This window comes from Polaromonas sp. (assembly GCF_030680935.1).
In the GTDB taxonomy this organism is placed as follows: domain Bacteria; phylum Pseudomonadota; class Gammaproteobacteria; order Burkholderiales; family Burkholderiaceae_C; genus Polaromonas.
Window position 1 is genome coordinate 1 of sequence record NZ_JAUXUP010000027.1, and the last position, 57,671, is coordinate 57,671.

General features: G+C 59.2%; 50 protein-coding genes and 2 pseudogenes (1 of these 52 running past the window's edge). 36 read left to right on the forward strand and 16 right to left on the reverse strand.

Features of this window, described 5'->3' with window-relative positions; all coding sequences use genetic code 11:
- The first annotated feature begins 40 nt into the window (after nt 1-40).
- Together metH and Q8L50_RS07550 are read left to right on the forward strand one after the other, a co-directional pair.
- A complete protein-coding gene (metH, locus tag Q8L50_RS07545; protein WP_305348110.1) occupies nt 41-2,824 on the forward strand; it encodes a methionine synthase in 2,784 nt (927 codons plus the stop codon).
- A 67-nt stretch (nt 2,825-2,891) separates the two neighbouring features.
- A complete protein-coding gene (locus Q8L50_RS07550) occupies nt 2,892-3,623 on the forward strand; it encodes a formylglycine-generating enzyme family protein (protein WP_305348052.1) in 732 nt (243 codons plus the stop codon).
- 31 nt (nt 3,624-3,654) lie between these two features.
- Here Q8L50_RS07550 and Q8L50_RS07555 read toward each other — a convergent pair.
- Nucleotides 3,655-4,251 (reverse strand): annotated as a pseudogene (locus tag Q8L50_RS07555) (ATP-binding protein); the annotation flags it as partial.
- A gap of 888 nt (nt 4,252-5,139) precedes the next feature.
- On the opposite strand from Q8L50_RS07555, the gene Q8L50_RS07560 reads away from it, so the two are divergent.
- From Q8L50_RS07560 to Q8L50_RS07695, 28 genes are all read left to right on the forward strand, one after another.
- Complete coding sequence (locus Q8L50_RS07560) at nt 5,140-6,180, forward strand: cupin domain-containing protein (protein ID WP_305348053.1); 1,041 nt, start codon at nt 5,140-5,142, stop codon at nt 6,178-6,180.
- Entirely contained in the window at nt 6,177-6,962 is a 786-nt protein-coding gene (locus tag Q8L50_RS07565; protein WP_305348054.1) for a hypothetical protein, read from the forward strand. Before Q8L50_RS07560 ends, Q8L50_RS07565 begins: the two co-directional genes overlap by 4 nt.
- An 820-nt stretch (nt 6,963-7,782) precedes the next feature.
- Nucleotides 7,783-8,547: an ABC transporter ATP-binding protein gene (locus tag Q8L50_RS07570; protein WP_305348055.1), complete on the forward strand. Its 765-nt coding sequence runs from the start codon at nt 7,783-7,785 to the stop codon at nt 8,545-8,547.
- Entirely contained in the window at nt 8,544-9,335 is a 792-nt protein-coding gene (locus tag Q8L50_RS07575; protein ID WP_305348056.1) for an ABC transporter permease, read from the forward strand. Before Q8L50_RS07570 ends, Q8L50_RS07575 begins: the two co-directional genes overlap by 4 nt.
- Entirely contained in the window at nt 9,332-10,282 is a 951-nt protein-coding gene (locus Q8L50_RS07580; RefSeq protein WP_305348057.1) for a class I SAM-dependent methyltransferase, read from the forward strand. The genes Q8L50_RS07575 and Q8L50_RS07580 overlap by 4 nt, the downstream gene beginning before the upstream one ends.
- A complete protein-coding gene (locus tag Q8L50_RS07585) occupies nt 10,279-11,181 on the forward strand; it encodes a class I SAM-dependent methyltransferase (protein WP_305348058.1) in 903 nt (300 codons plus the stop codon). The genes Q8L50_RS07580 and Q8L50_RS07585 overlap by 4 nt, the downstream gene beginning before the upstream one ends.
- The gene (locus Q8L50_RS07590; protein ID WP_305348059.1) at nt 11,178-12,176 is read left to right on the forward strand and encodes an ABC transporter substrate-binding protein; all 999 of its coding nucleotides are present in this window, start codon (nt 11,178-11,180) and stop codon (nt 12,174-12,176) included. Before Q8L50_RS07585 ends, Q8L50_RS07590 begins: the two co-directional genes overlap by 4 nt.
- A 4-nt stretch (nt 12,177-12,180) precedes the next feature.
- Nucleotides 12,181-14,514 carry a hypothetical protein gene (locus Q8L50_RS07595; RefSeq protein ID WP_305348060.1) on the forward strand — a complete coding sequence of 778 codons (2,334 nt, stop codon included), beginning with the start codon at nt 12,181-12,183 and terminating at the stop codon, nt 14,512-14,514.
- Between the two features lie 16 nt (nt 14,515-14,530).
- The gene (locus Q8L50_RS07600) at nt 14,531-15,085 is read left to right on the forward strand and encodes a hypothetical protein (protein ID WP_305348061.1); all 555 of its coding nucleotides are present in this window, start codon (nt 14,531-14,533) and stop codon (nt 15,083-15,085) included.
- Entirely contained in the window at nt 15,082-15,600 is a 519-nt protein-coding gene (locus tag Q8L50_RS07605; protein ID WP_305348062.1) for a hypothetical protein, read from the forward strand. The genes Q8L50_RS07600 and Q8L50_RS07605 overlap by 4 nt, the downstream gene beginning before the upstream one ends.
- On the forward strand, nt 15,597-17,252 hold the full coding sequence (locus Q8L50_RS07610) for a sigma-54 dependent transcriptional regulator (RefSeq protein WP_305348063.1): 1,656 nt from the start codon (nt 15,597-15,599) through the stop codon (nt 17,250-17,252). The genes Q8L50_RS07605 and Q8L50_RS07610 overlap by 4 nt, the downstream gene beginning before the upstream one ends.
- A complete protein-coding gene (locus tag Q8L50_RS07615) occupies nt 17,249-20,326 on the forward strand; it encodes a hypothetical protein (protein WP_305348064.1) in 3,078 nt (1,025 codons plus the stop codon). The genes Q8L50_RS07610 and Q8L50_RS07615 overlap by 4 nt, the downstream gene beginning before the upstream one ends.
- A 350-nt stretch (nt 20,327-20,676) precedes the next feature.
- On the forward strand, nt 20,677-21,066 hold the full coding sequence (locus tag Q8L50_RS07620; protein ID WP_305348065.1) for a hypothetical protein: 390 nt from the start codon (nt 20,677-20,679) through the stop codon (nt 21,064-21,066).
- A 33-nt stretch (nt 21,067-21,099) separates the two neighbouring features.
- Nucleotides 21,100-21,492 (forward strand): hypothetical protein, encoded by a 393-nt coding sequence (locus Q8L50_RS07625; protein WP_305348066.1) that lies wholly within the window; start codon nt 21,100-21,102, stop codon nt 21,490-21,492.
- The gene (locus Q8L50_RS07630) at nt 21,489-22,361 is read left to right on the forward strand and encodes a hypothetical protein (protein WP_305348067.1); all 873 of its coding nucleotides are present in this window, start codon (nt 21,489-21,491) and stop codon (nt 22,359-22,361) included. The genes Q8L50_RS07625 and Q8L50_RS07630 overlap by 4 nt, the downstream gene beginning before the upstream one ends.
- A gap of 41 nt (nt 22,362-22,402) precedes the next feature.
- Nucleotides 22,403-23,695 carry a DUF4407 domain-containing protein gene (locus tag Q8L50_RS07635; RefSeq protein ID WP_305348068.1) on the forward strand — a complete coding sequence of 431 codons (1,293 nt, stop codon included), beginning with the start codon at nt 22,403-22,405 and terminating at the stop codon, nt 23,693-23,695.
- The gene (locus tag Q8L50_RS07640) at nt 23,692-24,129 is read left to right on the forward strand and encodes a hypothetical protein (RefSeq protein ID WP_305348069.1); all 438 of its coding nucleotides are present in this window, start codon (nt 23,692-23,694) and stop codon (nt 24,127-24,129) included. Before Q8L50_RS07635 ends, Q8L50_RS07640 begins: the two co-directional genes overlap by 4 nt.
- Before the next feature lie 2 nt (nt 24,130-24,131).
- The gene (locus Q8L50_RS07645) at nt 24,132-25,652 is read left to right on the forward strand and encodes a ThiF family adenylyltransferase (protein ID WP_305348070.1); all 1,521 of its coding nucleotides are present in this window, start codon (nt 24,132-24,134) and stop codon (nt 25,650-25,652) included.
- Nucleotides 25,653-25,664: 12 nt separating this feature from the next.
- Nucleotides 25,665-25,940, forward strand: a complete 276-nt coding sequence (locus tag Q8L50_RS07650; RefSeq protein ID WP_305348071.1) for a hypothetical protein — start codon at nt 25,665-25,667, stop codon at nt 25,938-25,940.
- Nucleotides 25,941-25,982: 42 nt separating this feature from the next.
- Nucleotides 25,983-26,198, forward strand: coding sequence for a hypothetical protein (locus tag Q8L50_RS07655; protein WP_305348072.1), 216 nt, complete (start codon nt 25,983-25,985; stop codon nt 26,196-26,198).
- Between the two features lie 498 nt (nt 26,199-26,696).
- The gene (locus Q8L50_RS07660; RefSeq protein WP_305348073.1) at nt 26,697-30,164 is read left to right on the forward strand and encodes a type IV secretory system conjugative DNA transfer family protein; all 3,468 of its coding nucleotides are present in this window, start codon (nt 26,697-26,699) and stop codon (nt 30,162-30,164) included.
- A gap of 99 nt (nt 30,165-30,263) precedes the next feature.
- Nucleotides 30,264-30,500 (forward strand): hypothetical protein, encoded by a 237-nt coding sequence (locus Q8L50_RS07665; RefSeq protein WP_305348074.1) that lies wholly within the window; start codon nt 30,264-30,266, stop codon nt 30,498-30,500.
- 404 nt (nt 30,501-30,904) lie between these two features.
- Complete coding sequence (locus Q8L50_RS07670) at nt 30,905-31,660, forward strand: hypothetical protein (RefSeq protein WP_305348075.1); 756 nt, start codon at nt 30,905-30,907, stop codon at nt 31,658-31,660.
- Nucleotides 31,661-31,726: 66 nt separating this feature from the next.
- A complete protein-coding gene (locus Q8L50_RS07675) occupies nt 31,727-32,188 on the forward strand; it encodes an NUDIX domain-containing protein (protein ID WP_305348076.1) in 462 nt (153 codons plus the stop codon).
- Nucleotides 32,185-32,784, forward strand: a complete 600-nt coding sequence (locus Q8L50_RS07680) for a histidine phosphatase family protein (RefSeq protein WP_305348077.1) — start codon at nt 32,185-32,187, stop codon at nt 32,782-32,784. The genes Q8L50_RS07675 and Q8L50_RS07680 overlap by 4 nt, the downstream gene beginning before the upstream one ends.
- A 25-nt stretch (nt 32,785-32,809) precedes the next feature.
- On the forward strand, nt 32,810-33,898 hold the full coding sequence (locus Q8L50_RS07685) for a hypothetical protein (protein WP_305348078.1): 1,089 nt from the start codon (nt 32,810-32,812) through the stop codon (nt 33,896-33,898).
- Between the two features lie 36 nt (nt 33,899-33,934).
- The gene (locus tag Q8L50_RS07690) at nt 33,935-34,384 is read left to right on the forward strand and encodes a cyclic-phosphate processing receiver domain-containing protein (protein WP_305348079.1); all 450 of its coding nucleotides are present in this window, start codon (nt 33,935-33,937) and stop codon (nt 34,382-34,384) included.
- Nucleotides 34,385-34,576: 192 nt separating this feature from the next.
- Nucleotides 34,577-36,259 carry a hypothetical protein gene (locus tag Q8L50_RS07695; RefSeq protein WP_305348080.1) on the forward strand — a complete coding sequence of 561 codons (1,683 nt, stop codon included), beginning with the start codon at nt 34,577-34,579 and terminating at the stop codon, nt 36,257-36,259.
- A gap of 439 nt (nt 36,260-36,698) precedes the next feature.
- On the opposite strand, the gene Q8L50_RS07700 is transcribed toward Q8L50_RS07695, so the two are convergent.
- The 13 genes and pseudogenes from Q8L50_RS07700 to Q8L50_RS07760 all read right to left on the reverse strand — a co-directional run bounded on the left by Q8L50_RS07700 (nt 36,699) and on the right by Q8L50_RS07760 (nt 52,769).
- Nucleotides 36,699-37,811, reverse strand: a complete 1,113-nt coding sequence (locus Q8L50_RS07700) for an IS30 family transposase (protein ID WP_305348081.1) — start codon at nt 37,809-37,811, stop codon at nt 36,699-36,701.
- A gap of 130 nt (nt 37,812-37,941) precedes the next feature.
- Nucleotides 37,942-38,518: pseudogene (locus Q8L50_RS07705) on the reverse strand (IS66 family transposase); the annotation flags it as partial.
- 579 nt (nt 38,519-39,097) lie between these two features.
- Nucleotides 39,098-42,346, reverse strand: coding sequence for an exodeoxyribonuclease V subunit beta (locus tag Q8L50_RS07710; RefSeq protein WP_305348082.1), 3,249 nt, complete (start codon nt 42,344-42,346; stop codon nt 39,098-39,100).
- Nucleotides 42,343-44,991, reverse strand: a complete 2,649-nt coding sequence (locus Q8L50_RS07715) for a PD-(D/E)XK nuclease family protein (protein WP_305348083.1) — start codon at nt 44,989-44,991, stop codon at nt 42,343-42,345. The genes Q8L50_RS07710 and Q8L50_RS07715 overlap by 4 nt, the downstream gene beginning before the upstream one ends.
- Nucleotides 44,992-45,414: 423 nt before the next feature.
- Nucleotides 45,415-45,987, reverse strand: a complete 573-nt coding sequence (locus Q8L50_RS07720) for an HD domain-containing protein (protein ID WP_305348084.1) — start codon at nt 45,985-45,987, stop codon at nt 45,415-45,417.
- Nucleotides 45,988-46,354: 367 nt separating this feature from the next.
- Nucleotides 46,355-46,747 carry a hypothetical protein gene (locus Q8L50_RS07725; protein ID WP_305348085.1) on the reverse strand — a complete coding sequence of 131 codons (393 nt, stop codon included), beginning with the start codon at nt 46,745-46,747 and terminating at the stop codon, nt 46,355-46,357.
- Entirely contained in the window at nt 46,744-47,247 is a 504-nt protein-coding gene (locus Q8L50_RS07730; RefSeq protein ID WP_305348086.1) for a DUF3293 domain-containing protein, read from the reverse strand. Before Q8L50_RS07730 ends, Q8L50_RS07725 begins: the two co-directional genes overlap by 4 nt.
- Entirely contained in the window at nt 47,244-48,389 is a 1,146-nt protein-coding gene (metK, locus tag Q8L50_RS07735) for a methionine adenosyltransferase (RefSeq protein WP_305348087.1), read from the reverse strand. Before metK ends, Q8L50_RS07730 begins: the two co-directional genes overlap by 4 nt.
- A 346-nt stretch (nt 48,390-48,735) precedes the next feature.
- On the reverse strand, nt 48,736-49,605 hold the full coding sequence (locus tag Q8L50_RS07740; RefSeq protein ID WP_305348088.1) for a Sir2 family NAD-dependent protein deacetylase: 870 nt from the start codon (nt 49,603-49,605) through the stop codon (nt 48,736-48,738).
- Entirely contained in the window at nt 49,596-51,269 is a 1,674-nt protein-coding gene (locus tag Q8L50_RS07745) for a hypothetical protein (protein WP_305348089.1), read from the reverse strand. Before Q8L50_RS07745 ends, Q8L50_RS07740 begins: the two co-directional genes overlap by 10 nt.
- Nucleotides 51,270-51,405: 136 nt before the next feature.
- The gene (locus tag Q8L50_RS07750; protein WP_305348090.1) at nt 51,406-52,104 is read right to left on the reverse strand and encodes an SOS response-associated peptidase; all 699 of its coding nucleotides are present in this window, start codon (nt 52,102-52,104) and stop codon (nt 51,406-51,408) included.
- A 43-nt stretch (nt 52,105-52,147) separates the two neighbouring features.
- A complete protein-coding gene (locus Q8L50_RS07755) occupies nt 52,148-52,444 on the reverse strand; it encodes a hypothetical protein (RefSeq protein ID WP_305348091.1) in 297 nt (98 codons plus the stop codon).
- Nucleotides 52,445-52,463: 19 nt separating this feature from the next.
- Complete coding sequence (locus Q8L50_RS07760; protein WP_305348092.1) at nt 52,464-52,769, reverse strand: hypothetical protein; 306 nt, start codon at nt 52,767-52,769, stop codon at nt 52,464-52,466.
- A gap of 55 nt (nt 52,770-52,824) precedes the next feature.
- Between Q8L50_RS07760 and Q8L50_RS07765 the strand changes: the two genes are divergently transcribed.
- The 3 genes from Q8L50_RS07765 (at nt 52,825) to Q8L50_RS07775 (ending at nt 55,348) form a co-directional block, all read left to right on the forward strand.
- Nucleotides 52,825-53,265, forward strand: coding sequence for a LexA family transcriptional regulator (locus Q8L50_RS07765; protein ID WP_305348093.1), 441 nt, complete (start codon nt 52,825-52,827; stop codon nt 53,263-53,265).
- Between the two features lie 4 nt (nt 53,266-53,269).
- Nucleotides 53,270-54,565 (forward strand): Y-family DNA polymerase, encoded by a 1,296-nt coding sequence (locus Q8L50_RS07770; RefSeq protein ID WP_305348094.1) that lies wholly within the window; start codon nt 53,270-53,272, stop codon nt 54,563-54,565.
- Between the two features lie 231 nt (nt 54,566-54,796).
- On the forward strand, nt 54,797-55,348 hold the full coding sequence (locus Q8L50_RS07775) for a hypothetical protein (RefSeq protein ID WP_305348095.1): 552 nt from the start codon (nt 54,797-54,799) through the stop codon (nt 55,346-55,348).
- A 98-nt stretch (nt 55,349-55,446) separates the two neighbouring features.
- On the opposite strand, the gene Q8L50_RS07780 is transcribed toward Q8L50_RS07775, so the two are convergent.
- A complete protein-coding gene (locus Q8L50_RS07780) occupies nt 55,447-55,899 on the reverse strand; it encodes a hypothetical protein (RefSeq protein ID WP_305348096.1) in 453 nt (150 codons plus the stop codon).
- Between the two features lie 293 nt (nt 55,900-56,192).
- Between Q8L50_RS07780 and Q8L50_RS07785 the strand changes: the two genes are divergently transcribed.
- On the forward strand, nt 56,193-56,426 hold the full coding sequence (locus Q8L50_RS07785) for a helix-turn-helix domain-containing protein (RefSeq protein WP_305348097.1): 234 nt from the start codon (nt 56,193-56,195) through the stop codon (nt 56,424-56,426).
- Between the two features lie 111 nt (nt 56,427-56,537).
- The gene (locus tag Q8L50_RS07790) at nt 56,538-56,786 is read left to right on the forward strand and encodes a hypothetical protein (protein ID WP_305348098.1); all 249 of its coding nucleotides are present in this window, start codon (nt 56,538-56,540) and stop codon (nt 56,784-56,786) included.
- On the opposite strand, the gene Q8L50_RS07795 is transcribed toward Q8L50_RS07790, so the two are convergent.
- A complete protein-coding gene (locus Q8L50_RS07795) occupies nt 56,783-57,274 on the reverse strand; it encodes a thermonuclease family protein (RefSeq protein WP_305348099.1) in 492 nt (163 codons plus the stop codon). The two genes, Q8L50_RS07790 and Q8L50_RS07795, sit on opposite strands and share 4 nt — an antisense overlap.
- 344 nt (nt 57,275-57,618) lie before the next feature.
- Here Q8L50_RS07795 and Q8L50_RS07800 point away from each other — a divergent pair, with 344 nt between their 5' ends.
- Nucleotides 57,619-57,671 carry the 5' end (the start) of a hypothetical protein gene (locus Q8L50_RS07800; RefSeq protein ID WP_305348100.1) on the forward strand. Its footprint extends 166 nt past the window's final position, so only the first 53 of its 219 coding nucleotides appear in the window; it begins with the start codon at nt 57,619-57,621; its stop codon lies off the right edge, out of view.

Here is a 57,671-nt window from a genome sequence, read left to right on the forward strand (position 1 = left end):
GAAGTATCCGCCGCGCGAGATCCCGCACGTCGCTCCGCTGATGCGGCTTTCGGGCCTGGAACCGTTCACGCTCACCGGCGACATTCCCTTCGTCAACGTCGGCGAGCGCACCAACGTCACCGGCTCGGCCAAGTTCCGCAAGCTGATCACCGCCGGCGATTACGCCAGCGCGCTCAGCATTGCGCGCGAGCAGGTGGAAAACGGCGCGCAGGTGATCGACGTCAACATGGACGAGGCCATGCTGGACAGCAAGGCGTCCATGGTCCGCTTCCTCAACCTGATCGCCAGCGAGCCGGACATCGCGCGGGTGCCGATCATGGTCGACTCCTCCAAGTGGGAGGTGATCGAGGCCGGCCTGCGCTGCATCCAGGGCAAGGGCATCGTCAACTCGATTTCGATGAAGGAGGGGCTGGAGCCCTTCAAATACCAAGCCAAGCTGCTCAAGCGGTATGGCGCAGCGGCCGTGGTCATGGCCTTTGACGAGCAAGGCCAGGCTGACACCTACGAACGAAAAATCGAGATCTGCGAGCGTGCCTACCGCGTGCTGGTCGATGAGCTGGACTTCCCACCGGAAGACATCATCTTTGACCCGAATATTTTTGCGATTGCCACCGGCATCGAGGAGCACAACAACTACGCGGTCGATTTCATCAACGCCACGCGCTGGATCAAGCAGAACCTGCCCGGCGCCAAGGTGTCGGGCGGCGTGTCCAACGTCTCCTTTAGCTTTCGCGGCAACGACCCGGTGCGCGAGGCCATCCACACGGTGTTCCTGTACCACGCGATCCAGGCCGGCATGGACATGGGCATCGTCAACGCCGGCATGGTCGGCGTCTACGACGACCTCGAGCCGACGCTGCGCGAACGTGTCGAGGACGTGGTGCTGAACCGCACGCCGGTGTACAAGGACGGCGAGGAACACCTGAGCCCGAGTGAGCGCCTGATCGAGGTCGCCGAGACCGCCAAAAGTGGCGCCAAGGACGACAGCAAACGCAATGAATGGCGCGCGCTGCCGGTGCGCCAGCGCCTGTCGCACGCGCTGGTGCACGGCATGAACGAACACATCGTGACCGACACCGAAGAGGTCTGGCAGGCGATCAAGGCCGAAGGCGGCCGACCTCTGCATGTCATTGAAGGCCCGCTGATGGACGGCATGAACGTCGTCGGTGACCTGTTCGGCCAGGGCAAGATGTTTTTGCCGCAGGTGGTGAAAAGCGCGCGTGTGATGAAGCAGGCCGTCGCGCATCTGCTGCCTTATATTGAGGCTGAAAAGCTGTTGCTGGAAGCGGCCGGTGGCGACGTCAAGACCAAGGGCAAGATCATCATTGCCACCGTGAAGGGCGACGTGCACGACATCGGCAAAAACATCGTGACCGTGGTTTTGCAATGCAACAACTTCGACGTGGTCAACATGGGCGTGATGGTGCCCTGCCATGAAATCCTGGCACGCGCCAAGGTCGAGGGCGCCGACATTGTCGGCCTGTCTGGCCTGATCACACCCAGCCTGGAAGAGATGCAGTATGTGGCCGGTGAGATGCAGAAGGACGACCACTTCCGCATCAAGAAAATTCCGCTGATGATAGGCGGCGCCACTACCAGCCGGGTGCACACCGCGGTGAAGATTTCGCCGCATTACGAAGGCCCGGTGGTGTACGTGCCCGACGCCTCGCGCAGCGTCAGCGTTGCGCAAAGTCTGTTGAGTGACCAGGCCGCCAAATACATTGACGAGCTCAACAGCGACTACGACAAGGTGCGCACCCAGCACGCCAACAAGAAACAGACACCGATGTGGCCGTTGGCCAAGGCCCGCGCGAATGCGACGCCGGTTGACTGGGCGCATTACACGCCGCCGCAACCAAAATTCATTGGCCGGCGTGTGTTCAAGAACTTCGACCTGGCTGAGCTGGCGGACTACATCGACTGGGGCCCGTTCTTCCAGACCTGGGACCTGGCGGGCCCGTTTCCGGCCATTCTCAAAGACGAGGTGGTGGGTGAGGAAGCGGTGCGCGTTTTCGGTGATGCCAAACGCATGCTGAAGCGCCTCATCGAAGGCCGCTGGCTCACCGCCAGCGGTGTGATCGGTTTGTACCCGGCCAACAGCGTGGGCGACGATATCGAGATCTACACCGACGAGTCGCGCAGCGAAGTGGCCATGACCTGGTACGGCCTGCGCCAACAGGCCGAGAAAACCGCGGTGGATGGCGTGATGCGGCCCAGCCGCTGCCTGGCGGATTTCGTTGCGCCGAAAGTGCTGTCAGCCGAAACCAAGGCCGTGCGCGCCGGACATGCGGGCGCCGAGGGCCACAACACCTTCATGCTGCCGGACTACATCGGGTTGTTTGCCGTGACCGCTGGCCTGGGTTCGGAGAAGAAGGAAAAGTACTTCAACGATGACAACGACGACTACTCGTCCATCATGCTCAAGGCGCTGGCCGACCGGCTGGCCGAAGCCTTTGCCGAGGCCATGCACAAACGCGTGCGTCAGGATTTATGGGGCTACGCGGCCGGCGAAACGCTGAACCCCGAGGACATGATTGCCGAAAAATACCAGGGCATACGTCCGGCACCCGGCTACCCTGCCTGTCCGGACCACAGCGTCAAGAAAGACATGTTCGAGCTGCTCCAGGCGGGGGATATTGGCATGGCGTTGACCAGCAGCCTGGCCATGACCCCCGCCGCAAGTGTCAGTGGTTTTTACCTGAGCCATCCGCAAAGTGTGTACTTCAACGTTGGCAAGATTGGCGACGACCAGCTTCACGACCTCGCCAAACGGCGCGGTGAAAAAGCCGAAGACCTGCAGCGTCTGCTGGCGCCGAATCTTTAACGCCGGGCCGGCAAGGGTCTTGCGTTGGGGGCAGAATTCCGGCACCGATGTTGTTGAAACTGCTGAAATGAAACTCTCTTACGGCCTGTTTTTTGCGATCGTATCGTCTGCTGCATCGAGTCTGGCCGCGCAAACCGGCATGCAGCCGATCGGTTCATTCAGTATGGACCGCACCGAGGTCTCGGTCGAACAGTTTCAAAAGTTTGTGGACGCCACGGGTACTGTCACGGCGGCAGAGCGGGCTGGTGGCGGACGCACCTTTGAGAACGGGTGGGAGCAGCGCGGGGGTTGGACCTGGAAAGCGCCGTTCGGCACGCCAGCCACACCGTTGGAGCCGGCGGTGCATGTCACCTACGACGAGGCCGCCGCCTTCTGCAAGTGGTCAGGCAAGCGCCTGCCGCGCGATGCAGAGTGGGGCGAGGCTGCCTACACCGAACGCAGGGTCAGTCCGCCCGCCGGTTTTGTGACCGGCAAGACCTATCCCTACCCCACCGGCGACCAGCCGCTAGGCGCCAATTGCCTCGGTGACTGCGGGGTTGTCAAAACGGTTGCCAGCGCGGTGACCTCGCGCGGGCGCGGCCACGCACCCACCGGCAGCACGCGGCAAGGTGTGAACGGCTTGTGGGACATGGGTGGCAACGCATGGGAATGGGTGGACAGCGGCGGCGCGCAGGACAAGCGCACACGCGGCGGCTCGTGGTGGTATGGCGCCGCCAGCATGCGCGACGATCACCAGCAGAGCAAACCCCGCGACACGGCAGTGGTGTACATCGGCTTTCGGTGTGCCCGGGACCCATAGACCACGCTACTGCCGTCAGCCCCCGGGGTTTTCAGGCGCCGGCTTTCAGTGCCCGCCGGTACTGCACCGCTTCAGCCACATGCGTCACCTGCACGCTGGCAGCACCCGCCAGATCGGCAATGGTGCGTGCCACCTTCAGGCAGCGGTGGATGCTGCGGCCCGACCAGCCGAGCCGCGCTGCTGCGGTGTTTAAAAACTTGGCGGCTGCCGTGTCCAGTTGACACTGCGTGTCTATGGCCTTGCCTTGGAGTGCCTGGTTGCTGCTGCCCTGGCGCGCCATCGCCCGCTCGCGCGCCGCAACCACCCGCTGGCGGATGTGGGTGGTGCTTTCGCCGGGTGCGGTGTTGACAAGTTCGTCTGCAGCGAGCGCACCCACTTCGACGTGTATGTCAATCCGGTCCAGCAGCGGGCCGCTGAGTTTGCCCTGGTAACGCGAGACCTGGTCCGGCGAGCAGCGGCAGGGCCGAAGGCTGGAGCCCAGGTAGCCGCAGGGACAGGGGTTCATGGCCGCGATCAACTGAAAACGCGCCGGGAATTCCGCGCGCTGAGCGGCGCGCGAGATCGTGATGGTCCCTGACTCCAGCGGCTCGCGCAGGGCTTCAAGCGCGGCGCGTGGAAACTCTGGCATTTTACTTTTTAGCATTAAAAGTGGCAAAAGTTGTCAATAACCAACGAAATTTGCCAAAGCCCGATCAAGTATTGAATTGATAGTAGCTGCTTATTGCAACAGCAATGCCACAGGAGGAAAAAATTTATCTAAAACCGCACGTTCAGCCCACGCAAACTGGTGCAGCTACGTTTGCTATCGAGCAGCCCGCTCAAATTTTGGCGCCGCAGTTGTGCCTTTCGAAGGTCGCAATCAGTGCAGACTTTGTAGCATCCAGCTTGACCGGATTGGTCTTCGCTGAAAGCGCAGCTCGCGCCTTGCCTCCCATGAAGTAAGCGATCCGTTCGCTATTTGCTAGTGAAGGATGGGGTAGGTCGAATCCGCATCTATCGTGCGGTTCCTTTTTTGTGGTACGGGTCTTACCCATGGTAGCGAGCTTATTTTGCGACTTTCACTTAGCGTCGCCTTAAACAGGCTCAAGCGTGAGTATCGTTAGTCGCAGAATCTGGGAGAGCGCAAAGTTGACAAACGAGATCTATTCACTTAGTCTTGAACCAACTACCTTGTGGAGGTTTCTTATGCGAAGCAAGTCTCAGGCAAAGATCGGTCTAGGGGGCAGTGATCTAGTCCGTGCAGTCGCGCCGATACCAACCGTTAAGCCCAAGCACGATATGCGTGGCATCGGCTACGGTGACAACGGTGAGGGTGACGAAGGCAGCCGGGTGCAAACACTATCTGCCAAGCGGCAAATGAGAGTCAAGATCAAACTCTAGCCTTGACGCGTTTGAGTTAGCCGAGCAGAGCCAGCTCTCGCCTGTGTACCAATTTGACCATTTGATAGCGCCTCTGACTGAGGCGCAGGTCCGACCACACCTGGGCATCTCCGCGATACACATAGCTGGTGCTGACATGCAGCGGTTTGAACAACTGCTTCAGTTTGAAGAGCTCAACCATGTGCTCGATTCGATTCGATTGCCGTCTGAGAACGTACGGGTCGTTTTGGACAATGTTTATCAGGACTACTCCGACGCAGATGACGTGGCGAAACATCTTGGCAGGGGTGCGACGCTGATAGTTAACAAAATTCACCAGAGTTCGGCCAAAATCCATCGTGTCGTGGATGCAGTGGCGGCTTACTACCGCAGCACTGCGGTGGCCAATCTGTATTTGTCCCAAAAGGGTGTTGGTGGCTTCGGCGTGCACTACGACGCACATGACGTCTTCATCTTGCAGGTTCAAGGATCCAAACGGTGGAAAATTCATCCGCCAACGACACCGCATCCACTTTTTGACATGAAGCGGCATGACCGTGATGGTCCTGCATTAGCTCCGTACTTTGATCTGTTGTTGCGGCCGGGAGAGGTACTGTATATCCCCCGCGGCCACTGGCACTGCGCAAGCGCCGAAACCGGTACCTCAATGCATCTCACGGTCGGCGTCAACGCTCCGACAGGCATTGACTTTCTCAAATGGTTAGCCGATGAATTGGTCGATGATGAAAGCTGGCGCAGGCCCCTGTTCGCAGACAATCCAGAGGCGCTTATTGCGCTAGTAGAAAGCCTCGGATCCAGGCTGAGGGACCAGGATTTTCCGGAGACGTTCTGGAAGGATCGATCAGCGGGTTTAATTATGGGGGGGCGCTTCAGGCTGCCCTATCAGTTGGCTGCTGATCACTTCATCGAATTTCCAGTCGCGATGATGGTGAGTAAACGTCCTGCCTTGTCATACGTTGCTCACTCAGGCGCTGGTCTAGAGATCTTTTTCCACGGAAAAGTCCTTGAGCTTGATGGAGCTGCTAGCAGTTTTGTGAATGCTGTTGAGGCGAGCGGCAACATCGCTCTCTCACTGGGGGCGGAGCTGCGGTTTGGGTTAAGCCGTACAGCTTTCGAAAAGCTCATCAGACAACTGATTGCGGAAGGCTATATCCAGCTGCAAAGTTGTACGAAATGAGTTTCGAGATATCTGTAGATGCGCTGAAGCAACTGGACTTTCGCTGGCCGCCAGCCAAGGTCGCCCAAGTCATCCAGTTGGTCAAGGCCGTGTGGGAACTATCGCCGAAGAGACACTCACTTTATTTCCGCGGATCGGTGCAGCGTTACTCAACGCATGCGCCGATTGACCTTGACATGTACTATGTGTTGCAAGGGCCGGATATGTCAATGTCTGACAGTGTGCAGATATGCCTTAAGCTCCACGAAGGTTTCCCCGACTTGCCGCGTCCAGATCTTTCGATTTTTACTCGGGACAATCTCTTAGACCCGGACCGGCGGCAGATGACTCGGCTCATCCTTCAATACGATGGTACCTTCGTCTGTGGCGAGAACCTGCTCCCCGCGATTCCACCCGTCGAATTTTCGGAAGCGAATGCGGATCTCATCTGGAAGAAGCAAACGGGCATCGCGTGTGCGAAGATTTCCGCCATATCTTCTCCTGCATTCGTGTCCCTTGATAGCAATCTGCAGGCTTACATTTGCAGCTCAGTGGCCAAATCTGTCCTGAGGTTGGTCATGCACGAGTTCATGAGGGTAGAGAAAGACTTTGTACGCGATACCGAAAAGTGCGCGCAGTTGATTGCGCGCAAGTATCCCGATCTATTAAGCGCTGTGGAGGATCTGGGTCGTATTGCCCCGCATAAGCCTGCGCACCCACGTGAGGTATTGCGGGCGGCACTACCTGTCTATGAGAGGTTAATGTGGCATGCTGATCAAACTCAATGTTCTCCGCGTCGCTGACGCGAGCCGAAGATTCAGCGTCGAAGTATGCCTTTGACCTAGCGCGTCTGGGGAGCAACATCGCACTGGCTCTTCGCGAGCTCCTCGCGGCACATCTCTACGTTGTGGCGGGCTCCCTCTGGCGCGCCGTACGACATGGATGACCTCATTTACACGCCGTCCCCCATTAGGAGCGGCTATATGCACCACCGTCGCCGAGCGCGAACAGACGCTAGCACGCGTTGCCTGGCCTGAGCTCCGCATTTCGGGAGAGGCAATCCTGTGCGACGGTTGCCGCCAGCCGGGGTGCTCATCGTCTAGCTGGACCTTTCACGAGCGCATCTGCAGTCGCTGCCCGCTATCTTCGCAAGTCTTGACCTTAGCGCGAAAGCGCCTTGATTAGCCCAGGCTGCTACCGGAGTGATCATTGCAACCTCCCTCAATCACGGAAGGTCGGGTGGCCCATGAAAAGTACCGCGAAGGCGTGGGAGACGAAGCACTGCAAGTTGCGGGTGCGGGGTGAGGGGCGGCGACGGGGCGTCGGCGGTCCCCCCGGTCGGGCAGAAAGGGGAGGCCGTCGACCTTTGGCGGTAGAGTTCTCAGCCCACAGATGTGAATAAACGGGTCATTTGCGTCTAAAGGCCCGGCGAATGAACGGGAGATCCGTCGCGCTCGGGGATTGCATCTTGCGTCGTGTTCACTTTGGATGGCTGTCGAGCAATCCGATTAGTATCAAGTTTGATGCTAAAAATAACTAAAAAGACACTGTTTATGCGTTTAGTACGGTTGGATAGTCAGTTTTTAGCTCATATTCGGGCACACCGTTTGCAAATCAAACACTATGCTTTCGCTAATTAACATTTGCTGGACAACAGAAGCAGGCTTGGAGGTATTGCGTCGAATCAGTTTCGACGTACATCCGGGTGAATTTGTTTGTATTGTCGGCCCCTCCGGAAGCGGCAAAACGTCGCTCCTTCGCATGATGGCAGGCATACAGGAGCAAACCTCTGGTCAATTAACTGTTCAGGGCTCGCAACCCCGCGTATTTGCTCAGCTCTCCTATGTATTTCAGGAGCCTGTGCTGCTTCCATGGTTAACAGTCAGGCAAAACGTCGACATCATATTCACCGCCAAGGGGCAAGAAGTGCCTCGCGACCGCGTCGACGCAAGCCTGGAACTGGTGCGCTTGGCAGACTTCGCAGACTACTTACCCAGACAATTGTCAGGTGGCATGCAGTCGCGCGCTTCGATAGCGCGGGCGCTTGCCAACGATCCATTGCTGCTGCTCATGGACGAGCCCTTCTCCAGTCTGGACGAGATCAGCCGGGAGCACATGAATGCAGAGCTCCAGCGCATCATGGCGCTGACCCCCGCCAGCGTGGTATTCGTCACCCACGATCTGGCAGAGGCGGTTTTTCTGGCCGACAGAGTCATTGTGCTGACAAGCAGGCCTGGCCGAGTATTCGACGATATCGCCATTCCCTTTGCCCGGCCACGAATTACCGAGTTGCTCGAATCTCGCGAATTCGAACTCGTATTAAACCAACTTCGCCGCTCATTGCGCGCAGCTGCCCATTGCGACGCACAGTACGTGGAGCAGACATGAGCAAAGGGTCCATCGGAAAGCGCAAGCTGGCCAATGCGGTTGCCAGCTGGAATCTGCTGTACCCACTGGCAGCGCTGAGCATCGGCCTCACCGCATGGGAAGCCTTCGCACGCCTGCTCGAGTTGCCCCGCTATTTGTTGCCCGCGCCCAGTGTCATTGCCCAGGCCGCGTCACTGCGCGCCTCAGAACTTGCACTGGACACTTTGGTCACCCTGCTCGAGGCGGTCGCCGGATTTACCGCCGGCTCCCTCGCGGCGTTTGCAGTCGGCACGGCATTCGCGCAATTTCGGCGCGTCGAGCGGGCGTTCTCGCCGATCTTCGTCGCTCTCCAAGCCGTGCCCTTGGTGGCCGTGGCGCCGCTCCTGATAGTCTGGATGGGGAACGGATATGCCAGCAAGGTCACTATGGCCGCGATGATCTGTTTCTTTCCAATGGTGGTCACCACCGCCATTGGGTTGCGCCAGACGCCAAAGGATGCGGAAGACCTGTTCACCGTCGTGCGGGCGAGCGCGCTGCGAAGATTCATCAAGCTGAGGCTGCCTTACAGCGTCCCTTACCTGCTGGCGGGATTGAAGGTCAATGCGGCGCTCGCCGTCATAGGCGCCATCGTGTCCGAACTGGCCGGCGCGGACCGGGGGATCGGCTACCAGATCCTGATTTCTTCTTACAAGACGGACACCCCCATGCTGTTCGCGGCCATCGCATTCGCGTCCGCGGCAGGCGTCTCTTTCTACAAGGTCATCGAGGCTATCGAAACGATGGTGACCAAGCGATACCAAACCACATGAACGTAATTTTTTCGCAGAACAAGCGCATTCGCCAAGACGCATTAGCGCGGATGGAAACCAGCCTCGAAGGAACTGGCTGGGGGAGATGCCATGTCGACGAAGCCCGCCAAATCCTGCAGCTGATGGATGGAGACACCGGCGATGAAAATATTTCTGCTGCTGCCCGCTCCAAGGCGCAAATACTCAGCAAAGACCGGTACTTTGACTATTGGTATTTTGAGGGTGCGCCGCTGTCGGTGCAGATCGCGTTGGCGATTGCGCTAGATACCGGCGCCTTCGTCCCGGCGGCGCGGCAGGAACGCAAGTGCGAGGAATTCCTCGCGTTTTTCAGAGGGCAGCTGGCGTTCAAGCGTGCGCTGAACTGGTCGGAAACGGTCGGCGGCTGGCTGTTTCCAGGCGAGGCAGAAAACCTCTGGAAGACGGTGCAGGACTATTCGGCGACCGACTTTGGCATCTGCGAAATCGGCTCGTGGACCGGCCGCTCAACCACCTTGCTTGGCGCGGCGCGCGCGCATTTTTGCCCCGGCAAACCACTTCATGCCATAGACGACTGGAACTTCGGCGGTCAGCCCGATCTGTATCCGTACCTGTCTGGCGCCAGGGCGCTGCGGCTCGAATTTGAGGCCAATACTGCGGCGTTTCTGGATGCGCCGACCATTCACGAGGCCAAGTTCCAGGACTTCGCGATCTCGCCGGCCGCGGCCGGCCTGAAGTTCGATCTCGTGTTCCATGACGCTGGCCACACAGTTGAAGATTTCGAACGAGACCTGCCACTGTTGGCACCGCTGCTCGCGCCTGACGCCACGCTGCTGATACACGACTACGTGTCGCATCATTTCAGCGCGGCCCGCCAGGTCATCGACCAATGGGTGGCCGCAGACAGCGGTAGGTCGCTGGAGCGGACGCTGGGCTCGACCGCGGTTATCCGCATCGGACGGCGCCCATGACCGCGTCCCCGACCCTGGCCGACTACGCCTATGCAAAGTATCTCGAGCAAGTCAACAAGCAAGAGGCCACAGGCAACAGCCTCACACGCCTGGTGCTGGGACAGCTTGCGGACAAACCATCGATACGCATCCTGGATGTGGGCGCCGGCAACGGCGCAATCGCCGCAGCATTGATCAGCGCCTGCCGACGCCTGGGCCGCAACGTGTCGGCGACACTGGTGGAGCCCAACCGACACCGCCTGGCTACTCTCCAGGCGCGATTCGCCGGCGATAGCGGCGTGGCACTGGTGCCGCACAAATGGCCCAGCGCGGCGCCGCTGTGCGGCGGCGGCTTTGACGTCGTGCTGGGCGCCAACATCGCCTATCACTTCGCGGATCAGCGTGCCCTGTTCAAGAGTTTGTGGATGGCGGTCGCTGCGGGTGGCGTCCTGTGCTGCACCGCCGCGACCGCCGGCACGCTCCAGCACCCTCTGTACACGGAAATGTTGCCCCGGATGATCGAATCGGCCGAGCTCGAGCGAACTTTCGCCAGGCATGGCCACGCCGCCTGCATCGAAGAAGTGTGTGCGGCGGCTTTCAATCTTAGCGTGCCCGCCCGTCTGACCGTCGTGGCCGCCGACTTCACCATCGCGCCGGCGGAGGTGCGGCGCGGGCTCGACGCGCTGGCCTCCAGGACCGCCGCGGCCGTCGACCCGTTTTGCCTGTTCCTGTCTTTCGCATTGCGCGTCACAATCGACTCCTTGGTGTGGCAGTCGGCGATCGTCAGGGCGTTCGCGGTCAGCCAGAGATGGGCGGATGACGGCTTTTTGATGCGGGCGCAGGAAGGCCAGTTACTGTCCATCAAGGCGGATCCTGGTTCCGACCGTTCGCATTCGATATCTACTAGGAGTTGGAGATGAATTACAGATCGCTGGTTGCGTCAGTGCTGATGCTCGGCTTGTTGCATGGCTGTGGCAAGGAGACCGGCGCGCCACAACCCGCTGCGCCGGCGAAACAGGAAGTTTCGACGCGCCTGAAATGGTTGCCCGGCGCGCTTTATCTCGGAAGCATCGCGGCCAGGGAAAAAGGTTTTTGGTCCGCGCAGGGTCTGAACGTGAAGATCGAAACCGGCGGTTTCGAGGCGGACCCGATCAAACTGGTGGCGGCCGGCTCCAATGACTTTGGGATCACCGGCGCCGAGCAACTGCTGCAGGCGCGCGCCAATGGCGTTCCCATCGTGGCCATCTACATGGAGCTCAAGGACAGCCCGGTGGGCTGGATGACCGAAACGCGCAGCGGCATCACCACGCCGCAGCAGTTCGCTGGCAAGACCGTGGGCGCCTGGTACGGCACCAACAGCGAACCAACATTTGACGCACTCATCTCCAAGCTGGGGATGAACCCCAAATCGATGAAGCGTGTGGCCGTCAAGTTCGACATGAATCCGCTCTACACAGGGCAGGTCGATGTCATACCCGTGTACCTCAATGGCCATCCTCTGGAGGCGCGGCGCCAGGGCAAGAGTGTCAACACCATTAACCCGCGCGACTACGGTATCCGCCTTTATGGCAACGTGTACTTCACCACCGAAAAGATGATTCAGGAAAAGCCCGAGCTGGTGCAGAAATTCGTGTCCGGTCTGGCGCAGGGCTGGAACTTCACTTTCACCGACCAGGCGGCGGCTCTGGACGCGCTGATCAAGGCCGAGCCCAAGCTGGACCGCGCGCTCGAGCAGGAAGTTCTCCAGGCGAGCAAGTCCTATTTCGACGGCGGCAAAAGTGACGAGCGCCCTGGCTTGATGACCACCGAGCGCTGGGAAGAAACCAAATTCATCATGTCGACGTATTCGGATTTGCCCAAGACAGTGGAGGTATCCAAGGCCTTCACGAACAAGTTCGTCGAGGCGGCGAGGTAAGGACATGGCGGCCGGCGTCAATCCTTTGCAATCCCGCCTCGAAGCGATGCTGGAGACATTGAGGAAGGATCGTGTATTGCAGGTCGAGACCGACACCGCGTGGATGCACGGGGACGTCACAAAGGAGCAGTTCCATACTTCTTTCCGCCGCAGTTGGGAATATCTGTACGTTCCGCTGGGCGCAATGTTCCCAATGCGTCCCGCGTCCGCGTCGGGCCGCAAGAGGACTGCAACGCATGACAGTTCGGGAGTTCCTCCAGGCGCTTATTCGAAGCTGGGGCGACACGCGGCACCGCTGCAGATCGAGATTTCGCAACACGTTGCCAAATTCATGCTCGATCCCGGATATAGCGTCGATAGCTTCGATAAGCTCGAGCGGCCGTATGTTCCAGAAACAGAGCCGTGGAAAGTTTTTTTCCTCAGCGAGTTGCTGTCCGAGCTGATCTGGCTTGTGAAGCGCGGCGTGCCGGATAAGCAGGTTGGGCTGGCGGGCTTCCGGCGCGGCCCAAAACTGGATCCGAAAGAAGCGCAATGCGTCTGGCTTGATTTGCTGTCGATCTGGGCTTTCGACGCACGCAAACCCCAGCTTCTCGATGACATCAGAATCAATTTCGATGGCTACAACGAGAACACTGGATTGCGCTGGTCCGCAAGTGCTCACCCCCGCAATGAGTATGCGGGGCGGATTTTTTCGACAAATGATGCTGGAGACGAATCGGCCGAAAAACGAATCAAATCGGTGTTGCGGTACAGGGCTTTCTACGATGATCAGGAATGCAGCGGCACCCTGCTTTTTTCCCACCGCGATGATAGTGCATACTGGAATGGCATCCCGCTCGATTGCGTGCCAGACGGACCGTTCAAGACCGAAAGTCTGCACGAGCTAGCTACGGCCATGCGGACCCGTTTGTTCGAGGGGTTTGACTATTCGGCTTTTGTCATGTTCGGCGCCAGCCCTGATCTTGAAGGCGTTCATGGACAGGCACTCCCGTTGGAACGACCACTGAGCATCAGCGCCTCTGGCACTTTCATCCATTTTGGTATGCGATGCAGCAAAGCCGAAGCACTTTCGATTTCGCGGCGCATACATATCGGCATGCGCAATTTGCAGTCGGAGCTCTTCTCGCACATGGCCAAAGTGCGAATTGATCAACTCAATCTGGAACGTGCCCGACTCGTGGCGCAAAACGATGTCTTCCAGACGGTTCGACTGCCGATCGCGCGGATCAATGATGCGATTGCTCGGCTGCAGTCGGAGGTCCAGTTTGTCAACTTGCACTTGTCTCGCGCCCAAGACGGTCTCTTTTCGGCGTATGCAGAGGTTGAGAACCTCTTTGAAGGCTCGAAGGGTATTGTAATTCCCGGGCGTGCGCAACACATCACGGTTGATCACGATTGCGGCTACGAAAATGCAGGCCGCAATGCGGAATTGGTTTGGGTTTTATCGTGGGCTATCAGCTACTTCATCGGCGAAAATCCAGCCTTGACGCCAGCGGATCCCGACCGAATCGAGAGGCCCAACAGCCCGCAAGATTTGAGCGCTGCGTTGGCGCACCTGAATGCTAGCCTTGAAAAGGCTATTCAACACGCGGAGAGCGGAAATCGCGTGGCGATGGCGTTATTGCGAATTTTGCATGAAGACAACGCTCGTAGTCCGGATGCCATCAAGGAGTTGCGGACGGCGTGGCAACCAGAAAAGACTTCCCTGCGCAGCCAGATGCTGCTTTGCTTGAAAAACCGATTTCACCATGTGTTGAAGACGCGGGAGGCGACTTGGCTGTGCGTTTCACAACTCGCGCCTTATGTTGCCATGGAGCCCAAGTTAGACTCCCGGCATCGCATTTGGACCAATCACGGATTCGCTTCTCACGAACCGCTGCTACGTTTCCTGGATTACTTTCTCGCGTCTAAAGATGCGGCGCTGGGCAAGCCATTGCACTACTACGAGGTCTGCGCCGGAGAAGCTCGCTACGAGGTGGTTTTTACCCTCATGCAACAAAGCACGGAAGCTGCCAGTGGCGGCAAGGTCGTCCCCTTGCTCAAGGAATCTCTTGGCGGGCCAAGGCTTGCGGCGGCTCTGATCGACCTCCATAAGCGCTATACCAAAGGTGGCGGCGGGAACGATTTAACTGGCTACGCAAACGGAAGCGTCGTGACGCCGTTCTACAAGCTCATGCGGTCTTCGCTCGGCAGCGCCACCTGCATTCCTTCCAGCCGCGTCGAAGAGCGCTTGCAGATTGTTTTCAATGATCAGCTTGAGATGTCCGTATCCATTGAAAAAGGGGGAAGATTTGTCGACTCCATTCGATTTAAGACCTCTCCTGTAAAGCCCGTGTAGCCAGAAAAGCCCGGCCATGAATATTTATGTCATCGATCACAGGGGTTTGGCTGCGGCAACGGAGGTAGCGAGCACGTTGCGCGAATTGGATCCAGGTTCTACGTTGTTTCCCAATATCAGTTTCGATACGGCTGTCGACAACCAATACGACTTTCCTGCCCTCTTTTTCATTCACGCGGGTCTACTCGAACGCGCCGAGCTTGAGAATACTTTGACGAATAGCTATGCTGCCGAGAAGTGGGCGCTGGTTCATTTCTATCGCGACGCCTCGTGGCACCAGCCCAAACAGGATCCGAGAATCTGCCCAGAAATCTATGATGCCGTTGAGCTGCTACAAGTCGAGCGGCAATGGCTATTGATGCTCCGAAATAGCACGTTGAATGGAGGGCCCGAATTCAGTGGCGGGCGTGAAAACCTCCCAACAGCCGCCGTCGCCGCCCTGCTAATGCAAAAGGCTGGCCTGGATTTCAGCCTAGTCCCCGGACTTGATGAAGCCGCGCAGCGGGAATGTCCGGACGGGCAGTACGAGCAAGCGCTCAAGTCTTACTTCGCCCGGGTACGGCCTTCATGATGTGCATCGACGACGTGCAGTTCGCCGGCGAGGTCGTCTCGCTGCGCGCCAAAGTGAGCCACAGCTGGCTGGACCACGAAATCTCGATGATCGATACCCCCGTGGCTGTCACCCGCTGGCGCTCGGGAAACTGGCCGACGATCGCGTGCAAGTGGGAATCCATGCATGACCTGGCGCTGGAGTTTGGTGAGATGCTGCACCGGTTCAGCGCAGCGGCGCTGGTTGACACGCTGCCTGTCTTCGATGCGATGGAGCTGGCGGCCAAAGGCGAGCTTAGGGCGCGGCTGGACGCATTGCACCAAAATTTCATCGATACACCCGCGCTGCGTACGGAGTACCTCGCTCGTCTGCAAACGCTGTGGAGCTGCGCCGTTTCCTTCTTCAGCCTGGCGCAGCAACCGGGCGCTGGCGAAGCCGAGATCGTTTCGGCTTGGGGCCAGGTGCGCGGCGCCGGCGCGCAAATGAAAGCCTTGTTCACCAGCGGTCTCATCCCCAGCGGGGTGGTCCTGCCATGACGATCCGCATCTTGGTGATCGACGACGAACTGGCGCGACTGGCGTACAAGCGCGAAGAATTTCTCGCGCGCTGGAACCTGTTTCCGGGCCGCGCCTTCGCGCGCGCGCCGCAGTTCACCTTCATCTCCAGCCAGCATGTTCTGGCCGACCGCATCGACAACGATGCGCAGCTAGCTGTCGAGTTTGTCGCCGAAGACCCCGAAGCCTGGAGCATGGTGCTGCTGGACATGCAGTTTGACCACGGCGAATTGGTCAACGGCGAGCCACGGCGTGCCGATCCCCGGTTCGGGCTGAAGATCCAGGCCTTGCTGGAGCGCGAGTTTCCCGAACTCCCCATTTTGCAGTTCACGGCGCAGATGCATGCTGACCTGGCGCACGAAGGCGGGTACTACCTGTCCAAGATCGATGGAACGACCGAGGATCTGCGCAACCAGCTGATCGAGCGCGGCAGGCTTTCACTGGAAGATCGGCGATTGCTGCTGCGGATTCCTGCCGACACCATCATCGCCAGCGATGCCACAGTCAAGGCGTATGCACAGGTACACCGGCTGGCGGCCACCAACGCCGCGCTGCTGATCGTGGGCGAAACGGGGACCGGCAAGACCCATCTGGCGCGTTACTTCCACGACATGTCGCCCCACGCGTCCGGACCTTGGGTGGTGATGGAGATGACGTCCAAACCAGATAATCTCTTCGAGGCCCTGCTCTTTGGCCACGAGAAGGGTGCGTTCACCGGGGCCGACAGGTTTTCGCCAGGCCTGTTCAGCGAGGCAGAGGGAGGCACTCTTTTCCTCGACGAAATCGGCGCGCTTCCCCCGCAGCTACAGGCCAAGATGCTTCGCGCGGTCGGCGAGCGCCGCTATCGACGGATCGGCGCGGCACAAGATCAGGAACTGCGCTGCCAGTTGGTGGCGGCGACGCAAGACCCTATCGACGCGGATGCTTCGCGCAAGGATCTTTGGGCGCGCTTTCAGACAGTTTCCATTCCGCCACTGCGCGAGCGTCCGCAGGAGATCGGAAAGCTCGCGGAACATTTTCTGGCGATCTCCCAAAAAAAGCAGGCCAAAAAGGGCATGAAATTTTCCGCGGTTGCGCTGGCCACCCTAGCTGGGCAGCCCTGGCCCGACAACTCTCGCGGGTTGGAGAACATGGTCCAGAACGCGGTCCTGCGCCTTTCCTCCAACAGCGTGGTGCAGCTGAGGGATCTGGACCTTGTGGCTCCCGCCACGCCGCCAAAGGCTCACGCGCAAGCAACCGCATCACCCTCGCAGGCGCACGAAGCCACAATTTCGCCGTCGAGCCCGGTGGTGCGTCTGGCAGACCTGCTGGCCTCGATGGACGAGGCAGCCATCCCTGACACGGACGAAGCCCTGCGCGGCTTGCTGTCCAGATTCGATGACAAGAGCCGGCGCGTTCGGCAGGAATTGATGCTGGCCGCGATGCATCGATGCCGCCACAAGGTGTCTGGCAAGGTGAACCTGCTGGCCAGCATGCGCTTCCTGACCAACGATGCAGCTTTGAGTTCGACAGATGCCAAGCGCGATCTCAAGATGGCGTTTGGCTTGACTACAAAAGGCCCGGTCGACCGTGAATGGCTGGAACGGCTGCTGCAGGAATGGGTCGCGCGCAAGTACGGCTCGCACGGGCCATGAGCCTGATTCGCGATTCGCTCGGTAAGATTGCCGGCCAGGCCGGGCGGCGCGTGGCCTCGGCGCCGGACGCAGCCCACCGGATCTGGGTACTCGATTACGAGCCCAACTTTTCGGCACTCTGGGATTTTGATGGCGCGGCCTGGTCCGCCGAGCTCGATCTTGTCGTGCTCGTCGAGGGCGGAGATCTTCGCGGCATCGGCGAGGTGGAATACACCCGGCATCTAGGCGCGCATGACTGGGCGCTGATGTGCTGCAGCTCGCGGACCCTCGATGGGAAGGCGCGCCCCGAAATCCTGATCGTCGATGCGCGTAACTACGCATCCGGCAGGGTGGACTACGGCAGCGAGCTGGTCGATCTCCTGCGGCGTCGGCGCGGCGTGCCGCTACCCATCCACAATTTCAGCCCGTATGCGCCCGGACAGCTGGACGATCTGGTGGATCGCGTGAAAGATATTTCAGGGCCGCAACGCAGCGCGGGCGACATCTCGAGGGCGCAGGCAACGCTAGTCCACCAGCTCTGGGTGCGCCAGCTCAGCGACTCGGACGACCGCAACGAGCACCACTTCTTGAACAACGCCCTGGCTCCGCTTGCCATCGCTGCGCAAAGCGCGCGAGGCTCCAGGGCATTCGAAGAGGTTGCAAAATGCCAAGAGCGCTCGAGGATCGCACGCCACACCCTCATGGAAGTGCTGCGCCGCGTTGCCGGCGCGCCGGAGGGGGCGGCGGATGCAAGTATGCAGCAAGTTCCGGAACTGCGAGATGCCGGGTTCATCCTGGTCGATGACCAGGCCGACTTCGGCTGGTCGGCGCTGCTGGGTGCGGGTCTGGCGCAAGCCGGTGTCCAGAAGCCTTTGCGTTGCTTCACCAACGTAGATGCCGTCTTGACCAGGCTCGAAGAGCTCGCGCGCGAGGCAGTTATGGACCCTTACCGTTCGCTGCGGTTACGCCTGTCGCTCGATGGCCAGGAAAGCGAGGCGCTGTTTCTGGACATCCGGCTGTTCGGCAGCGAAACGCCCGAGTCAACCCGACGGGAAGCCGCATTCTTCAGGGCGCTGCTGGGGACTGACAGCGTACCGGGGCTGATCGAGCGGTTATATGCCCAAGGAAGCGATGACGAGGCGCGTCAAGGCCTTGCCATTGGGCAGGATGAAGTCGCTGATCTGCGTACTTGGCTCGCTCCCGTCGAGGCGGGGCAGGCGGCAGACTGGCGCGCTGCACCTCAGTATCTGCAAGCCATCACGCTGCTGGCCCGTCTGCTGGCATGCATGGACTGTAGCTATCCGGTCATCTTGTTTTCGTCCAGCGGTCAGCGCAGGCTGGCACAACTGTGCGCGCCTTACCCCTCTATCTATCTCGATTTCCCCAAGCCGCGGTTCGGTGCCTACGCCTCAAGCGAGATCGGGGCTGAATTTCGGCAGCACCAGGCCAAGACTCTCGCGTTCGTCAGAAAGCGGCTGGCCGCTCGCGGCGCCGCGCAGGCGATGCTCTCGCGCAGCAATGCGGCGGGTCCCAAGCGGGACGGCGTGGTCAAGGCTCAGAGCTACGTCGAAATCTTCACTGATGAGTCGGGGCGAGACGATAGTCACCATTTCGTTGTCACCGCGCTAGCTGTGATTTACCGCCGTGCCCGCAGTTCCGTGGAAGCCGCCGAGTTGGAACCAGCGCTTCATAAGCGCACCGTCCGGATCCGCGATCCCAAGAATCCTCTTGCCCGCATCAACGTGCCTTTCAGGTGGCGCAAGGGTAGTGTGTATGCGGAGAACCAGCCAATGCCCAAGAGGATGGAGAACGAACAAGACGGCGAACAATGGAAAGTCTTCCGGGACAACACCCCGGCGTTGCTCAATAGCGCCGCGGGTTGGAATGAGGTTGAGCGCATCGTGGCCGTCAGCATGTATTCGCGAATGGAAGACAACGCTCGGGAGGGTCCCGACGCGCTGAAAGATTTTTCTCTTGATGCATTGAATTTCAAGCATTTGCTCAATTGCCTGGAAGTGCTGACGGTCGAGCTGCTGGGCGAAGGACTGCACAACCCGGACTATCCATTGTCTGTTTTTTTGGCTAATCGGCTGCGATTTGTTTCGAACGCTGCAGACACGACCGGGTTTGCGGAGAAATCGAAAGCCGATCAACTGGGCAAGACATTCACGTCGAGGTTTGGCATCGATACGGAGCCTTTCATAAACAGCAAAACAGGCAAGCACGGAGTTGCTTACCATTCGATAGGACCGGCAACGCCAGCGCGCCTTTGGACCGAACTGGCCAATCGAAACCCGGCGATCAGAAAGCTGCAGCCCCAAATTTGCAGGGGTGAGGGCATGAATTCAGAGGATGGCGCGCTGCGCACGCTGCACAACCTAGCCGACTCCCTGGCATCCACTATCCATTCCTCGACGTTTGTGCCGCTGCCCGGTGAGGACCCGAGCGAACAACTTCGATGGTTTGCCGAGTGCCAGGACAATGCCGCCATTTCGCTGACCAACACCCATGCCGGCCGGGCCACCGACCTAGCCATGGACAGCTGCCGTTATCACAACCTGGGTGACTTGGGCGGCTGTGTACTGCTGGGGGCGCTGGCCGCGTGCGCTGAAACCAAAGAGGACCGCGCGCACCCGATATCCTCGGTGTTGCCCCGGCTGCTGTGCAAAGGCGCCGATGCCATGCGCAAGCTGAATGCAGCGCAATACGAAGTGTTTGTCGACGATTTCAACCGTTTGGGAACGCGCGACAGTTCGCTGGCAAGACGCTCGGCCATCCTGGTGGCAGGCGCGCCTGAGGCGCTGCCGGAGGTAGCACCTGTGGCGGCTCCGGAGGCGACCCCTGAAGCCACAACACCCAACCTCGAAACGCTAGAAGAACCCGGGGGCACCTTCAGCGCGTGCGTGATGAGCGCACTGGTGAAAAAGAAACCGACTTGCGTCGAGCTGCTGATAAACGGCAAGCACTACATCGCGGATGTGGGCAGCCAGGATTTGGCAGACACGATGCGCAGCGAGCAAGCTCGTATCCGTGTGGAAACCACACGCGAAATCGCGGGTCCGTCGGTCTACAGGGCCATTTGGATCAAGGTCTGATTCCGCGCCCAACCCCTGCCGTCTTCACCTTTATCGGTAGCACTTCTGCTACCAAAGCGTGCTGCAACGCATGTAAACACCTGTGGTTCCTCCTGTTTCCGCCCCCGCGCGCTGGCCTTAATATTGCTCTTTCCTTAACGAGCCGGACGAACAGCAAGCTTCCTTCCGGTTCAGTGTCCTTCTGAAATTCTGCTGACAACACAGCGCACGCCATTCGGCTGCGCTTCCTGACGAAACCCAAGCCGGGCGCGGTCACCACCGCGGGACGGCACCCTCCCCCGGGGCGCAGCTGCGCCTGCGGGCAGATGACGGGAATCGTCCGGCAGAAACCAACTTTCAGGAGACACACAATGGCCAAGACCGCTTCCGAACGCCGACTCGCCAAGCGCAGCAGCGCTTTGGCCCAGCTGGCCGACAGCAATCCAGAGCACCTCAAGCGTGTGTTGGAAACCTTGCTGCGCGGCTGGGTCAACGAGGCGCGCTACCGGGCCAGCGCCTTCCGGCATGAGACCGGCAACGACGCGCCCTTGAAGGCCTTTGCCGTGATCGAGCACGCCCAGCGCGCGCTGCTCGCGCTCGGACCGCAGGCTGTGAGCCTCGGCCAAGGCATGTTGGCGACCCTGCGGCACGAATGCGCCAAAGCGGTCGCCGAAGCCGGCGGCCGCCACCTGTACTTGTCTGCCGTCGATTGCACGACCAAGTTACGCATGTGCAATGTGCGCGACCGCCGGCGTGATTGAGACCGCTGGTTTTTAAAGAAAGGACTTCGCACTATGACTGAAAATATCGTCGCGCTCGGATGCGTGCTCTTTCTGCTGGGGGTGGTGCTGATGTTCACCGGCAGAGTTGGCATCGGCGTCAAGCTGACCGTCACCGGTGTGCTGCTGATCGCAAAGACCTTCGCGATCCTGGGCGCGATGGAGTGGCTGCGCCAACACCCCTCGGGCTCAGTAGATACCTGGTGGTGGGTGCTAGCCATCGCAGCAGCTGCGGTGGTGGGGCTGCTGATGGGCGTGCTCCTGGTAGTGCGGGTAATTTTTCGCGGCATACGCCGCACGCTGGCGCCGCCAGAGGCCCGGGCCGCGCTGGGCGGAGCGGTGATCGGCCACCTGATTGCCAATGCGCTGGCCTCTCGCAACGCCCGTGACAACAGGAGAATCCGTTGAACGCGCCAGGCTACGCCGCCGATTTTGCGCAGTTCTTGCGCGCCGGGCGCATCGATCTGCCCGAGCCCGAACTGCAGATCGCGCTCGATGGCGGCGCCAGCGCGGCACCCACCGCCCTGGTGAGCGGCACGGTACACGCGTCGCAGGCGCAGGTTCGCCAGCTGTTCTGGCGTATGCGCGGCGATGACGCCTGGTCGCCCGCCGCGCTGCAGGGTGGGCGGTTCGCGATTGCCGGCTGCGGCCGCGCCGGTACGATGGAGCTGCGCTCGCTGGGCGCCGCCGACGGCGACGGCGCGCAGGTCATCGCCTGGGCTTTCCTCGAACTCGCTTGGCCAGCTGCCCAAGTCGATGTCGCCAGCGCGCCGGCCCAGGTGCTGCGCCACTCGCCGTGGTCTGCACAGGTGAGCGCGCTGTGGATCGAAGAGCTGACGGTGACGCAAGCCGACGGTTCCCTCACCCGGCACGCCGCCGCGCCAGGTGAGCAAGCCATGTTCGAAGTAGCGGGTGGCACCGGTGTCATCGGCCACCACGTCGTGGAGCTGGCCTGGCGAGCTCTGGATGGCAACCAGGGCGCCATGACGCTGGAATACGAGGTGGGGGCACGGCCAATGCGCCTGGAGATGCGTGCGTCGCGCACGGGTGGTTTGTATTACCGCGCCGAAAACGCCGAGGCACTTGAGCTGTTGTTGCACGGCGCGGCCGCGGCGCAGCCGCTGCCCTCGGAGGGCGTGATCGAGAACAGCTTGCTCGCGCCCTTGTGCGGCGTACTGCGCTACCGCGATGAAGCCGGCCAATGGCGGGCCGAGCCCGTCCGACTGGATCACTCGCCGCGCGGTTGGCCGCAGGCGCGCGGCTTTGCACCCTACTGAAACGACGTACTTCTCATCCACCCTACATCAGGAGACATACCATGAACGCAGACCACAACGCATTGGCGCAGATCACGCAAACCGGCCGCAACGCCGTCGCCGCCGTCCGCGCGGCGCTCTTGTGGTTCGTGGGCGTGCCTGCCGATGCCATCCTGGCGCACCGTATGGACGTGCAGATGCGCTACACCGGCGCGGGTCTGCTGGTGTGCATCTGGTATGTGTTCATGCTCGTCACCTGGGTCAAAACCGGGCTGTATTTCTTCGGCACCGCGGGAGGCGCGGCCTTCGCGCTCATCCCGACGATGATGCTCGCGGTTGACCGCATGATTGTCTCGCAGCCGCGCAACCCGCGAGGCGCGCTCGCCAGCTATGCTATCGATGGGCTGCTGCCCAATCGCTGGGAGTTTGCGCTGCGCTCTCTGGCCGCGCTGTCCTTCAGCGTCGTGACCACCGCGGTGTTCCTCATCAACCACTCCGGCGCGGAAATCCACGCCCGGCAGCAGCGCGACCAGCAGGCGTCCAACGCGCCGCTGCGCGCGGAAATCGCCGCCCGCATCGACTCGCAGATCGGCGAGCGCACGCGCAGCGTTACCAAGCGGTCTGCCGAACTGGAGGCGCAAGCGGTCATCCTGCGCGAGGACTACGCCGCCAGCCGCAAGCTCGCCGAAGTGGCAGAAGAGCGTATGCACGGCGCACAGTTCAACGTGGCGGCCGAGCTGGGAGGCATCGCGGGCCGCGCCAGCGGGCCGGGCGTGCGCCACGACGCCTACCAGATGATCGCGCGCCAGAGCCAGGACGCCGGGGTCAACGCCCGCGCACGCGAGACGCGCAGCCGAGAAGCGCTGGCCAAGGTGCAGGCCGAGCTGCAGCAGCTCAACGCCGACCGCGAGCGCATCGCCGCCGACCGCGCGGGCGCAATGGGCAACATCGAAGCTGACATGCAGGAGGATGCGCGCTACGTGAAGCGCAAGCGCGGCCTGTTCGCCGAAGCCAGCACCCTGATCAAGCTGTACGGCGACAGCGACGTTGGGCCGGGCCTGGTGCTGGTCACCTTTATCGCGGCGGTGTTTCTTTTCGTTCTGGAGATGTCGCCGCTGCTCGGACTGGCGTTCCTGTCGACGACACCCTTCGACGTGGAGCGCATTGCGCAGGACCGCAGCGCTGCCGCAGGCATCCTGGCCCACCACGAGATGGAACTGGTACAGGCCGCCGCACGGCGCTCGGTGCGGGTGCGACCCGCGACCGCCGCAGAATCGGGCGGCGCGCCAGCGGCGCAAGCGGACCCGGAGCATGCCCCAGGGACACCGGCAGCGCGTGAGAAAGGTGAGGCATGAAAGCGCGCGCCGAGCTGCTCGAGTGGGAGCTCAACAACCTGGAGCAATGGCTGGGCAGGTTCCAGTGCGCGGTGCGCCCGCGCGTGGCGATCACGCCGTCGGGCGAAACCATGATTCTGCGCGACTTTCCGCTGCCCGACAGCTACGCGCCGGACCGCATCGACATCGCGTTGATAGTCACCGCCTTTCCGGCCGACCCACCCAAGGGTCTGTACATCCTGCGCCGGCCTGACAACAGCCGTGTCGTGGCTAGCCTGCAGGCGCGGTTCAACGTGTTTCGCGAAAAGGGGTTTCACGGCGCGCCGTCCGTAACCGGCTTCGAGTGGCTGTGCATCGGCTATCTCGACGGCTGGCTTTACGACGCGGCCCAGCCTAACAAGGGCGACAACATCCAGAAGATGTTGAGTGAGTTTTGGCGTTTATCAGGAGTATAGATATGCAAATCGATCGACACAGTTTCGGCGGCCGGCTGCGCATCAGCGATGCGGTCGCGGCCAAGCTCGAGGCCCACCACCTGGCGCCGGGCAAGGACGTCGAGTCCCTCTCCTACGCGCTCGGGCACGCGTACCGCGGCGCCGACGGGCAACTCACCATCGTTGTGGCCGAGCCCGGCGACGTGCTGCTGTTCGCACCCGACTGTTTCATCAGCTCCGGTTATGGCCACGTCACTCTGGACCGGCAGATCAAGGCGAAGGTATTCCACCGCGCGGTCGAGGGCGGGTTCACGGCGGTGGTCGATATCCACGACCACCACTTTTCCCACTCTGCGCGCTTCTCCTCAACGGACACCCGCGACGACCGGGTCAACGCGCGCTACCTCAAGCACACTGTGCAGGCCTTCATGCCGCCTGGCCGTGAGTTGTTCGCCGCAGCGATCGTCATCTCCCGAGGCGATTGGGCCGCGCGCTTCGTCGACGACCAAGCGCCCGGCGGCCCAGCCTTCAGCGCCTTGCGGATCGACCGGATCGGCGCACGCGCGCAGTGCATGAGCGACATCGGCACGCCGGTCATCGAGGAGCGCTTCGCACGCAACGAAGGCTTGGTCAGCGCCCGTGAGCAAAACCTTATTGGGCGCTCTCACGCGGTTGTGGTTGGCGCAGGTGGCACCGGATCGATCGCGCTCGAGAGTCTGCTGCGACTGGGCTTTGGAAAAGTGTCAGTGATCGATGCCGACCGGGTTGAAGCCAGCAATCTCAACCGCCTGCAGGGCGCCGGTCCCGCGGACATAGGCCGGCTGAAGATTGACGTGCTGGCGGACCACGCGCGGCGCATTGCGCCAGCAACGCGCTTTGAGGGCGTGGCGGCAAAGTGCTTCGACGAGGCGGCGCGTCCGTTGCTCGAAAGCGCAGATCTCATCCTGGGCTGCGTGGACAACCCCGAAACCCGCTGGTGGCTCAACCAGCTGGCCGTGCAGTACATGATTCCCTGGTTCGACTGCGGCGTGCTGTTGCACACGCAACCGGCGGTCCACCATGAAGTGCGCACCAGCATGGTGTTACCCACGGTCACCGCCTGCGGCCATTGCGCGCCGGTCGAGTTCTGCCCGCGCAAGCTGCCGACGCAGTTCATGGACCTAGAGTCCTTGCGCCAACAGCGCGCCGCCGGCTATCTGGCGCAGGAGCCACAAAAGGCGACGCCATCGGCCTATCTCGTCAACCAGCAAGCTGTCAGCTGGATGCTGCGTGAAGTCATGAACTGGTACTGCGGCTGGGCGCCAGCGGCGGCGTCTGTCTTCTGGCGCAGCGACAGCACGCAAATCCAGCGCCTGGACGCTACGTTGGCCGATCTTTGGCCCGACCCGGGTTGCCCCGTCTGTGGGACGCAGGCCGGCCTGTGCCGCGAAGGCCGTTTGCCGGCCACTGGCTCGCATCTGGTTCTTGCCGCCGCTGCGAACGCATTGTTGTCCGAAGCGATGAACGAAGTTGTCCCTGTCCCTTGTCTCTCCAAATCCCACTGAAAGGAAATCTCCATGGCCAAGTTCAATCCTCAACGCCTGAAGCCCATCATCGTCGACGGTGAAACCGTGTTCGCGCCCGAAAACGCGACGATTGGCGACGTCGTCCCCGGCGACGTCAACGCCGTGACCGTTTTCGACGAGGCCGGCAAAGGCCAGTTGCTGCCTCGCAGCGCGTTCCGACGACCCTTGCCCGAAGGCTTTGATACCCACCTGACGCACGTGGCAAAGGGCGGGCCGCCACGCAAGCGGAGAGCAGCCAGCGCGAAAGGAGCCGGCGCGCATGGTTGATGCCATCGCCGCGCTTTTGATTTCTAGGTCCTGGAGGAAGTCATGAACTTGGTTTGCGGCTGGTACGAACCCGCAGCCTCGCTTTACAGGCACAGCTGTGAAGAAAAGGCGCAGAAGATTGATTCCTCGATCACTAACCTGGAGAGCAATCCGGATTGTTCCGTCTGTGCAACCCTGCTCGCTAAATGTAACGACGAAACGCTTGCCCAACATGCCAAATTTGTGGATCTTGCAGCCGCAGGAGCAGTATTCAACTGAGCTGCAACAACTGCCTTCGGTAAAGGCACCGTCTCGGCAACATCAAAAATCAAAAGGAGTTCACATAGATATGCGCTTTGGAAGCAACGTTTCTTCGGCCGGTCCAGGAGGGGCTGACGCTACCCAAGCCTTGCGCCTCGTCAAATGTCCCCTGTGGCTCCGATCCATCGCGCGCCGATCCCGTTGCAACGCTTCGGGCCTGCTAGACAAATTGAGTGCGAGCTGGACAGCTGCTTCTCTCGCTAGATCGACTTCCCCGAAAACCATGCTGATGCCAAACCCCACCGCCCTGCTCCGTCTGGGTGAGCGCGCTCGCCAACACTTGGAGCGCGCGTTTGCTCACTGGAGCGCTCGCTCACTGCTGGGCTTTGATATTGGCCGCGCGTGGACGTTCGGCCCTAGGCCTAGTAGTCCGTTCCGGACTGCACTCGGCTACGGCCGCTCGTTTGGCGGGCTGAGCCGGGGTTCGCGGGCGCAAGCGCATTCTAGGAGCCCGGCATGATGCCAGACGTGACAATGCAGGACTTCACAGGCGTCGTTGTACCCGAGCCATCGCCGGTCGATGTGCCGGCTAGCTTCGCAGATTCGGGAGATCGACGAGTCGCCAAGAGCCGCGGAAATGATGGGCGCATTGAATCCCATATGGACTCTCCCGCGCTGGAAATCGCTCCACTTGCATCCCGGATCAGCCCGGTTTTTCAGCTCGCCAGCGTAAGTCACGGCGACGCGCTTCGGCTTTCCTTTTTGCAGCAGGAATCCGCGCTTGCTGATGGGCGTCTGAAGTCCAACATCGATGCAGCCTTCTCCTTGCTTGTCGCGCGACTCAGTGAGGGCGAGTCCCTGATCGCCACCCACTCGTTTTATCCGGAAGGCAGCGGCTGCATGGGCGTTTCGTCCCGCTTTCATATCGAGCGAGAGGGTGACTCGAGGCCGACGGGTGCCCCACCGGACAAAGCGCCTTCGCTGTTGGCCGACGTCATTACCGACTGGCGAGGCGTGTTTCGCACTGGACTTGCGCTATTGAGTGAAGAGTATTCGTTTCGGCAATTGGAATCCCTAGACCTGATACCGCAAGCAAACCGGGTTTTTCTGCAGTTCGATTCATGCAGCGTGACGGATCAATCGAGCATGGGGTTCACCGCTGCCGCGGACCCACCCGTCCAGGTTTCGTTGGCGCTCTGGGCTGCGGTCAGTGGGTCGTCGCTTTGGCCCGGCACGCTGGAGCGCACCTTCAAGGCCGCCCGGGCTCAGGAAGCGGCGGTCGCTGTCGGGGTCAGGATTTCACGCTTTGCCCTGATCGGTCAGCAGCGTTCCGCCTTGGAAAAGCTTGATGTGAGCTCGGATTTTCAAGGTCGTATCCACGGCGCTGTCTTGTCTAAGGTGAAGCAAACGTTTGTTGACCACGTCGGTGAGTTTTTACGGGTTGAACCCTTCATCGAAGTCACCCTGGATCCGATGCTATCGGGCGCCATTGCGCCCTGGTCTTCCAGGCGTGTGTCGGCGCTGGTTGACGTCTTTGCCAAGGAGGTCCTGCCACTGCACACGGGCGGTCGCCTTGTGTCCGGCGTTGAGCGGCCCAGATTTTTGCCTTGTACGAATGCCTCCGTTGGCTTGGACCTGACGACGGCGATGCCGTTCAGCGGGTCGCTGCCGCCGTTGCTTGCCAACCCGGAAGCGTTGCGGGATCTCGATTTTCCTCGCCACCATCTGAACAGTGCACTGCGGCTCCCCCAAGACGGCTTGCTGTTGGGAGCCGCGCAAGTTGGGGGCTTTGAGCATGAAGTGCGCCTGCGTCAAGCTGATCGCTCGCGCCACGTCTACATGGTAGGCGGCACGGGCGTTGGCAAGACCAAAGCCATTTTCCACATGATCAGGCAGGATATGGATCAGGGCGGAGGACTGGCTCTAGGCGACCCAGCGGGAGATCTCTTTGAAGAAGTTTTGGAGCACGTGCCAGACCATCGCCTGAAGGACGTGGTCGTCATCGACCCCAGCGATGCCAGCATGGCCGTCGGACTCAATCCCTTGGACCTTGGCGACAACCCCTCGCCACTGGCGGTCAACCACCTTACTGGGGACCTGCTCGACATATTCGATCACCTGTACGACATGAAAACTGCAGGAGGACCGGGTTTCGAACAGTTCTTCAGATACACCATGCTTTTGGCTGCCACTGCGCCCTACGAAAGCCCATCCCGTCAAGACGGATGCCCCAGCTTCTTCACGGTCTTGGCGTTGCTGCGCGACAAGGATTGGCGCGACTGGGTTCTGAGCAAGGCGAGGATGTCGTTCCTCGGAGAACACATGGCCAACGAAGTCGTGGAGTTCTTTAAGGCCGCAGAAGCAACCAGCGGCGAGACGTCTTTTCGGAACTGGGTGCCCTACATCTCCAACAAACTGACTCGATTCACCGACAACCCGCTGCTGCGACCGCTCCTGTGCAGCAGACGCCGGACAATAGATTTTCGAAAGATCATGGACGAACAGAAGATCTTGCTGGTCAACTTGAGCAAGGGCGCCATCGGGGCTCTCGACGCAAAAATGATCGGCATGCTCATTACCAAGGGACTCTTTGGGGCTGCCATGAGCCGATTCGATCTGCCCAGAGCGCGAAGGGTGCCATTTACGTACTACTGCGATGAATTTCAAGACTACTTAAGCCCTGATATTGGCGCCGTTCTGGACCAGGGCCGGAAGTGGGGGCTGCAGATGGTGTTGGGGCATCAATCGATAGGGCAACTTCGCACTGGAACCTCACGCGCTACGCTGGACGCGGTCCTCGGCAACGTTCCGACTCGTTTGATCTTTCGAACAGGTATAGAAGACGCTGCACTGCTGGAGCAGGCTCTGCAACCTCAGATTAACCGTTTAACCCTATCGCAACTTGCTGACCGCCAAGTTGCCGCACGTCTGCTGATTGACAACAAGGTGTCGATGCCATTCATTTTCACCACGCAAACGGTGCTTGAAGATCGGTCTCAGGCGGAGCGGGCCCAATCAGCGGCATCGGCGCGAAAATTCTCCCGTGAAATGTACGGCATTGCAGCCAGGGATTCCATGCTGGCAGGCGCGGCGCCACCGCCAGCTCTGTTGCCTGCGCAGCTAGTGGACGGGGTTGCTGTAAGCGCAACGACAGTGAATGAAATCAAGCCACTGCAGAGTTTGATGAAAGGGTTCGTCAAGCTGCGCGGAACCCTGACTCGTGATGAGAGCAGCAAACTCGCTGAGGCCGACAGGGTCGCCCTTGTCACGTGGCTGCATACGGCGCAGCACTCCACATCGTCGTCGCCAGTAAAACCAATGGCCAGCCGGCTCTACCGAACCAGCAACCGATCGCTGGTGTTCGTCACCTCGGTGGATGGCAACGGGGCTGCCAAAGCTGTCGTACTTGAAGGTGGACATCGGGACGCAGCACTGCTGGGTGAAAGACCGGGTTCATTCTTTGACCTGAAGCCGACTGGTGAATACTGCAGCAAACAGTCATCAAGTCGCCTGCTGGGGATGTCGCTCCAAAAGGAAATACAGGTTCGGGAAGTCAGCGAACTCTGTAGCGCACCACAGCGTGAATGCTCATTCAATTGGTTGCTTGAACAAGAATTGGCCAACACTCATACCCTTAAGACGGTTGGAGGTAGCTTCTATCAAACACTGGACGGCAGTGTTGTGTACGTGACCTGTAAGCAGGACGCGGACGGCGAATACAAGGCCGTTGTTCTATCTGGTGGGCACGGCATTGACCAATTGAGGGGAACTACAGCAACCGACTTCTTCTTTGTGGATTCCTCCGGAACGTACTGCCTTGCCAGCGAACTCGCCAAAAAGGCAACGCCGACCAAAATCGCCGCCGCAAGTGGAATGTCGCTCGTTCGCCGTCTGGAAGCACCTGCCCTTGATTCACAGCAAGCTGAGTCCAGCACCGACCTGGCGGCTACGTCGGTGAACGGTGTAGCGAACTCTTCAGACTAGGGGCAGCCTGTTCTGACGGCGTATCAGGAGCGTCAGATCGACGAGGCAGTTCGAGGATATCGGGAAGACGCCCGAGGGTTTTTCAGGAAAGAAGAATCCATGTCAATTCCACTAGCGCTCGCCTTCGCGATCGTTGCGTCCTTTGCGCTGCTTTCTCACGCAGGTAACGACGCACCTTCCAGCCTAGCTTTAGGTATGACCCTTGAGCAGGCGCAAGCGGTGGTTCCATCGATGGAAGAGCTCTTCGATGACCGAAATATCAGCATCAATACAGTCAAAGTGGTGCCCTTAGCTCATGCGCGCCGTTCTCCCGTCGATACGAGTCAGTCCAAATGATTCCAGTTCCTCCCCTTTCAGTCGCCTGCCCTAACTGCGGGCGTTTGCACGAAGACCCTCAGCATGTCATATCTTCCACTTGGGCCACAAGTATCTATTCTGATCTCGAGCGCGTCGTGCTTTCAAACCGGATGCCGCGGCCAAAGTATGTGCGGTGCCAAGGATGTGGTCGGGTCGGATTGCGCGCGCACTACGTTGTGTCGCAGAGCGGACATTACCTCGTCCGACCTGCGAAGTGGGTCGAAGCATCCCCTCTACAGGCGGCCGCGGCCCTCGACTCGGCGCAGGCCCCGTTCCTTGCTGATTCTCGCGAAGCACATGAACTCCGTCTGTGGCTTTGGCGGAAGGAAAACCACCGGATTCGCGCCGGATTCCCTGTAGCGGACCCCCTGCGGCGCGAGGCAATGCTGGAGGTCCTCCTGACAGAGTGTCGCGCCTTCACCGAGGCGCCGCTGTATCGATGGGTTGCCGGGGGGGTTGAGAGACAAAAGGGATCGGTTGAAGTGCCCGTGCACCTCTTTCTTGAAGCTGAGATTCACAGACAACGACGCGAGTTCGAACAGGCCGCAAAAAACTTCAAAATGCTTTGCGAGGTGAAGGGGGACGCTGTGCTCGCATGGTACAGCCGGCAGCAAATGGAGTGGTGTGCGGAGGGCCGCTCCACGCTAGAAGTACTGCAGTCGTATTCCAGGCCTGCGGACGAGGTGCCTGTAGACCGAACGCCCATTCGAATCAAGCACAAATTTGTGATTGCGGCAAGTTCGCGGGAAACGCGCGATAGGATCAGCGCTTGGGTCAATTTTCCTGACGGGGCGATGACCGTCGAAAATCTGAAAGTACTCTGCGACGCGGCTACGATGTGCGATCCGCTAGCAGGCATCATCGTGTCCGAGGAAGATGTGTCCACCATCTGGCCCGGGGAGGCAGGGGCAGCCGCGTTCATCGACTCGCTGGTGAAGATCAACAGGTCCGTTTCCTGGCTTGTGGTGGGTGACTTGCCAAGGGCTCGCGCCCTGGTCACGAACCTGCGCCTGGCAGGCTTCCCTGCAAGCTCAATCGACCGCGAACACCTCAATCATGCGCGTTTCGAAAGCTGGGCCTTGCATGGCAAGCGCAAAGTCGACCAGCAATGGCGTCGTGCCCAAGGATATTGGGCCTGATGGCGCCGACAGGACCGGCAATCTCTCTTTGTTTTTCACAAACCGCCCAACCAACAAAGCCGCCCCATGATCTTCCGTCTGACCGCCGCAGCCGTCATTGAAAAGGAAAGTCGCTTCCTGCTCGTAGAGGAAAGGGCTCAAGGACGTGTCGTTTTGAATACCCCATCGGGCCGCTGGGAAACTGGCGACCGATCGCTCGCGGATACTGCCATCCGTGAGGCCGCCGAGGAAGCAGGCGTCATTTTCGTCCCGGCGTTCTTCCTAGGAAGCTATGTCGCAACGCACACGTCCCTGACAGGCCAGCCTATTTGCACCGTCCGCTTCGCCTTTGGGGGCACCGTAACCCAGGGTGTGCCAGATGTGGCCCGTGACGCGAGCATTCTGGGATGCCACTGGCTCACGCTTGAGCAGGTGCTGGCCCAGCGCGCGCTTCATCGAAGCAGCGCGGTCATGCGCTGCATCGAAGATCATATGGCCGGGCGAAACTACTCGCTGGATGCTGTCAAACAAATGGATGACAACAAATGAAAACTCTGTATCTCGTTCGTCACGCGGCTTCCCATACCAATGTGGGTTTACATTGGAACGATGGCCCTGCAACGATTCCGCTGACTGCCGAGGGGCACGCCAGAGCGCGAGAGTTTGCAAGGGCCTGGAGTGTTCGGCCTGACATCCTCGTTGTTTCCTCGTACGTGAGAAGCGTGCAAACCGCACTGCCATTGGCGGAAAAGTTCACTTTGCCACTGATGACGCATCGCGTTCAGGAATTCACCTATTGGGACTTGAAGTACTCGCAACCGCTGCCCTCCGAGGCGGATCGGCGAAGCCAGGTCGAAGAATTCTGGGCGCGGCTCGATCCGCTGGAGAAGGAAGGCGGAAGCAACGCTGAGAGCTTCGTGGATTTCATCGAGCGCTGCATGGCGTTCCGCCTCTGGGTCGAGCAAACCGATTTTGAATCTTGCATCGTCTTCACTCACGGATACTTCATGCACGCCTACCGGGCACTGATGAACGACATGGTCCTGCCGCCCAAGGAGATGTTGTCGCACTTACACACCACCCTGGCTGGCACAGCCTACGCGAACCTGGAAGTCGCCAAGTACCAGATCGGAGCTGCGAAGTAGCGTTACTGCGAATCAGACCCCTTTCATGAACAACGTCTTTAGTCAAACTTATTCTCCTGTTCGGATCGCCGTGGTCACCAGCGCGGGTGGGTCAGAGCATGCGGTATCAATACGAAGTGCAGAAAACGTCTGTTCGGCATTGCGATCAAGCTTTCCCGTGGTCCAAACCTTCGCATTCGACACGCACATTCAGTCCCGGCTGACGGCATGGCAGCCGGACGTCGTTTTCCCTGTTGCACACGGATCCGGCGAAACCGGTGAGCTGCAGCAACTCCTGGAGTCCCTTGACATGGCTTATGTCGGCAGCGACGTGGTAAGCAGCGTCCTCTGCTGGAACAAGGTTGACGCGAATCGAGCGGTAGCTCAATGGTTCACGCGCGCCACCGAATGGCCGAACGAGTCGGGCCTGTGCGCAGTCCCTCCTTTTGTGACCCTGCGACAGGGCGATGACATCCGCCGCTGTATCCAGGAGTTTTCCGAAGCCCACTCCAGTACCAGTCTCCTGATTGTCAAACCGGCAAGAGAGGGCAGCTCGGTGGGAATTTCGTTCTGTGTCATGCCCAACCACAAGTCATTGACCGCCGAGGAAGCAGTCCTCACGATCAACGGCTCGATGGCAAAGTATCGCCTCGCCCGAATCATCGAGCGCGTCGAACAAGCATTTGCCTACGACGACCTGGTTATTTTGCAAGTCGCCGTCACTGGGGTCGAAATCACTGTCGCCGTTCTGGAGGACCCGGAACCGGCGGCCTTGCCCGTGGTGGAGATCGTGACGCCCGCGGGCACCTGGTACGACTACGAGCACAAGTACTCAACCGGCGGAAGCGAGCACATCATCCCGGCCCGGCTGCGTGCGGCGTGGCTCGGCTTCGTGCAGACCGCTGCGGTTTCAGTGCATTGCGCGCTGGGCTGTCGTGACTATTCACGTGTCGATTTCATCGTGGAAGAAGGCGACGCTGAATTAATGTCGCCTCGCCTTTGGTTTTTGGAGTGCAACACGCTGCCGGGCTTCACGGCAACGTCGCTCTTTCCGGATGCGGCCATGGCAGCCGGCTACGCAATGCCAGAGTTGGTCAAGCGGCTGGTCTTACGTGCTTGGCGGCGACACAGCTAGTTCGTTTGCGCCCTATCCAAAGTCAAAGGAGCCTCCATGCCGAATAAACCGACTCTTCAGCCCCGCGTCCTGCTTATAGAGGATAACGCAGACCGTATCGCACTCTTTCGGCAATGGCTGTCGGGAACGCCCTATATACCGGTGGAAGTGACATCTGGAGGCCAAGCCATGGGAATGCTCAAATATGGTGCTGAGGGTGTTGCCGGCATTTGCCTCGACCACGACCTGAACAGCCAGCCACGCACTCTCTCAGACGAATGGGTATCGGGGAGTGACGTGGTTAACCTGATATGCCGAAAAGTTCCCAAAACGGTACCAATCCTTGTGCACAGCATGAACACAGTCAAGGCACCTGATATGGTGAAGCGACTATCGGGAGCCGGGTTCTCGGTGATGCGCATCCGTATGGTGATACTGAACCAGGCGAACTTCAGCGATTGGCTCGCTGACGTGTCGATTTCCTGGGAAGACCGGTCTGAGAATTGATTGCACACGAGCCGCATGTTGTCGCCAATCCAGACCATCTCTGTACATGTTGTACAGAATCACCTGACCGCTGGCGAGAACGACACGGTCTCGTGGATTGCCGTGCAATCCCCTTACCGGAGTACTCAGCGTGCAGGGTTGCGCCATATGCCTTCCACGGTCCTTCTCAGACTCCAAGACGGAACTGCATGGTTGCTGTCCACGATCACGATCGATCACCCTTGGGACACCAGCAAGGTGAATCAGGCAGCAACGTTGCTAATTGAATTGGGCGATTCATGGTCTTGGGACAGACTGGCCACGCGATTGGCCGACGATCTGGAGATCCCAAAGATCTCCGTCGAAAATACCCCGTTGCATAGCGGTGCCGAAGCTCTTTTCAAGTTGAACAAGGTCACTGATTCAATAACTCGGCAATGGCTTCAGGATCGGCCTTACGAATCGTGTCTTGTCCGTATCGTTGACGACCGCCAGTCGTTGAATCGTGAGCTGGTTGCGTGCGTGCAAGTCGCTGTTGGGCAGTTCGTGGCGCAGTTAGATGCAGATGTCGTCGCGCTGCTACGTCCCAGAGGCATAGTTCTAAGTGAATTTAACTACCTAGCAAGGCGCCATCATCATCGACTGTATCGCATGCAATTTGCGCAGAACTTGCCCCTACTTTTGAGGGCAGTTGTCGGGCAGGATTCAGACAAGCGATGGTCTGCTGTTCGTTCGGAAATTGATCTTGGTCAATCCCCCATCAGTTCGATTTCTAAACAGTTTCACGTATCCCCGTCGACCGTCCGATGCCTGAGGCGAGTAAGCCCTTCCGAGGCGGGACCTGAATGGGAGTCGAAGCCCCACAAGCTGCTCACCGCGCTTGACACCATCGCGCCTGAACATCGTCCTCGAAATGTCCAGCAGTGGCAACTGCTATCCCGACAGTACAAGCAATTCACTGATCTGTTTCATGGTTCACCAGCGCACGCCGCACTTGTGGGCGCACGACTGCGGCACGCCATGCGGATCACTGCCAGGCAAGGTCTCCAATTTCCAGAGGCCGATACAAACGACATTGAATTAATTGAGCGTTTTCGCGATGCATTCAAGCAAATTGTGCTCAACCACTTTGAACTGGATCGTAGCCACACGGCCGCGGGAATGGAGCGTCGCGGCATTATTGCGATCGGTATTGATCGCTATCTCGGTCGATTGGCCTGGCCGAGGTTGACAGAGCTGGCGCGCAAGTTCTCGCAAGAGCTTTCCTTCGCAGTCGTCCGCCATCGCGACCTGATTGATTTTATTGACAGCCAACGGTATTGGTGCTTTATCCCCGATGGCGAATTCATTGCTCCGAACGGAATGGTTGTGATATGTCTCGAGGACATTGCGGCCTTGAGAAAACATGGTCAAACGATCAACAACTGTCTGGCAGGTGGACACCGCGCCCAATATCACGAAGCGTGTGCTTCCGGTCGCTCCATGATCGTTGCCGTGCTGGCGCAAGAATCTCGTAGGACGCTTTCAACTGCCGAATTTCGCCTTCAAACCGCGATCGCTACGACATCCTCTGGTCATAATCTCAGAGTTTCTCTGAAATTAGTTCAACACACTGGGCGCGGCAACACATCGCCAGGCTTTGCCGAAACACAGGCAATCTCGGCGCTCGTTTCGGTTTTTGAATCCTCGATATGGCAAGCGCACGCGATCAAAGGTATGCGGGCGATCGCTCAGCGCGGGCTTGTCGCCGCGTCGGCTGGCACCACCAAACCCATGCTATTCGCAAGCCGTGAAGCGCTTCAGCGCACATTTGGAGAATCTAGAACAGTCCAGGTCTTTCAGGAAGTAGCTAGTGGAGAAGCACATGGATTGCCCAACAGAATTGAATTGAAGTGAAGATCCACGGTTACCTAGCCTGCCGCCCAGGAGTACGACATGATGGCCCGATGGATGCACCCCCGCATTACGACGCTGCCCAAGCGGCAGTCGGCCGATCATCGCTCGCGAAATTCCACGAACTGGCCAATCAACTACCTCAAATGCAAACGCGACTCCCGAAGTATCCAGCGGGAACAACGAAGGTTTCCTTGGCTGCAAGCAGTCATCCAGTTCTGATTTCTCTCTGTTTCACTATTCATTTCACAACGGTGTCGCGGAGGCTATGTCAATTTGTGTGATATCAGCCAGGCCTCAATGCTTTATAAAATTACCTTGAGTTTTGAGTGCCGATAACTCGACGAAAAGCTACCGGTTAGCGGTCATTGGCGAACGTCTGCTTCTGGCCCAAACCGGTAGTTCAAGCGGTACGGGTGAATGACTGCTTCCGCTGGCGCATTCAACCGGTCGACGCAACACATTCGCGGACCATCTCAGCGGGTGTGTGGAAGCCGAGCGTTTTGCGCGGCCTCTCGTTCAATTGTCTCGCGATCGCGTTGAGTTGAAGCTGTGAGAAACCCGAAATATCCATGCCCTTGGGCATGTACTGCCTGAGCAGCCCATTCGTGTTCTCGTTGCTTCCGCGTTGCCACGGGCTTTGTGGATCGCAGAAGAAGACCTGGATGTCGGTGGCCATGGTGAACTGCTTGTGCGCATGCATCTCCGTGCCTCTATCCCAGGTCAGTGACTTGTAGAGCTCTTGCGGAAGTTTTCGGGGGTTCTTGATGAGCGCGTTGACGACCGTTTGCGAGTCTTTGCCATCCAGCTTCACCAACATCACATATCGCGTTTGACGCTCGACCAATGTCGCGATCTGGCTCTTGCCACTACCAAAGACCAGGTCTCCCTCCCAGTGGCCGGGCACCGCTCGGTCTTCGACGAAGGCAGGCCGCTCGCTGATCGAAACAGCATCGACGATCTGTCCGTGAATTGCGGTCTTTTGCGTGTAGTGACGAGATCGACGCATCCCGCGGGTACGTCTCAGGTGCTCCAGCAACTCCCTCTTCAAGGCACCACGCGCTTGAATGAACAGACTGCGGTAGATGGTCTCGTGTGACACGTGATGGCTCTCGTCGCTCGGATAAGTATGCTTGAGCCAACCTGCGATTTGTTCTGGCGACCAGAGCAAGCGCAACTTGTCAGCGACGATTCGCGCCAAGGCACGGTCCTCAATCAGCTTGCAGCGCTTTGGGCGCCGCGCTCGCTCCCAAGCCGCTTCATCGGCCTGATTTGCACGGTAGCCTTCACCGCCACCATTGCGCTTGATCTCCCTGCTGATCGTCGATGGTGCGCGCCCGAGCCTCGCCGCTGTTGATCGAATCGATTCGCCTGCCACCATCGCTCGCGAGATCTCTTCGCGTTCCGCCAGGGTCAATGCACTTGATGCACGCAATCGCTGCGCCGGGCGAAATCCACCTGTCTCCGCAAGTATTCTGTGAATCGACGTATGGGCACGATCGAAGAGCTTGCCAATCTCATGAAGCGTCCAGCCTTGCTTCCAGCGCTCCCACATCAAGGCCTTCCGCCTAAGCGGTGGTTAGTGTGTTGCGTCGACCGGTTGAATCCGCCCTGCGTAGCGGACGATCTGGGGCACAGCTTGATCGGCGGCAACCGAGACATCGTAGCCGAGACCTGAACGGGCTTCACGCTATCAGCGTCATTGGTCGCCAATGGTACGGGAGCAGTTCGTCGATGCGGCTATTCGGGTGGGTTGGCAGGCGCCGGAGTACGTCGTTGATATATGCCCATGGGTCATGCCCGTTCATGCGTGCTGACTGGATCAGGCTCATGACCGCTGCCGCCAGCTTGCCCGCGCGCAAGCTGCCGGCAAACAGCCAGCTGTTGCGGCCGATGGCGACGGGCCGGATCTGGTTCTCGATCCAATTGTTGTCTACGGGCAAATGTCCGTCATCTGCGAAGCGGATAAGTGCGGCCCAGCGTTTGAGGCTGTAATCCAGCGCCTTGGCTGTGGCCGATCCGTCAGGGAGCCTTGCGCCACTGCAGCGTCATCCATTCGTGCAGGTCGTCCAGGAGCGGCTTCGTTCTCTCCCTCCGGACTGCCAAACGCTGCTCGGCGCTGAGCTCCTTGACCTCACTCTCGATCTCGTAGATGCAGGCCAGCTGCTCCAGCGCGCTCTGGGCGATCCGGCTCTGGTTGGTCGCGTGCAGATCGAAGAGCTTGCGCCCCGCGTGGGCGAGGCAGCCCACCTCGGTGACGCCGGCAGCCAGAATGCAAGTGCTACTCCGGCCACTGAAGCGGCAGAGACCTGGTATTCGGCCACGATCTGGACTTTGAGTTCTGGGGGGTAGTAGCGCGGCTTGGGGCGTTGGGCGGTCGCCTCGTTTGCCATCGTGTGCATGGTCTTCATCGTACACACGATGCCCCAGTGGTGGGTATATCTCAAGAAGGGATTGCCAGACGCATACAGATATTTTGCGCTCTCATCTGAACCGACATCAGTGGCGTGTGTGTCTGTCCCAAATTCACTGAGATCAATGCCCATGCTTCGCTAGGTTCTTGTTTTCGGGACCCGGATATCTAATCCAGGCCTCCATAGTCGGGAGCATCGTCTGCAGAACCTTGACACAGCTCCCCGTGTTGCCGCAACTTACTCAATGGCGGCGAGACCTTGAGCGTCGCGCAGAATTGACTGCCCCGATGATCAACCCTTGTATCGGCGGACTCGGGGCGCTTGCCGTAGGCATCGCAGGATTCAGTTGCGCAGCGTATGCGGATGCGCCCCCGGAGTTCCGCCTGAAGAGACGAGATATGCAGGTCGTCTGTTCCGAAGAGCCAGCTCAGCCGATGGCCGCCTGCGAAGCAGCCTCGATCCGGACCGCCTTTGCTGACACTGGCAGAAATAGCCAGCGTTCGGTGACCTGCTCCTTCGTCGCCAACTGGACTGCATAGGCATAGGCTTCCAGTTGTCCGCCATGCGCCCGGGCGAGCCGGTCGTCGACGCCAGCGCCACGAGGATCAGACTTGTGGTCAATCAGCACTCGTCCGGCACCGACCTTGAGTAGAAGGTCGATTTGGCCTCGTATGATCGACCCGTCTTCCATTCGGGCCTCTACCGGAACCTCCACCTCGGGTGTCGCATCGGGCCATCTGGCGCGCCACCAGGCGGTGAACGCAGTGATCTGTTTTTGGACAGCAGCAGGGCTGATGGAGCCATACACACTCCAACGCCGCAGAATCTGCTCGATCTCCTCTTCGTTCAGCCCCCGTACTGGATCAATCGTCGCGCATGCAATGCACGCATGTATCGCGGAGCCAAGGGATTCGAAATCCGTTCCTGGTTGAACAGCGATTCGTGCACCGACATCCTCAATGGTGGCCACCTTGAACGCCCCTTCGCGCTCCTTGATGGAGCTCGGTGCATACCAGAGCCGCGAGAGCTTCTTGGGCGCACCTGGCTCAAAAAACTGCAGGACTTGAGCCGGCCGGGCTGGTGGCGCCGCACTGGCTTCTGCCGGATCCCAGGCCGCGCGCTCGCACCGCAGTTGAACACCGTTGATTTCCCGAGTTCCCTCATGGCCCCAGAGTTTGTCGGATGCGCCGACCTCGTCCAGCCAATCCCGTGCGGGAGCCTCGTCGGCATCCTTTGTGGCGCCTACCAGTACCACCATGTCGCGGGCGCGCGTCAAAGTCACATACAGCAGCCGGCAGTTTTCTCGTCGAGCTTCCTCCGCCATATGTAGCCCTGCCTGGCTGTCCTCCGCGGTTTGCGTAGCAGGGACGTCTGAAGAAGCACCATAGGGGTATGGCCAGCAGTGGATGAAGCGGCGCGCCAACGGTTTTTGCGCGTCAAAAGCGCCCTCCGTCCTAGCGCGCACGTTCCAGAGATCTGTACGGTGGCCATGGTTCAGGCCAAGGACGATCACGACCGGCCATTCCAGACCCTTGGCACCGTGACACGTCATGATCTCCACAGCACCATAAGCCGCGGCAGCCCGTCCATCCATGGCCTTGTCGGCGAGGTCGGCCAGATGAAGCAGCAAGCCGTTGATGGTGGCCGGCTTGCGAGAGTTAAGGCACAGTTGCTCGTACTCGCGCCCGAGCATCAGCAGGGCCTCTACGTTTGCGATTCGCACTTGGGCAGAGCGGTCGTTGCCCGACCACTGGTGGGCCAGGCGGGCGACGCCTGATCGCGCCTTTGCGAAGCGCAACGCTTCGTGCGGCGTCATCGAGAGCAAGCGCCCTCGTTCGGCGTGAAGGTGCGCGAGTAGAGGGTGAGCACCTTCGCCTTCGACCTTCCAGGAGGACCGAGCGTGCCGGGGGTGCTCCTGTTCGTCCATGTCCAACTTTGCGAGAAAGCTCAGACGGTCTTGGAGCCACTCCACCGGCTCCTCAGCATCACTGAGCGATACGATCAGGGCCGATGCGACGGTGTCCTCAGGGTCATGCATTCTCCGCAGGCATGCAAGGACGAGCTGACACTCGGGTGTGTCGAGCAAGCCCGGGCTCTCTGCCGCCGCTGGAATGCCCCACCGACCAAGCGCTGCAACAGCGTCACGTACAGTCTTGTTAGAGCGACAAAGGATCGCGACGTCATCCGGTCGCAGAGGCCGGGGCTCTCCGGTGACCTTGTCTTGGATCTGCAGTCCGCGGTCGAGTAGCTGGGTGACGGCTGGACCGAGCGCAGTGACATCGAGCGCCCGCTTACCTTTGGGGAGGACGAAACTCCAATTCAGCAGGTTCGGGCCTTCAAGGGCTGGCCGTTGCGCTGTCAGGGTGATATCGGCGGGTGCTGCAGGCGCAAAGGCCGGCACGAACACCTGATTGGCCAACTCAACGAGGGGGGCGGTCGAGCGCCAAGATTGTGTCAACGGCGCACCCAGCGTCCCGCCCCATTCTCTTACAGAGCTGAGAATTTGCTGAATGAGGCTCGAGTCAGTACCCCTGAATCCGTAGATGGCTTGTTTCTGGTCGCCGACCCAGACGGACGCTTTGGCAAGCTTCGCCAACTCCACGAAGATGGCCAACTGCAAGGGGTTAGTGTCCTGAAATTCATCCACGAGAACGAGATCCAGTTCTTCACGGAGAGCCTGCCGCACAAGGTCGCTGTCTTTTAGCGCGCGAAGTAGCATCACTTCCTGATCGTTAAAGTCAACGACGCCAAGCTCACGCTTGGCATCAGCAAAGGCTTGCAGGGCGCGAGCGGCCAGCTCGAAAACGAGCGAAAGGTACTGCCGGATATCGTCATGGAAGCCGACATGGGAGTCGTGCAGGCGGGCAACGTCCTGGACGGGGACGAGCATCGGTCGTTGCTTGGCACCCGCTTCGACTCCGGCCAGTTTGTGCCAATCGCTCCAGGCCAAAGTGCCTCGAGCGATACCCTGAATGGCCTGCTGAACCTGATCAATTCCCTTTGCCAGCACTGCGGTCGTGTTGCCGGCAGCCTGGACGGCTTGCAACTGCGGCAAGGCCGTCAGTAAGGCCTCCAGAAGTGCAGCTGTGTGGTGACCAGTGGGCGTCGGCCAGCAGGCCAACATGGCATCCGCATTGCGCGGTCCCATTGCCCACACGTCATCCGCAGACAGGTCGTTGGAGCGAGCCGCATCGATCACGGCACCGATCGTGGCGGTGAGTGCGTCACGGCGCTTCTGTTCGGTGTTCACCGCCCGTCGATCGTCGCTTCCGATACTGAATCGGTGGCCTAGATCCATCAACGCTTGGACCTCTAAAGGCGACTGAACGCTTTCGATGGCGATCCCCACCAGTTGCTTGCCTTGATGTTCGTCGAGCACCGTCTGATCAGGAGAAATCCCGAGCTCGAAACAGAAACGCTTGATCAGCTGCCCGCAGACACTGTTGATGGTTCCGATCTTGGCTTGGCCAATCGCAGCAGACAGGTCCAAGCGTCCCTCTTTCAGCAGGCGTGCTCGGGCCCGTTCTCGTAGCTCGCTTGCCGCTTTCACGGTGAATGTGGTGGCCAACACGGCATGAGGACGCGCGGCCCCATCCTTTAGTCGTTGCGCAAGCAGCTGCGTGAGGTAGTGGGTCTTCCCGCTTCCTGCCCCGGCCCGGACAAATTCGACATTCATTGTGCGGTGTCCCAGCTGCGGTAGAGCGCCTCGAAATCCCCGTACCAAGGCCCGAGCTGCTTGAGGGGCAAGCATCCATCAGGGGGGACTGTAGGCTCTGGATCAAGCCCGCTCCCGATAACCTCGATCCTGCCTTCTTGCCACTGCCTCACGCGCCACTGCCAGGAGGCAGACGCCATCTGCACCAGCTGGACCGGGGTAGCGCCATTCTTTGCCGTCACCACTTTGGCTGAGGGAGCAAACAACTCCGGGGTCAGCGTCAATAGCGTTGCGTCTAGGAAAGTGAAATAACCTACAGCGATCGGAGCCTGCCCCAATTCGTGCTCTACCATACCGGCGTAGAAGGCAAGCTGGAGGTATTCACCCTGCTTCAGCACGTCGTAGAACCGGCTAGCCCGGGACCATTTCAGGTCCAAAGCAGCGGTTCGACCGCCACTGAGGTGGACCAGCAGATCCGTGGCTCCGTTCAGCGGCACGTCCCCCATCGAGCCGCTCAAGGCGCGCTCAGCCTCGACCCTAAAGGCGCCAGCGTGCTGCAGGTGGACCAGAAGCACCTCAATGCCGTGTCGCGCCGTTTGCCGGAACTGGTGAAGCTGGACTGCACTGCCTGGCGCAAGTAGGGGCGCTCCCTCCTGCTCCAACAGCAATTCCAATGCGTTCGGGAACCAAGCATCTAGCCGTGCGGTGTTCCAGCCCAGGGCGCCCTCTTCCCCGAACAAGCGTTCGACCAATCGGTGAGCCAGGGTCCCGAGAAGACGCGTCCCGTCGTCGACCTTGACGGTATTGGATGCGCGCAGTGCAGCGGCATCTTTCAGGATGGCCAGCGCTGGATTATTCAGCTGGATCTCCAGTGAGCTGTACGACTGCGTGGACATGCGCGTTGGACGAGGGAAGTGTGCCCGCCATGGCGCCGTGGGATCCAGCATCCAAACCCCAGCCGGCGGCCGCAGCGGCCGGGCCGGAACAACTTCCAAGACGCCGTGGTTGGCTGCAAACTGGTCCAGAGGTATCGTTTGTATGCTTGGCGCGATGTTCTTCATCAGCTGCCAAGCAGGGTGCTCTTCGGTGCCTTCTGGAGGGAGCATCAGGATCAGGTGCTTGCGCGCGGCAAGCACCGGACGCACCCACTCAGCCATCAGCGCCGCCATTTCCGCGGCGGGATCACGCAGTTGCACGCCCCCCGCTTTCAGGGATTCGAGTTCTGACGCCACCCAGGGGTGAGAAGGCGGCAGAGCAGGCTTGGCGGGCATCCACCAAATGACCTCGTCGGCCGATTCGACAGAGCAAGCCGCCGGCGTCGAAGCGCTCTGCGCGCACTTCACTTCCGCAATTGCCAGGCTACTGCTGGTGCCTGATGTCGCTTGGGCGGTGAGCTGCTCCAAAAGGCGAGGGCGCACCAAAGTCAGGTCACTGCCACGCAATTCCTGCAAACCCTGCAAGACTGCGGAGCACTGCTTGACTGCCGCTAGCAACTCACCCTGCTCGGTTGCGCTTTCATCCAAAGCGGAAGCCCTACCCTGAATGGCCTGCTGCAACTGGCTGACCCGCGCGATCACCAGCTCCAAGGATGCGCCTTCCGTGCGGCTGAACCGGGTGCTTTCCAACCATGCATCCACTGCGAGCAAGGCTTTGTCGCCGGATTCGGCGCGGATACGTTCACGGGCGGCGAGCCACTGAGGCCCCCCAATACCGGGCTGCTGTGCGTATGCCTTCCCTAGAGTCCGACGATCTTTTCGGGAAAAGGGTCCAACCGGATGCATCAGGAACTCAAGGAGTCGGTTCGGCTCAGCCGGGTCCCACAGCGTTTCCAGCGCGAGCGGCAACGCCTGCATCGCAGGTCGGAGAGTGCTTGCCTCTCCGAAGCCGCAGGCCGGAGCTCCGTGCGCTCTCAGGGTCTCATCAAGCGACGCGCCGTGTTCCTCGCTGACGATCATCCTTGATGCGTCTGGCGTGCACCGGATTCGATGCGCCAGCCAGTGTTCGGCCACTTCGCAACTCAAGGGTCTCAGCACGTGAATCGTGGCGTCGTGCGCCAAAGAGTTCACCACCGGAAGATTGCGCTGCTCTAGCGCCTGCCTGCACCCGGTTTGCAGTCGTCCCAAGTCACCAACGGGGGTTGCAACCTCAGAAGGCTGCCGGTCTAGTGGAAGCAGCTCGAGGACAGTGCGCCAACGTGCTGGATAAAGGGCAAAAGGATCCAGCAGCCGTATGCTTTCAATCTGCGTGGAACGGACCTTGAGTTTTTCAGCGACCTTCGCCAACCGCTCCCCCTCGCCTTGGGGAACCGTACCCACCACAAAATTCTCGACCGCAGCAAGATCAGCCAGGCGTTGGGGCCAGGCTTGGCTCCCGAATCCGTCCCAACCGCCGAGCATCCACTCGTCCCGCCACCGCAATAGGTGGGCAGCCGTCCCAATCTCGTCTGCCGCGAGGCTGCCGTGATAAAACCTTGATGGGTCGTCGGCCTTGCGCAGCGCTACTAGGTAGGCGGCGGTGCGCCGGGCGGCTGGCACCGCAGGCGCCGAGAGTCCAAGTTGCACTTCCAACAAGTTTAGGAAGGCCGATTGACCCACCACTGGATTCCCAAGATGGGCCGCTCCTGGCCCGTGCCATGACCCGACGTGCAGGCCGAAAGTAATGCGCATGCTTGGTCCCCTGATTTCAGTGTTCTAGTGTGCCGGGGTGTCTCAGATGCGTCAACAATATGTGACCGCTAACCTCCCGTCGGCGTCATTCTTTCGTGCACAGAGGCAACGGTTGGCAACTCTCAATCGCTGGCTTCCCCCTCACTTGGACAACCGCCGTGTGTTCGAAAACGCATGGCGGCTTGGGCTGTTGCCGCGTCCGTCGCCTGACTTCACCATTGAGGGGTACTTTCCGCCAGCTCTGATGCTTGCTTTTCGAACTTATCAGATGCGAGCATTACCGCGACCGTTCAGACTCTGCGCCAAGCTATCGTTGAAAGTCAATATTTCGGCATTCCCCATGGGGGCTGGACTGATTTGCCTGTGGCGCACGCTTGGCTCTTTTTACCGTCTTAAGCGGGTAAGCGTTAGCGGTACCCACGATCATTTGATGGTGGCAAGCCGTTCCATTTCATCAACGGCACTGGTCAAAGCTGCGTGCATCGGAGCTTGACGATTGGCAAAAATATCAGCCAGCGCGCGGTAATACCACAGCGTGCCGTCCCTTTTTGCAGTAAATCTTTCAAACACTGAAGGCCCGACAGTGAGCAGATCGCTCAGGATCGCTCGCGCGTTGTGCAATTTGTCCGCGCCCGAAACGAGTAACACTTCTGCGTCTGCTTCGGCCAGATGGGCAAGATAAAATTTCTTCCGTTCTGCCCAGGGCGCCTTCTCTCCAGCAGCATCGGGGACGCCGTCCGTACAACCCTCGACCAACTTTAAAACGCGACGGCCGAAGCGTTCCTCGATCACGGGGGCAAACTGCAGGCCCCCGTCCTCCAGCACATCATGCAAGAGTGCGGCAATGGCCTGATCCTCATCCGCACCGAAGTCCAAGGCCAGAGAAGCGACCCCCATGGGATGCGCCACGTACGGAATCTGGGTGCCCTTGCGCACCTGCTTATCGTGAGCCTCTACGGCTAACGCGAGCGCCTGGGAAATCCGTTCGGTCAGCATGGTGCTCCTCGACAGTGTGGTTGTGAATCGATATCACCTTGATCGCGTCTGTTCAATAGGCGGCTAGGGCTATGAAAGAGGCCGACGCTCAGGAGGTAAGTTAGACAAGAAATTTTAGGTCATGCCCAGGGCGGTTTCAAACAAGGCCCCTCTGATCACCTCGAACGTCACTAAACTCATCCGAAAAGGTTGCTGCCCCTCTGGCTGCTCGGTTGGAAGTCCTGTACCGAGCCCTTCTGGTACGAACGCCACCTGGTCATCGCTTCCCTGTACTGCTCCGGTCGCGCCTGCTAAACGGGTTCCACTGAACTTTACGACATGCCCGCGGATGGCTTGCCGGATTGCTTTTGTCCTGCTTTGGTATTGCTCACTCCTTATCCAGGTCACTAACTTCCGGAAATTTGGGCATATCAATTCCCACCAATGGCGCAAGTGCGGTAGCAGCCGCACAGTCGAGCGTAGCCAACCTGTTTATGACCTGCTTCCAGTTCAAGCTGATTTCTAGAACTTGCTGGGCATCCTCCAAAGCGTTCTTTAAGTCAATGGCTGTTCGAAGCCCTTTCATTCGTGCAACGGTGGACCACCGTCGGTCACCGACCCGTTCCGAAAAGTCCCCGTGTTTGCGGCAAAAAACGGAGAATTCTTTCTTTCCGCTGCGGGTCACCACCACAGCGTCGGTCCAGTCACTAGCCATCGTTGATCGCCATTCCTGATGAATCACGAGACTTTCGCCACGCGAGAATGATGTGACTGTAGTCATGGCGTCTCCCTCGCTGACATGGCAGTGCGAATCGCAGGGTGCCAAAGCAGCCGACATGTTCCATTTTTGTCGGCCCGCACAACCGCATACTGTTCAAAACGCTGCATCCACTCGTTGACCAAAGTTAGGGGTACATCGAATACGCAAAAACTTGCCTCTGGCTCCCAATTTCCGCTTCGCGCACAACCGCTTGCAGACACACTGCGAAGGCCAGCGATCTCTATGGCTCTCCCAAGTTCTTGATTGCGCCTAGTGTTCTCCTCCATTGACAGCGACATGCTGAATGGATTCCAGGCAGAAATGACAACGGCGCTTGCCGACTTTTGCGCTTCAAGCCAGTGCTTGAGCTTACGAACCGGGTGGTCAACCTGCAGGACTATGGGATCGTCGGTTTTCTGCACTACGAAATCAGTCAGCCGATAGGCGTCGACCAAGCCTTGAGCCGGCATGACAGGCCGCTCATTTGGCGGCTGTGATTGAATTGCTTCTGCGATGCTCATCGAACTTGCTCCCAGGGAAGGTCGACGTCGGTCCGCCCGAAATGGCCATAAGCCGCCGTCGGATAATAGATAGGCCGAAGAAGGTCCAACTCTTCGATGATGCCTTGTGGACGCAGATCGAATTCGCGCAGGAGCAGTGCTGCAATATCACGATTGCTGCTTGTCTCGGTGCCGAATGTCTCCACTACAAAACTGACCGGCTCGGCCACCCCGATGGCATATGCCAGTTGGACAAGTACCCTGGATGCCCAGCCACGAGCCACTACTTGCTTTGCAAGAAAGCGTGCCATGTAGGCTGCTGAGCGGTCCACTTTTGACGGGTCCTTGCCCGAGAAAGCTCCGCCACCGTGCGGCGCAGAGCCTCCATAGGTATCCACAATGATTTTGCGACCGGTGAGTCCGGCATCGCCCTTAGGGCCGCCAGTAACAAAGCGCCCGGTGGGGTTTATGAGCAGTTGCACTTTGGGTCCCCGTCTGACGCCCTCCAACACCGGGTCGATGATGAAACGTTCTACCTGCTCGCGCAACTCTTCGAGGGAAACGGTCTCATCGTGCTGCGTGGACAGCACCACTGCTTCGACGGTAATGGGCTTTCCATTCACGTAGCGAAAAGTCACCTGTGACTTTGCATCTGGCTGTAGCCAAGGAAGCGCTCCCAACTTGCGCAGTTCTGCTTGGCGCTGCACAAGCCGATGAGCGTAAACAATTGGCGCTGGCATCAGCTCGGGTGTCTCGTCGCAGGCGAAGCCAAACATCAGGCCTTGGTCTCCCGCACCGAGTTCTCCGTCAGCTCTGTCTACGCCCTGGCTGATGTCTGCCGACTGCCGGTTGAAAAGTACGCGCACTTCGCATTGCTGCGGATCTATGCCCGTTTCTGCACTTTTGTAGCCAGTCTCCCAGAGCACAGAACGAACAATTCCCTCCGCGGCCCCGCGAACCGTTTCAAAGTCTTCAGGTCGCCTTGTCTTGAACTCGCCTGCAACGACGACATGTTGGTCAGCAAGCAGCGTCTCGCACGCAACCCGGGCATTGGGGTCGAGAGCGAGAAAAGCATCCAGGATGCGATCAGAAATGCGGTCAGCGCACTTGTCAGGATGTCCCTCGGAAACAGATTCCGAAGAGAAAAGACCGTTTTGAATCATATGGTGGCTCCAAAAACAACTCAGCCCCTGCAAGAACCGGCATTGCCGGTCACCAGGGGCTGTTTCTGGGCCGACGGTTTAGCTGCATTTATTACTCGCCCGCAAGTAGTCCTAAATCGGCGAAGCTTTATTCTGCAGGAAACTGTATGGCCAGTCAACAATGCGCGTTGCAACCTGTTGGCCATACAACTCCCTCGCACGACCCACTGAGTCGACAAACTACCAGTGGACTAGCCACTTCTCAGGCATGACTTCCCTCAGTCAGACGCGCCCAGCTTTCCAGGCCGCTCCTGCGTGAAATGCAAGTCGCTGGAATGCATGCACCAGACAAGCACGTGTGAAGTTGTCACCCTAGGTGCAACAGCGTGTCAATGCCATGCAAGGCTTCCTGCGAACCTGTGCCAATGCCAATATCTCTGGAACTTGGCACTTGCGGTTCTCGTGGGTTAATGCGGATGATGCAGCCATCGAATTCGTGACTGATCCGATGACTAAAGTGACGTACAGAAGGAATGGATGTCCCTGCCCCAATCTCCACAACAACGACTCGCGCCTGACTCTCGGTAATGGTCTCTAGCCATTTCGATTCCCGCCTCGCCTGTGATTCGGTGCGCTGGGTAATCCAGTTCCAATCGTTAAACATGAGGACATTCGGTCGGGCTAAAGCTCCACATTGTGGGCAGCGCGGTGGTGGATTCAGCAGTCGACAGCTTTCTACATCTAACTCGGGTTCAAAATTATCTGCCCGCCAGACCCCAGATCTGCACTCGTTGATACATTGCAAATGATGAATTGAGCCATGGCATTCGCGAATTTGGTCCTCAGAAAACCCAGCTTTCTGAAACTGACCGTCCACGTTGCTGGTGAAGATCCGCGCACCGAGCGCCATGTGCTCACTCCAACGCTTCAGGATGTCGAACCCAGCGTGAGGGGCAGTCTTACGGTACAGAGCCAAACGGTGGCCATAGAAGCCCCAAGCGAGGCTCGGGTTGTGCTCAAACGTGTGCGGGCTGGCGACTTCGGCGAAGTTGAGATTTGCCTTGGCTAGGGCGGGATAGGCACGCCAAAAGCCCCCATTGCCCCGGAAGTCCGGCAGGCCGGAGTCCACCCCGATGCCAGCACCCGCTGCAATAACTAGGGCATCAGCGCTGTAGATTACATCGGCCGCATGTCGAAACTTGGATTCGCCGCAGCTTGCGCTCAAGGTCAGCCCCATACTGGAAATCCAGTCTTTAGCATGATCTGCCGCGTTTCTGCCGACAGCCTGACACCATGCACTTCATAGAGGATTTCATGGCCGCCGTCTGGCACAAATCGCCTCGCTTCTTCGAGAGTCGCGGCTGTGCCCAAGAGCGAGGCCCGTCGCAGCGTTGATGCTCGGACTTCATACCCTGATTCGGACTGCTTGATACTAAAGTTCTCTGGAACGAAAACTCCAAGTTCTACACAGGCAATTCCAAAGGGTTTAACCAGCCGATTGACTTCGCGCGGCAAGATCTGGTCGTAGAGTTGTTTCAGGCCTTTGGCGCCGAATCCCTCATAGCGACGGACCTGATGAACGCCCTTGGTCCAACCCACGGCATCTACCCCTTGGTAGGCCGCATGCAAAAGTACCAGCTTCATGGTGAGGGACGACCACTCCCGCCACAAAGGCGGAAACTGTTCGTGTGCGGGATCTGCTTCGAGCATGTCAATTGCGTCGCGGGTACTTTTCGCCCAATCGCTTTGGACTTCGTGAAGCATCAGCACCTTCTCATCATCTGGACCATCGCGGATGTCGCAGCGGATATGAGCCAGCACATTCCGAATGCTGAAATGGGTCGAGAAAAAACTATTCGGGTAGTAGGGCAAAGTCACCAGCCATTCCCGGTAGTCCTGCCCACCCGTCCAAGCGTGATCGTTCCACCGTCCTAATGCCACGCGCTTGGGAAATCGCTTTTTAGCATCCTTTTTCGACGCCAATGCCGCCCAATAAGGCGTCTCAAACAGCGCTTTGTTTTGAGAATCTGGAAGCGTTCGGCCATCGTGGGAGATGGCAAGCCAGTGGCGCTCTGTACCCCATAGGGTTTGGTGCTCGACCTCCTCTATGCGGTAGCCGAGCACAGGATCAAACTCAACAACATGGCGCTCCTGACCGGCCTGAGGCTTAGGGGCCTTGGCCGCTCGCTTGAATCGGTGCTCTGTAGCGGGCACGAAATTGAGTTGTCGTTGGGCATATCCCACTACGGGGATGACAGACAAACGCGCAGAGGAAAAGTCACAGGCATCCAGCATCTGCTGGGCAGTGACTTTTTTGCCACTTTGTTTCAAAGCTTCCAGATAGTGCAGCAGGCCTGATCGCCTGAGTTCGTCGGAACGTAGCCCCCTATTCTCAAGATTTCGAACAGTACCCTCCCACTGCTTTCCATCAGCCGCTGTTTTACCCATGTCCTGTAATAAGCGCTGCAAGGTACTGAAGACAAACGGCGACCCAAAAGTGTCTTTCGCTGTGGCGGCCGGAAAGAAGTCCCCATGCTGATCGCGGGTTGCCCGCCGCTCTGCCACGACCTCAAGATGTTTTGCTACCGCTTTGAGGAAAGCTATCACTTCGGGGGACCGAAGCTGGCCGCGGTCGGGAGGCTCGCCGTTGGCTTCGGCGTACACGGCATCGCGCCCATTTTTCCAGTCATGTAAGGTACAACCAAGCAGAGAGAGGCCCGTGGCGTACATCCAGGCCACATCTACGAACTTGGCGGGATCGTTGCGACTAGGCTCGGTGCTGATTGCCAGCTGAAATACGTTAATCTGCCCAGATTCCGTGTGCTCCCAAAGGCGGCGCGCTGAAAGGCCATAAGCACTTCCTTCGAGGCGTACTTCCAGGGTTTGGGGGCTAAGCGTCACAAAAGTCTCACGTAAATCGTATGGCTGGCATCAATCTGACTTTAAGCAATGCGCACGTCACGTAGAACTACCGATGCCCGAATCATAGAGCTGATGTGGTGAGATGAAGGGCCTAACTCAAACCCAGTGGGCTGAGCTAACGCAGCTGGGCCGCCTTCACCTTTGGCGGCATCGGGGTGGCCACGAGGTTGTCGGCCGAGTAATGCTGGATGAAGTCCACGCCCCGGTCAGCCGGCGTATTCAACCAGTCACCGTAGCGGCTCTCCGGCAGGATCACAATGATCCGTTTTTCGTCCTCTGCTCGGTGGTAATCCTTCAACAGCGCATGGTCGGTCGCGTTCATCGTGAGCATGGTGAAACTCAGCAGGGGCGGCTTGCCAGGCTCAGTCCACACATCCCACAGCCCTGCTATGCCTACTGGCTGACCGTCTGCCCGGGCAAATCGCGTTGCCACGGCCTTGCCCGTGCGCCAGTCAGGCTCATAAAAGGCGTCGGCCGGCACAATGCAACGCTGTCCCCGTTGCCAGGCAGGGCCAAAGGTGAAGTTCTTTTCGATGCCCTCGATGCGGGCATTGAAGGTCGAACGTACCATCGCCTTCTTGATGTTTTCGGGATCCGGCTTCAGGCGCCATGGCACCAGGCCCCAGCGGCCGAGCATGGCTTCCCTAGCCGGTACCGCCTCGTCGTGTGGATCGCTCTCAGGCGGCTTTCGGACGAACGTGCCGGTGTAGCGCGGCCACATGTCCAGCTTGCCCTGGGGTGGTGTCGGCTGCAGGACGTCGAAATACTTTTTGTAGTCTTCGTAGGCCCGAAGAGCTTCGTAATGGCTACACATCAAAACCTCTCGTAGCGCATTAGGCCATTCGTATCAAGGCCAATCATCGGGCTGCGGATCCTCGCTGCGCGATAGCCGCATTCATGGATGCAATGGAAACGGACTTCTTAGCCAGACCAAACATCCCTTTGAGTTCGGTCACCTCCCGGGTAGCCGCAACAACCTCATAGCGACCTAGCTTGACAGCAAGCTCACGCAGGGCATGGTGAATCACTTGCGTTTCGTCGATCCCCAACAGGTCCGCCAAGCGTTTGGCTGCTACCCGCGTCACACCACTCACGCTATCGGTTGTCCGGTAGCGAACTGTGATTTGGTTGGATGAACGGCGGGCGGCAGCCATATTTCCTATTACTTGATGCTCAAAACCTCTCAATGCCAACACGGCCGGAGACCATGGCCTCACCGCCATGCCGCTCGGGATCGAACAATTTCAGCCTGTCAGCAAGTGTGCGCTGCTGGCGCCCTGGAGCTGGGCCTTCATCGGCTTCGTACTGGGGCAGGTGCTTTACAGCAAGCTCACGCAGGGCAAAGTGAATCACCTGGGTTTCGTTGACCCCCAACAGCTTCGCCAAGCGTTTTAACGTCTCTCGCGACACACCGCTCGGGCTGTCGGACGCCCGCAAACGGAAGGTGATTTGGTTGGACGAAAGGCGGGCGGTGGCCATGGCAATAAATCCTATTAAAAAACATTTCTCCAGGCCCAGCCAATATACTGTATGAATGTACAGCAACCTTCCTCCGGGTGCAGTGGCCTATTCCCCCGGGCCACCATTGCCGATCGCCTGGGTGGAAGGCACAGTGCCGGCAGGATTTCCATCCCCAGCCGCTGATTTTGCAGTCAAACGGCATGACCTGAATGAGCTGCTGATCACCCACCCGGCCGCCACTTTCATGTGGCGGATCTCGGGTCAGTCAATGATTGAGCTGGGGATTTTTGACGGGGACATTGTGGTCGTCAACCGGGCCCTGCTGCCGGCCAAGCACGGCGACATCGTGGTTGCAGAGGTCGACGGTGACTTCACCGTCAAACAGTTCTGGCGCCGCGCTGGCGTGGTGCAGCTGCGGCCGGCTAACCCCACGTACCCAGCCATCCTGTTCCGTGACGGTCAAACCATGACGATCTGCGGCGTTGTCACTGCCACCATCAAGCGCTTCAAGTAATGCCATGTTTGCGCTGGTCGATGGGAACAATTTTTACGTCAGCTGCGAGCGCGCTTTCCGCCCTGCCCTGAAAAACCGCCCTGTGGTGGTCCTGAGCAATAACGACGGCTGCGCCATCGCCCGTAGCAACGAGGCCAAGGCCTTGGGCATTCGCATGGGCGCGCCCTGGTTTGAATGCCGGCAGCTGGCCGAAGAACACGGCGTAGTGGCCTTGTCCGCCAACTTCGTGCTGTACGGAGACATGAGCGACCGCATGATGTCCGTCGCCGCCGGGCTGGGCCCGGGGCAAGAGATCTACAGCATCGATGAGTCCTTCATCGACATGACCGGCCTGCGTGGCGACATCACCGAGCGCGCAAGGCGCGTGCGTGAACGTGTGTTGCAGTGGACCGGCATCCCGACCGGTATAGGCATCGCCAGCACCAAGACCCTGGCCAAGCTCGCAAACCACATCGCCAAGAGCGCCGACCGCAAGCCTGGCAGCTACCCAGCCGAGCTTGCCCGAGTGTGCAATCTGGCCAACCTGCCGGCGGCTGATCTGGACGCCGTGCTACAGGCCACCGCCGTGGGCGAGGTGTGGGGAGTTGGCCGGCGCATCGCAGACCAGCTGAACGAGGGCGGCGTGTTGACCGTGCTTGACCTTGTGCGTCTGGACCCAGCCACCGTGCGCAGGCGCTGGAGCGTGGTGCTGGAGCGTACGGTGCGCGAGCTACAGGGCCAGCAATGCATCAGCCTGGAAGACCAGCCTGCGCCGAAGAAAGAAATCGCCTTTACCCGCAGCTTTGGCGGCGCAGTGACCGAACTGGCTGACTTGGTGGCGGCAGTGACGCGCTTTGCCAGCGGCGCGGCCATCAAGCTGCGCACGCAGGGGAGCAAGGCCGGGCAGCTACAGGTGTTTGCGCACACCAGCGCCTTCAGGCCAGGGCCGAAGTACAGTCGCAGCTTGATCATTCCCCTGCGTCGACCCACAGACGACAGCGTGGTGCTGGTGAACGCGGCAGTGCGCGGCATTGAGGCAATCTACCGACCGGGCTACAACTTCGCCAAGGCTGGCGTGATGCTGCTCGACCTACAGGAAGGTGGCATCGAGCAAGGAGAACTAGACTTGGAGCCCGAACCACAGTCTCGCGGTCATCTAATGGGCACTCTGGACAAGCTGAATGATCGCTTCGGCCGAGGCACCGTGACGCTGGCCAGTGCCGGCGTCAAAGGACCCCAGCGCGATTTCGAAATGAAGCAGAACCTGCTAACGCCGCAATACACCACCAGCTGGGAAGACCTGCCTGTAGCGAAAGCGTAACGCTCAGGAGTATTTGGAATTTGGGGTTGAGGAGGCGGCTTCTTCATTAGAACGAAGTAGTAACTTCCCATTGCCACTCAGTTTGGGCAGCCATGAATCTTTCTTCCTGCCATAAGGGAGACGGTTGACCTTAGTCCCATGAAATAATCCCAACAGCGTGGACCCGATTCGGCAACGAGGCGGGAGGTTCGGTATCCGCCGCGTGCCACCAAACTAGTACGCCCAAGTCAAATGATCGTTTTTCTAGACATCGAATTCACCGATCTTCTGGATCCCCAATTGCTCAGCCTTGGACTTGCGGATCTTGAGGGCCACGAGTTCTACGCAGAGCTCGACCTGGAATCGGCTATCGGCAAAGCCCGTCTCAAGACCTCATCGGAGTTTGTCCGCTACAACGGCGTCATTGACCAATGGGGCCTTGTCTCGGGTGCTTCAGGAACTGAGTGGGAAATGGGCCGTCGAGCAGGAGAATGGATCCTTGGGCTTGCTACCGGCACTGGACGAAGTATTGAAATCGCTTTCGATTACTCCATGGACTATGAGTTGTTGGAGTACGCCATACGGGATGCCGGCTTATGGGAGCAAGTGCGAGAAGTCGTGATCCCGAGAAATATCGACGCTATCTCTGGAACCATCACAGGAGAGCTCGCGGCTGAAGAATGCTATCGCTCCCTCAAGACCCGAGGTCTTGCACGACACCATGCCCTCGCTGACGCCCTGGCTCTCCGGGCGGCCTACTTGGCGAAATCCGCTGCGCTTCTGCTTGGGTCCCAATCAAGTTGAATTTTGGGCGGATGGACGCCTGCGTACCCCTACAAGTCGGCATGCTCTTGAGCCCCAAGCGACTCGACCAGCCATACAGATCGTTAGGCGAGTGCTTACTACTTCAACGGAAACGTGCGGTAGAGAACCCTTTTGTGAAAGCTTTTAAGTGGTGTGGCAAGCAGGGAGTCAGCATACGTCGCCCCCTCTGCTGTCTCGTAGAGATCGGCCAACTGCCCAATCTGCGACGGCTCTTCAGCACTCCAGACCGCCCGCAATGGCTCCATCTTCCATTGGCTGGTGCCGTTGAAGGGACCAGGGGTAACGATGAATACCGAGTCAAGCTGCAGTCCCCCATTCTCTTCCATTTGTGCCAATCCTTCGACATCAGTGATGTTGGAGACAAGCATCGTTCGGCTGACTCGTGATGAGTCATCGTCAATCGATTCGGGTTGAGTCAGCGAAACAAGAAACCACGGGCGCTGAAGAGCCAGCTCTGCTGCTCTCCAATGAGCCAGTCCGTCTCCAAAGGGGTTCAATGGCGCTTTGTGCTCTTTATATGTAACAAACATGTTAGTGCCCCGGCAAAAATCAGTAAGTAGATACCAAGGGTGGTCCACAGCGTTGCTCTTGCAGCAAACCCAGTAACCTAGCCATTTGACCTCTGGACAATAGCGCTACGCGCCAGCTTGAGCCTATGAAAGGAGCAAGCCATATAAAAGGGCGGACTTGCAGAATTTAGTGGCGTCACACATGATCAACTCCAAAAGTCATTTAGCTGTCTATAGACACGTGTCAAAAGTATACAACCTTGCAATAGTCGTCTGTAATGCGACCGAGCAAGAATCAGGAACTTATCCAGGCAATGGCCGTTGAAATCAAGGCGCGTCGGCACACCCTGGAATTGAGCCAAGACGATCTGGCTGGGCGTTGCGAACTTGACCGTCCTTACATTTCCCTAATGGAAGTAGCTCGCAAGCAGCCAACAATTAGCGTGTTGCTGCGATTGGCTGAGGGTTTGGAGTACAGCCTGCCTGAATTTATGAAGCGCGTCATGAAGCGGTATCAACATGAACAAGATGCGAGAGGCAAGCGGTAGGTCATTTTTCCTGAATAGGGATGTCTGCTTTGAATTCCGAAGCAGATACCCGACAGCATGGGATACATTGTCTAAACCTGATCTATAAATCGGGCTACACAAGGAGCATTCATGTTCAAGAAATTTATCGCGATCGCCGTTCTCGGTTTCACCGGCTCAGCCTTCGCTCAAGACGCCACCTGCACCGCCAACGCCACTGAGAAAAAGTTGTCCGGCGCCGCCAAAATCTCTTTCCTCAAAAAGTGCGAGAAAGATGCGGCAGCCAAGTGCGACATCGCCAGCAAAGAGAAGAAGCTTTCCGGCGCAGCCAAGAACAGCTTCAGCAAGAAGTGCGTCAAGGACGCCGTCGGCGCAGCTTAATTTCCTGCGGGTGCTTGTCGGACGGCGGCCTTGATCCGCCGAACCTCCCACGGCGCTGATGGCATTTTTTCCCGCCAAAGGCCGCGCCGCTGAGATTTAGCCTCTGCTTCGGCATTCGCATATGCTTCGCGGTCTGCCGGCGCTTGCTCATTCGCGTAAGCGATGTAGTGCCAAGCCATGCCTTTCTTGACCTGTTCAAGATTCACGTCTGTACCCTCGTGCTGTACCTTGCCGACCTTGCGCCGGTACCGGTCCTCTTTGCTGGATTCAACGACCACCTGCTTGTTGAACACCATCTCGCTCAGTGATTCCTTGGCCAGGTTTCCAAAAGGCTGTCCTTTCTCCGGCGCATCAATGCCAGACAAACGGATCTTGAACTGCTGATCGCTCGCATCCTTGACAGTGAGGGTGTCGCCATCAGTCACGCCCACAACCCGTCCCGCGATGGTTTCCGAACTGGCCACCTGCGAGCCAAGTGCCAGGATCAAGCCTATCCACACGCGGGATGAGCTGTTCCAGTCTCGGCCGGGGACCGGGGTTGAGAACGAGGGAAAAAGACGGCCGAACGTCATGACTCGGTTGAGGATAACCAGTGCCTGGCGGTGGTGGCGATGATCACTGCCGCGCGGGCACGAATGGGACAAGCAGCCGCTGGCTTGCGGCCGATGCTAAAAGGCCAGACCGGGGTACGCACCGGGCGCGTCGGCAGAGATGGAGGCGCAGCTTGAACGGCTGCGCGGAGGTGAGGGGAGGGACTCATGCTTAGTGCTCTGGTATCTGAATGGCAAGCATGGTACTTGCAAACTGTATGGATGTACAGTATGATTTACCTATGGATACGCTCCTGCCCACTCAGTGGATTGCCCAGTGCGCCGACCGGCTTCA

What these genes read in the sequence shown, in the direction of transcription:
- Q8L50_RS07575 (WP_305348056.1), top strand. Translation starts at nt 8,544, where the DNA reads ATGAGCAAAGGGTCCATCGGAAAGCGCAAGCTGGCCAATGCGGTTGCC.
- Q8L50_RS07720 (WP_305348084.1), bottom strand. Translation starts at nt 45,987, where the DNA reads ATGCTGACCGAACGGATTTCCCAGGCGCTCGCGTTAGCCGTAGAGGCT.
- Q8L50_RS07625 (WP_305348066.1), top strand. Translation starts at nt 21,100, where the DNA reads ATGACTGAAAATATCGTCGCGCTCGGATGCGTGCTCTTTCTGCTGGGG.
- Q8L50_RS07635 (WP_305348068.1), top strand. Translation starts at nt 22,403, where the DNA reads ATGAACGCAGACCACAACGCATTGGCGCAGATCACGCAAACCGGCCGC.
- Q8L50_RS07560 (WP_305348053.1), top strand. Translation starts at nt 5,140, where the DNA reads ATGCAGCGGTTTGAACAACTGCTTCAGTTTGAAGAGCTCAACCATGTG.
- Q8L50_RS07770 (WP_305348094.1), top strand. Translation starts at nt 53,270, where the DNA reads ATGTTTGCGCTGGTCGATGGGAACAATTTTTACGTCAGCTGCGAGCGC.
- Q8L50_RS07715 (WP_305348083.1), bottom strand. Translation starts at nt 44,991, where the DNA reads ATGCGCATTACTTTCGGCCTGCACGTCGGGTCATGGCACGGGCCAGGA.
- Q8L50_RS07780 (WP_305348096.1), bottom strand. Translation starts at nt 55,899, where the DNA reads ATGTTTGTTACATATAAAGAGCACAAAGCGCCATTGAACCCCTTTGGA.
- Q8L50_RS07675 (WP_305348076.1), top strand. Translation starts at nt 31,727, where the DNA reads ATGATCTTCCGTCTGACCGCCGCAGCCGTCATTGAAAAGGAAAGTCGC.
- Q8L50_RS07600 (WP_305348061.1), top strand. Translation starts at nt 14,531, where the DNA reads ATGAATATTTATGTCATCGATCACAGGGGTTTGGCTGCGGCAACGGAG.
- Q8L50_RS07765 (WP_305348093.1), top strand. Translation starts at nt 52,825, where the DNA reads ATGTACAGCAACCTTCCTCCGGGTGCAGTGGCCTATTCCCCCGGGCCA.
- metH (WP_305348110.1), top strand. Translation starts at nt 41, where the DNA reads ATGCGGCTTTCGGGCCTGGAACCGTTCACGCTCACCGGCGACATTCCC.
- Q8L50_RS07775 (WP_305348095.1), top strand. Translation starts at nt 54,797, where the DNA reads ATGATCGTTTTTCTAGACATCGAATTCACCGATCTTCTGGATCCCCAA.
- Q8L50_RS07670 (WP_305348075.1), top strand. Translation starts at nt 30,905, where the DNA reads ATGCTGGAGGTCCTCCTGACAGAGTGTCGCGCCTTCACCGAGGCGCCG.
- metK (WP_305348087.1), bottom strand. Translation starts at nt 48,389, where the DNA reads ATGATTCAAAACGGTCTTTTCTCTTCGGAATCTGTTTCCGAGGGACAT.
- Q8L50_RS07645 (WP_305348070.1), top strand. Translation starts at nt 24,132, where the DNA reads ATGCAAATCGATCGACACAGTTTCGGCGGCCGGCTGCGCATCAGCGAT.
- Q8L50_RS07640 (WP_305348069.1), top strand. Translation starts at nt 23,692, where the DNA reads ATGAAAGCGCGCGCCGAGCTGCTCGAGTGGGAGCTCAACAACCTGGAG.
- Q8L50_RS07590 (WP_305348059.1), top strand. Translation starts at nt 11,178, where the DNA reads ATGAATTACAGATCGCTGGTTGCGTCAGTGCTGATGCTCGGCTTGTTG.
- Q8L50_RS07595 (WP_305348060.1), top strand. Translation starts at nt 12,181, where the DNA reads ATGGCGGCCGGCGTCAATCCTTTGCAATCCCGCCTCGAAGCGATGCTG.
- Q8L50_RS07690 (WP_305348079.1), top strand. Translation starts at nt 33,935, where the DNA reads ATGCCGAATAAACCGACTCTTCAGCCCCGCGTCCTGCTTATAGAGGAT.
- Q8L50_RS07740 (WP_305348088.1), bottom strand. Translation starts at nt 49,605, where the DNA reads ATGGGGCTGACCTTGAGCGCAAGCTGCGGCGAATCCAAGTTTCGACAT.
- Q8L50_RS07615 (WP_305348064.1), top strand. Translation starts at nt 17,249, where the DNA reads ATGAGCCTGATTCGCGATTCGCTCGGTAAGATTGCCGGCCAGGCCGGG.
- Q8L50_RS07565 (WP_305348054.1), top strand. Translation starts at nt 6,177, where the DNA reads ATGAGTTTCGAGATATCTGTAGATGCGCTGAAGCAACTGGACTTTCGC.
- Q8L50_RS07580 (WP_305348057.1), top strand. Translation starts at nt 9,332, where the DNA reads ATGAACGTAATTTTTTCGCAGAACAAGCGCATTCGCCAAGACGCATTA.
- Q8L50_RS07665 (WP_305348074.1), top strand. Translation starts at nt 30,264, where the DNA reads ATGTCAATTCCACTAGCGCTCGCCTTCGCGATCGTTGCGTCCTTTGCG.
- Q8L50_RS07755 (WP_305348091.1), bottom strand. Translation starts at nt 52,444, where the DNA reads ATGGCTGCCGCCCGCCGTTCATCCAACCAAATCACAGTTCGCTACCGG.
- Q8L50_RS07620 (WP_305348065.1), top strand. Translation starts at nt 20,677, where the DNA reads ATGGCCAAGACCGCTTCCGAACGCCGACTCGCCAAGCGCAGCAGCGCT.
- Q8L50_RS07655 (WP_305348072.1), top strand. Translation starts at nt 25,983, where the DNA reads ATGAACTTGGTTTGCGGCTGGTACGAACCCGCAGCCTCGCTTTACAGG.
- Q8L50_RS07710 (WP_305348082.1), bottom strand. Translation starts at nt 42,346, where the DNA reads ATGAATGTCGAATTTGTCCGGGCCGGGGCAGGAAGCGGGAAGACCCAC.
- Q8L50_RS07605 (WP_305348062.1), top strand. Translation starts at nt 15,082, where the DNA reads ATGATGTGCATCGACGACGTGCAGTTCGCCGGCGAGGTCGTCTCGCTG.
- Q8L50_RS07785 (WP_305348097.1), top strand. Translation starts at nt 56,193, where the DNA reads ATGGCCGTTGAAATCAAGGCGCGTCGGCACACCCTGGAATTGAGCCAA.
- Q8L50_RS07680 (WP_305348077.1), top strand. Translation starts at nt 32,185, where the DNA reads ATGAAAACTCTGTATCTCGTTCGTCACGCGGCTTCCCATACCAATGTG.
- Q8L50_RS07660 (WP_305348073.1), top strand. Translation starts at nt 26,697, where the DNA reads ATGATGCCAGACGTGACAATGCAGGACTTCACAGGCGTCGTTGTACCC.
- Q8L50_RS07725 (WP_305348085.1), bottom strand. Translation starts at nt 46,747, where the DNA reads ATGACTACAGTCACATCATTCTCGCGTGGCGAAAGTCTCGTGATTCAT.
- Q8L50_RS07570 (WP_305348055.1), top strand. Translation starts at nt 7,783, where the DNA reads ATGCTTTCGCTAATTAACATTTGCTGGACAACAGAAGCAGGCTTGGAG.
- Q8L50_RS07685 (WP_305348078.1), top strand. Translation starts at nt 32,810, where the DNA reads ATGAACAACGTCTTTAGTCAAACTTATTCTCCTGTTCGGATCGCCGTG.
- Q8L50_RS07585 (WP_305348058.1), top strand. Translation starts at nt 10,279, where the DNA reads ATGACCGCGTCCCCGACCCTGGCCGACTACGCCTATGCAAAGTATCTC.
- Q8L50_RS07610 (WP_305348063.1), top strand. Translation starts at nt 15,597, where the DNA reads ATGACGATCCGCATCTTGGTGATCGACGACGAACTGGCGCGACTGGCG.
- Q8L50_RS07790 (WP_305348098.1), top strand. Translation starts at nt 56,538, where the DNA reads ATGTTCAAGAAATTTATCGCGATCGCCGTTCTCGGTTTCACCGGCTCA.
- Q8L50_RS07650 (WP_305348071.1), top strand. Translation starts at nt 25,665, where the DNA reads ATGGCCAAGTTCAATCCTCAACGCCTGAAGCCCATCATCGTCGACGGT.
- Q8L50_RS07760 (WP_305348092.1), bottom strand. Translation starts at nt 52,769, where the DNA reads ATGGCCACCGCCCGCCTTTCGTCCAACCAAATCACCTTCCGTTTGCGG.
- Q8L50_RS07750 (WP_305348090.1), bottom strand. Translation starts at nt 52,104, where the DNA reads ATGTGTAGCCATTACGAAGCTCTTCGGGCCTACGAAGACTACAAAAAG.
- Q8L50_RS07700 (WP_305348081.1), bottom strand. Translation starts at nt 37,811, where the DNA reads ATGTGGGAGCGCTGGAAGCAAGGCTGGACGCTTCATGAGATTGGCAAG.
- Q8L50_RS07550 (WP_305348052.1), top strand. Translation starts at nt 2,892, where the DNA reads ATGAAACTCTCTTACGGCCTGTTTTTTGCGATCGTATCGTCTGCTGCA.
- Q8L50_RS07730 (WP_305348086.1), bottom strand. Translation starts at nt 47,247, where the DNA reads ATGAGCATCGCAGAAGCAATTCAATCACAGCCGCCAAATGAGCGGCCT.